The 57671-nt window shown below is 48.6% G+C and carries 49 protein-coding genes (2 of these 49 cut by a window edge); 25 read left to right on the forward strand and 24 right to left on the reverse strand.

What is annotated here, in order from left to right:
* From KDW_RS25160 to KDW_RS25175, 4 genes are all read right to left on the reverse strand, one after another.
* On the reverse strand, positions 1 to 46 hold the 5' end (the start) of the coding sequence (locus KDW_RS25160; protein WP_371876276.1) for a carbohydrate ABC transporter permease. It extends 857 nt beyond the left edge of the window; 46 of the gene's 903 nt are visible here — the first part of the coding sequence; it begins with the start codon at positions 44 to 46; its stop codon lies beyond the left edge, outside the window.
* Positions 47 to 131: 85 nt separating this feature from the next.
* On the reverse strand, positions 132 to 968 hold the full coding sequence (locus KDW_RS25165) for a carbohydrate ABC transporter permease (RefSeq protein ID WP_151759070.1): 837 nt from the start codon (positions 966 to 968) through the stop codon (positions 132 to 134).
* A gap of 269 nt (positions 969 to 1237) precedes the next feature.
* A complete protein-coding gene (locus tag KDW_RS25170; RefSeq protein WP_151758691.1) occupies positions 1238 to 2563 on the reverse strand; it encodes an ABC transporter substrate-binding protein in 1326 nt (441 codons plus the stop codon).
* A 162-nt stretch (positions 2564 to 2725) separates the two neighbouring features.
* Entirely contained in the window at positions 2726 to 3748 is a 1023-nt protein-coding gene (locus KDW_RS25175) for a LacI family DNA-binding transcriptional regulator (protein WP_151758692.1), read from the reverse strand.
* A gap of 602 nt (positions 3749 to 4350) precedes the next feature.
* Here KDW_RS25175 and KDW_RS25180 point away from each other — a divergent pair.
* From KDW_RS25180 to melA, 6 genes are all read left to right on the forward strand, one after another.
* Complete coding sequence (locus tag KDW_RS25180) at positions 4351 to 5703, forward strand: transposase (protein ID WP_151756115.1); 1353 nt, start codon at positions 4351 to 4353, stop codon at positions 5701 to 5703.
* Positions 5704 to 5836: 133 nt separating this feature from the next.
* Entirely contained in the window at positions 5837 to 6301 is a 465-nt protein-coding gene (locus KDW_RS25185; RefSeq protein WP_151758693.1) for an SRPBCC family protein, read from the forward strand.
* A 152-nt stretch (positions 6302 to 6453) separates the two neighbouring features.
* Positions 6454 to 7170 carry a YczE/YyaS/YitT family protein gene (locus KDW_RS25190; RefSeq protein WP_151758694.1) on the forward strand — a complete coding sequence of 239 codons (717 nt, stop codon included), beginning with the start codon at positions 6454 to 6456 and terminating at the stop codon, positions 7168 to 7170.
* Between the two features lie 271 nt (positions 7171 to 7441).
* Positions 7442 to 7663, forward strand: coding sequence for a hypothetical protein (locus KDW_RS25195; protein ID WP_162005593.1), 222 nt, complete (start codon positions 7442 to 7444; stop codon positions 7661 to 7663).
* Positions 7664 to 7778: 115 nt separating this feature from the next.
* Positions 7779 to 8837 carry a LacI family DNA-binding transcriptional regulator gene (locus tag KDW_RS25200; protein ID WP_151758696.1) on the forward strand — a complete coding sequence of 353 codons (1059 nt, stop codon included), beginning with the start codon at positions 7779 to 7781 and terminating at the stop codon, positions 8835 to 8837.
* A gap of 97 nt (positions 8838 to 8934) precedes the next feature.
* Positions 8935 to 10236: an alpha-galactosidase gene (gene melA / locus KDW_RS25205; protein ID WP_151758697.1), complete on the forward strand. Its 1302-nt coding sequence runs from the start codon at positions 8935 to 8937 to the stop codon at positions 10234 to 10236.
* Positions 10237 to 10298: 62 nt separating this feature from the next.
* Here melA and KDW_RS25210 read toward each other — a convergent pair whose 3' ends face one another.
* From KDW_RS25210 to KDW_RS25235, 6 genes are all read right to left on the reverse strand, one after another.
* On the reverse strand, positions 10299 to 10745 hold the full coding sequence (locus tag KDW_RS25210) for a hypothetical protein (RefSeq protein ID WP_151758698.1): 447 nt from the start codon (positions 10743 to 10745) through the stop codon (positions 10299 to 10301).
* 127 nt (positions 10746 to 10872) lie between these two features.
* The gene (locus tag KDW_RS25215) at positions 10873 to 11727 is read right to left on the reverse strand and encodes an NAD(+)/NADH kinase (RefSeq protein ID WP_151758699.1); all 855 of its coding nucleotides are present in this window, start codon (positions 11725 to 11727) and stop codon (positions 10873 to 10875) included.
* A gap of 249 nt (positions 11728 to 11976) precedes the next feature.
* A complete protein-coding gene (locus KDW_RS25220; RefSeq protein WP_151758700.1) occupies positions 11977 to 12432 on the reverse strand; it encodes a CoA-binding protein in 456 nt (151 codons plus the stop codon).
* A gap of 114 nt (positions 12433 to 12546) precedes the next feature.
* Complete coding sequence (locus tag KDW_RS25225; protein ID WP_371876277.1) at positions 12547 to 13044, reverse strand: CoA-binding protein; 498 nt, start codon at positions 13042 to 13044, stop codon at positions 12547 to 12549.
* A 2-nt stretch (positions 13045 to 13046) separates the two neighbouring features.
* Positions 13047 to 14369, reverse strand: a complete 1323-nt coding sequence (locus KDW_RS25230; RefSeq protein WP_151758701.1) for an O-acetylhomoserine aminocarboxypropyltransferase/cysteine synthase family protein — start codon at positions 14367 to 14369, stop codon at positions 13047 to 13049.
* Positions 14370 to 14501: 132 nt separating this feature from the next.
* Positions 14502 to 16277, reverse strand: a complete 1776-nt coding sequence (locus KDW_RS25235) for a hypothetical protein (protein ID WP_151758702.1) — start codon at positions 16275 to 16277, stop codon at positions 14502 to 14504.
* A 543-nt stretch (positions 16278 to 16820) separates the two neighbouring features.
* On the opposite strand from KDW_RS25235, the gene KDW_RS25240 reads away from it, so the two are divergent.
* Entirely contained in the window at positions 16821 to 17117 is a 297-nt protein-coding gene (locus KDW_RS25240; RefSeq protein WP_151758703.1) for a hypothetical protein, read from the forward strand.
* Between the two features lie 37 nt (positions 17118 to 17154).
* Here the strand turns inward: KDW_RS25240 and KDW_RS25245 are convergent, their stop codons facing one another.
* Complete coding sequence (locus tag KDW_RS25245; protein WP_151758704.1) at positions 17155 to 17901, reverse strand: 3'-5' exonuclease; 747 nt, start codon at positions 17899 to 17901, stop codon at positions 17155 to 17157.
* 303 nt (positions 17902 to 18204) lie between these two features.
* Here KDW_RS25245 and KDW_RS25250 point away from each other — a divergent pair, with 303 nt between their 5' ends.
* Together KDW_RS25250 and KDW_RS25255 are read left to right on the forward strand one after the other, a co-directional pair.
* A complete protein-coding gene (locus tag KDW_RS25250; RefSeq protein ID WP_151758705.1) occupies positions 18205 to 19236 on the forward strand; it encodes a motility-associated ABC transporter substrate-binding family protein in 1032 nt (343 codons plus the stop codon).
* A gap of 136 nt (positions 19237 to 19372) precedes the next feature.
* Positions 19373 to 19591, forward strand: a complete 219-nt coding sequence (locus tag KDW_RS25255) for a hypothetical protein (RefSeq protein WP_151758706.1) — start codon at positions 19373 to 19375, stop codon at positions 19589 to 19591.
* A gap of 53 nt (positions 19592 to 19644) precedes the next feature.
* Here KDW_RS25255 and KDW_RS25260 read toward each other — a convergent pair whose 3' ends face one another.
* The gene (locus tag KDW_RS25260) at positions 19645 to 20826 is read right to left on the reverse strand and encodes a hypothetical protein (RefSeq protein WP_151758707.1); all 1182 of its coding nucleotides are present in this window, start codon (positions 20824 to 20826) and stop codon (positions 19645 to 19647) included.
* A 350-nt stretch (positions 20827 to 21176) separates the two neighbouring features.
* Between KDW_RS25260 and KDW_RS25265 the strand changes: the two genes are divergently transcribed.
* The 6 genes from KDW_RS25265 to KDW_RS25290 all read left to right on the forward strand — a co-directional run bounded on the left by KDW_RS25265 (position 21177) and on the right by KDW_RS25290 (position 29045).
* A complete protein-coding gene (locus KDW_RS25265; protein WP_151758708.1) occupies positions 21177 to 22193 on the forward strand; it encodes an AAA family ATPase in 1017 nt (338 codons plus the stop codon).
* A complete protein-coding gene (locus tag KDW_RS25270; RefSeq protein WP_151758709.1) occupies positions 22183 to 23217 on the forward strand; it encodes a DUF58 domain-containing protein in 1035 nt (344 codons plus the stop codon). Before KDW_RS25265 ends, KDW_RS25270 begins: the two co-directional genes overlap by 11 nt.
* Positions 23214 to 24158: a VWA domain-containing protein gene (locus KDW_RS25275; protein ID WP_162005594.1), complete on the forward strand. Its 945-nt coding sequence runs from the start codon at positions 23214 to 23216 to the stop codon at positions 24156 to 24158. The genes KDW_RS25270 and KDW_RS25275 overlap by 4 nt, the downstream gene beginning before the upstream one ends.
* 148 nt (positions 24159 to 24306) lie before the next feature.
* Positions 24307 to 25218, forward strand: coding sequence for a R2-like ligand-binding oxidase (locus KDW_RS25280; protein ID WP_151758711.1), 912 nt, complete (start codon positions 24307 to 24309; stop codon positions 25216 to 25218).
* 419 nt (positions 25219 to 25637) lie between these two features.
* A complete protein-coding gene (locus KDW_RS25285) occupies positions 25638 to 26219 on the forward strand; it encodes a PadR family transcriptional regulator (protein WP_162005595.1) in 582 nt (193 codons plus the stop codon).
* A gap of 249 nt (positions 26220 to 26468) precedes the next feature.
* Positions 26469 to 29045 (forward strand): DUF8189 domain-containing protein, encoded by a 2577-nt coding sequence (locus KDW_RS25290; RefSeq protein ID WP_162005596.1) that lies wholly within the window; start codon positions 26469 to 26471, stop codon positions 29043 to 29045.
* A 99-nt stretch (positions 29046 to 29144) separates the two neighbouring features.
* On the opposite strand, the gene KDW_RS25295 is transcribed toward KDW_RS25290, so the two are convergent.
* From KDW_RS25295 to KDW_RS25320, 6 genes are all read right to left on the reverse strand, one after another.
* A complete protein-coding gene (locus KDW_RS25295) occupies positions 29145 to 30116 on the reverse strand; it encodes a LolA-like protein (RefSeq protein ID WP_151758714.1) in 972 nt (323 codons plus the stop codon).
* A gap of 401 nt (positions 30117 to 30517) precedes the next feature.
* A complete protein-coding gene (locus KDW_RS25300; RefSeq protein ID WP_151758715.1) occupies positions 30518 to 32422 on the reverse strand; it encodes a glycosyltransferase in 1905 nt (634 codons plus the stop codon).
* A gap of 196 nt (positions 32423 to 32618) precedes the next feature.
* Positions 32619 to 33746 (reverse strand): hypothetical protein, encoded by a 1128-nt coding sequence (locus KDW_RS25305; RefSeq protein ID WP_151754965.1) that lies wholly within the window; start codon positions 33744 to 33746, stop codon positions 32619 to 32621.
* Between the two features lie 597 nt (positions 33747 to 34343).
* Complete coding sequence (locus KDW_RS25310) at positions 34344 to 34880, reverse strand: NUDIX domain-containing protein (protein ID WP_162005597.1); 537 nt, start codon at positions 34878 to 34880, stop codon at positions 34344 to 34346.
* Between the two features lie 140 nt (positions 34881 to 35020).
* A complete protein-coding gene (locus KDW_RS25315; protein ID WP_151758717.1) occupies positions 35021 to 35962 on the reverse strand; it encodes an EamA family transporter in 942 nt (313 codons plus the stop codon).
* A gap of 356 nt (positions 35963 to 36318) precedes the next feature.
* Positions 36319 to 36819, reverse strand: coding sequence for a DoxX family protein (locus KDW_RS25320; protein WP_198925539.1), 501 nt, complete (start codon positions 36817 to 36819; stop codon positions 36319 to 36321).
* Between the two features lie 343 nt (positions 36820 to 37162).
* Here KDW_RS25320 and KDW_RS25325 point away from each other — a divergent pair, with 343 nt between their 5' ends.
* Positions 37163 to 40315: a winged helix-turn-helix domain-containing protein gene (locus tag KDW_RS25325; protein ID WP_151758718.1), complete on the forward strand. Its 3153-nt coding sequence runs from the start codon at positions 37163 to 37165 to the stop codon at positions 40313 to 40315.
* A 146-nt stretch (positions 40316 to 40461) separates the two neighbouring features.
* The gene (locus tag KDW_RS25330; protein WP_151758719.1) at positions 40462 to 41922 is read left to right on the forward strand and encodes a glycoside hydrolase family protein; all 1461 of its coding nucleotides are present in this window, start codon (positions 40462 to 40464) and stop codon (positions 41920 to 41922) included.
* 91 nt (positions 41923 to 42013) lie between these two features.
* Here KDW_RS25330 and KDW_RS25335 read toward each other — a convergent pair whose 3' ends face one another.
* Together KDW_RS25335 and KDW_RS25340 are read right to left on the reverse strand one after the other, a co-directional pair.
* Positions 42014 to 42670 (reverse strand): HAD family hydrolase, encoded by a 657-nt coding sequence (locus KDW_RS25335; protein WP_151758720.1) that lies wholly within the window; start codon positions 42668 to 42670, stop codon positions 42014 to 42016.
* A 35-nt stretch (positions 42671 to 42705) separates the two neighbouring features.
* Positions 42706 to 43890, reverse strand: coding sequence for a serine/threonine protein kinase (locus tag KDW_RS25340; protein ID WP_162005598.1), 1185 nt, complete (start codon positions 43888 to 43890; stop codon positions 42706 to 42708).
* A gap of 1089 nt (positions 43891 to 44979) precedes the next feature.
* On the opposite strand from KDW_RS25340, the gene KDW_RS25345 reads away from it, so the two are divergent.
* The 5 genes from KDW_RS25345 (at position 44980) to chrA (ending at position 51700) form a co-directional block, all read left to right on the forward strand.
* A complete protein-coding gene (locus tag KDW_RS25345; protein WP_162005599.1) occupies positions 44980 to 46050 on the forward strand; it encodes a BMP family lipoprotein in 1071 nt (356 codons plus the stop codon).
* A gap of 215 nt (positions 46051 to 46265) precedes the next feature.
* Entirely contained in the window at positions 46266 to 47600 is a 1335-nt protein-coding gene (locus KDW_RS25350; RefSeq protein WP_151758723.1) for an ABC transporter permease, read from the forward strand.
* Positions 47601 to 47602: 2 nt separating this feature from the next.
* Positions 47603 to 48550, forward strand: coding sequence for an ABC transporter permease (locus KDW_RS25355; protein WP_233097904.1), 948 nt, complete (start codon positions 47603 to 47605; stop codon positions 48548 to 48550).
* A gap of 12 nt (positions 48551 to 48562) precedes the next feature.
* Positions 48563 to 50152 (forward strand): ABC transporter ATP-binding protein, encoded by a 1590-nt coding sequence (locus tag KDW_RS25360; RefSeq protein WP_151758724.1) that lies wholly within the window; start codon positions 48563 to 48565, stop codon positions 50150 to 50152.
* Positions 50153 to 50470: 318 nt separating this feature from the next.
* Entirely contained in the window at positions 50471 to 51700 is a 1230-nt protein-coding gene (chrA, locus tag KDW_RS25365) for a chromate efflux transporter (protein ID WP_151758725.1), read from the forward strand.
* A gap of 54 nt (positions 51701 to 51754) precedes the next feature.
* Here chrA and KDW_RS25370 read toward each other — a convergent pair whose 3' ends face one another.
* Both KDW_RS25370 and KDW_RS25375 read right to left on the reverse strand, forming a co-directional pair.
* Positions 51755 to 52012 (reverse strand): hypothetical protein, encoded by a 258-nt coding sequence (locus KDW_RS25370; RefSeq protein ID WP_151758726.1) that lies wholly within the window; start codon positions 52010 to 52012, stop codon positions 51755 to 51757.
* A gap of 234 nt (positions 52013 to 52246) precedes the next feature.
* On the reverse strand, positions 52247 to 52795 hold the full coding sequence (locus KDW_RS25375) for a TetR/AcrR family transcriptional regulator (protein WP_162005600.1): 549 nt from the start codon (positions 52793 to 52795) through the stop codon (positions 52247 to 52249).
* A gap of 246 nt (positions 52796 to 53041) precedes the next feature.
* Between KDW_RS25375 and KDW_RS33190 the strand changes: the two genes are divergently transcribed.
* Together KDW_RS33190 and KDW_RS33195 are read left to right on the forward strand one after the other, a co-directional pair.
* Positions 53042 to 53761, forward strand: coding sequence for a cytochrome P450 (locus KDW_RS33190; RefSeq protein WP_198925541.1), 720 nt, complete (start codon positions 53042 to 53044; stop codon positions 53759 to 53761).
* Positions 53728 to 54318, forward strand: coding sequence for a cytochrome P450 (locus KDW_RS33195; RefSeq protein ID WP_198925543.1), 591 nt, complete (start codon positions 53728 to 53730; stop codon positions 54316 to 54318). Before KDW_RS33190 ends, KDW_RS33195 begins: the two co-directional genes overlap by 34 nt.
* A gap of 51 nt (positions 54319 to 54369) precedes the next feature.
* Here KDW_RS33195 and KDW_RS25385 read toward each other — a convergent pair whose 3' ends face one another.
* Positions 54370 to 55011: a thiamine diphosphokinase gene (locus KDW_RS25385; protein WP_151758728.1), complete on the reverse strand. Its 642-nt coding sequence runs from the start codon at positions 55009 to 55011 to the stop codon at positions 54370 to 54372.
* A gap of 255 nt (positions 55012 to 55266) precedes the next feature.
* On the opposite strand from KDW_RS25385, the gene KDW_RS25390 reads away from it, so the two are divergent.
* On the forward strand, positions 55267 to 57549 hold the full coding sequence (locus tag KDW_RS25390; protein WP_162005601.1) for a hypothetical protein: 2283 nt from the start codon (positions 55267 to 55269) through the stop codon (positions 57547 to 57549).
* Positions 57550 to 57600: 51 nt separating this feature from the next.
* Here KDW_RS25390 and KDW_RS25395 read toward each other — a convergent pair whose 3' ends face one another.
* Positions 57601 to 57671, reverse strand: partial view of a CHRD domain-containing protein gene (locus KDW_RS25395; protein ID WP_151758730.1) — the 3' portion only. 781 nt of this gene lie beyond the right edge of the window; the window shows 71 of its 852 coding nt (coding positions 782-852); the start codon falls outside the window, past its right edge; it ends in the stop codon at positions 57601 to 57603.

The following is a 57671-nucleotide window of genomic DNA, read 5'->3' on the forward strand; positions in this document are numbered from 1 at the left end:
GGAACTCTCGGCTTGCTGACGCACGGTTGGCTTTGCGCCGCTTCATCGGTATTGCGCTCATCAGTTAAACTTCCTTCTTTTCTGCTCTATTGAAAACACTTTTGCTTTTTATGCTTGCCTCGGAGAACAACTTAGCGCAAGACGAATTGGATGCCGTTGACAAAATTGCGACTGAACAGAATGAATAGCACCAGGATCGGGACAGTGAGCAAGGTACCAGCAGCATAGAGTGGTCCAGGATAAGCCCCATAAGGACCAAACATCGTTGACAGTAGCACGTTCAAGGTCTGCTTGGTGGAATCCTTGACAACGATCAGATCCCACATTAATTCAGTCCAACGCTCCATAAAGACAAAGAGGAAGATAACCGATGTAATTGAGCGTGAGATAGGGAGCATGATACGGAAAATGATCCCGATTTCACTGGCACCATCCATACGTGCCGCCTCAATGACTTCGTTATCAATAGATCTGAAGAAGTTGGTATACATAAAGATGGCCCATAAGCTGAGCATCTTGGGGATGAGCATGGCCCAGTAGGTATCGTAAATGCCTGCGAAGCGAATGACCAGGAAGGTCGGCACCAGCAAAATGATCGCTGGATAAAACATCTGGAAGAGAATAAAGTTGTTAACGAATTTTCGCCCTTTGAACTGTAATACCGAGAGCGCATAGCCAACTAATGCACCGAAGGCCACCATACAAACACTATCCACACCTGTGACGAGCAAGCTGTTGAACAGCGCATTCAGCCATGGTTGGGGTGTGAAGCCGCCACCAGTCCAGATCCATTCATATGAACGTAAGCTGAATGAGGTAGGAATGAGCGTGTTGTTGACTTGATCCCAGGTAGCAAAAGACTGCAAGATCAGATAAATATAGGGCAGGACCATGATGAGCAGTACGGGAATTGCCAGGATATACAACCAATTGTGACTTCTTTCGTGTTTGCCGCGCCTGGTTTTCATGGTTTTTTGTGACGATGCCGTCAGCAAGCGGCTCTCGTTATGGGTATGTGACGTTTGTGTCATAGCAACATCCTTTGAATACACTGCTACTGTCAGTCTGTGGATGCAAGGATAGTCAGAGGGTGGACCAGGGAAAATGGATATGGACCGGCACCTGGGAAGAAAAATATCCGCAGGTTCACAGGACTGAGCAATGAGGTAAGCCTCCTCCATCGCTATTCAGAAAGATCCTGAATATGTGCGATAGAGGAAACTACTAACCTGGAACTTTATTGATTTAAGCTTGGTTGTACTGCCGATTTCCAGTCTTGCCAGGCTTTGTCAGGGGTTGTCTTGTCCTGCACGCTTGGGATGACTGCGTTATTACCTAAGGCCACCTGAATGTCCGAATACTTTGGATTGGTCATAGGTGGTACACCATTCGGAATGTTTTTCGCATATTGAGCCAGCTGTGCATGCTGACTAAGATATGGCTGAAACAGTGTATTGGTGTTCAGATCATCACGAGCAGCTGGCAGACCCGTTTGCTGCAGCCATGTCAGATCGTGGTTGGGATCTGAGAGGGTCCATTTGACGAAATCCCAGATTTTGGCCTGCTGGTCAGCGGAAGCCTGTTTGTAGATGACAATACCTTTAGCATCAGCAAACGTCTTGGTGTTTGTGTCGTTGACACTACTCGCCATTGCATCGGGCACAGGAGGTGGAGTCAACTCATAATTATCATGCAGCTTCAGGTTTTTATATTTCTGATCCCAGACTGCAAAGCGCCATGGACCAATGATGTCTGCGACTGCCAGGCCGTTCTCAAAAGGATCGGTAGCTGTCTGGGTCAGCAATGATTTTTGTTTGGCCAGACTATTGAGGAAGCCCAGTGTACCGATTGCCGCCTGATCATTGGCTGTGATTTTTCCGCCATTGATGATGGTCTGACCATTGCTGGCAGCATCATACAGGGGGAAGAAGTCAAACCAGCGCTCGTACCAGGTATCTTTGACCAGAGCATCACGTGCCCAGATAAATTTATTGGGATATTTCGCTTTAAGCGCCTTACCAACAGCCAGGACCTCACTATAGGTGCGAGGAGCTTTGGTAAAACCAATTTGTTTTAAGATATCCATGCGCCAGCCAAAGAGCATGGCATTGGAATACATTGGCAGAATATAGGTATGGCCATCGCTGAATTTCCAGCTCTGAATGGTCGAATCCATATGTCGGGCTTTGAGCACATCATTCCAACCGGGCATCTGATCCAGTGGAACAATCGCCTGCGATTTTTGCAGTTGTCCACCGAAGCCTGTGAAAATGTTTTCCGAAGCGGTTGGACCAGCTCCACCGGCCAGAGCTGCCTGGATACCAGCTTCTGATGAAGGGGATTCAGGAATCTGCTTAACATTAACTTTTACACCTGGATGTTTGGCTGTATATTCTTTGGCCATCTGCGTCCAGAATGCTAACTGTGGAGGATTCGAGGCAGCCCAGAAGGAAACCTCTCCATTGCTGGCTGAGCTTCCACCCGGAGTACTTCCGCATGCGGTCAGCGAAATGAGCATGCCACACAGAATAATGAAGGGCGCTAGCGTTTGTTTTAGCTTCATTGCCAATTCATCTCCTTTAAAATAATAGATGTCTTCCACATGACTACTTGTCATGCGTTCAGGACAACAGAGTAAGGTAAATTCCTTACCAGCGGCTGTTGCTTTCCTTTATTCATAGAACATCTGAGTATTTACTTATAGAGCTAAGTAAATTTTTACAGTTTATTCCTTGCAACCACACGAGTGGCGTAGCACTAATTCTGACGCCAGCAGAGTTTGGACGGGATGTCTCTCTTCCAGATCTGCTTCAGCCAGTATCGTCAACATACGCCGAGCGGCTAGCATACCCAACTCACGCTTAAAGATACGCATCGTTGTGAGTGTAGGTGAGCTTAAAGAGCTATAAAGCGTATCATCATAGCCAATTACTGTAACATCTTCGGGTACACGTAACTGATTTTGTTGCAACCAGCGAATAGCACCGAATGCTACTGCATCATTGGCTGTAAAGACCGCAGTTAAGCCGGGTACGATGGCTAATGCCTCCTGGATCAAGGCTTTGCCGGTTTCCGGAGTTGTGTCTGCTGCCCGAAAAATATGCGGTGTCAGTTTCGCCTGCTGCATTGCCAGCTGATAACCAAATCCGCGACGAGCAGAACTAAACCATGTCTCGGGTCCTAACAATGCCACAATCGAGCTATGTCCGTGTGCCAGCAAATGTTCGGTTGCCCACTGACTGCCCTGTAAATCATCAATATTTACTGAGTCAATGGTTGTGCCAGAAAGGTTGTTATCGATGAGGACGATGGGTACCCCGATCTGCTTTAATTCGCCGATAAATTCTGACGAAATGTCTGGTCCTGCCAGGATCACGCCATCGACGCGACCTTCAGCCACCGGCTTAAATGTCTCGACCGATGTTACCTGTTCACTATTGACCGTCGTGAGCAGAAGGTGATAGCCATGGTTAGCCAATTCTTCTTCAACGCCGCGCATAATGATCGGATAAAAAGGATCATCCTCGACAGGACTATGTAATTGATTGACGGCATAGCAGATCGTGGCTGTCCTGGCTGTCGCTGTACCACGTAGGGCAAAAGGAACCGTATGTTGCAATTCTTGCGCAATGGTTAATATTCGCTCACGTGTTTCAGATTTGACACCATCTTTGCCATTTAACGCCCGCGACACCGTGGCGATTGAGACCCCGGCTCTGGCAGCGATATCGATTAAACTTGCTGACATTCATCCCTCAATGTAAACATTTTGTAAACGTATGTGTTAAGTATACAGAGAAAACTCAGCATATGTCAAGGATTATTTGCAAGAAAAGAAAATTTATCGCACAAGATCTGAGCAAAAAGCCATTTTTGCGGTAATTTGGCCCAAAAAAGGGGAATTTTTGTTGCCTGAATGATGATTTTGCAAAGATATATGTAAATTTCTGTAAATTTTTCTTGCAATAATTTACATGCATCTTTGCAAAAACTAACTGAAGTGGCTAGATGGAAGCAAACTGTGATACCTTTCAATAACAGCAATCTATTATTCTGCCAGGCTTCATGAGAAAGGTGAGCCCGCTACGCGGGCGGGAGAGGGGGGGGAAGACCAGGGCACAGCCCTGGAACCCAGTCAGGGGATTGCATCCCCTGCACCCCTGCCTTTCTCATCAACGTTGACAGAGCACTAGAGAGTGTAGAGAAAGATCCTGGAACCCAGTCAGGGGATTGCATCCCCATAGGTGCGAACGTAAGCACAATAGTACTTGAACAACGAAAAAAGAGGCCAAACACGGTCTTTCTCTGGTATCGTTACAAAAAACCAAAACGTGACGAAGGAGAAACACCATGTCAAGCCGACCTCATCATACGCAAAAATGTCTCACAGAGCAAGCCCTGGGCCAGATCAATGATGCTGGATGGCAAGAAATCCTTGCGCTCTTACCACCAGATGTCAATGAACAAGCCTTTACCCATCAAGCCTTTACACGCTCCAATGGGTTGCGTTGCCCAACCGATTTGCTGCGTGGCATCTTTGCCTACGTCTTTTGCTTCCGCTCGTTCCGCGAGCTCGCTGCCTGGGCTGTGAGCACGAGACTGAGCACCAATGGAGACCGCTCGTGGGCCAAACGGACGCATCAGTCCTCAGATTGGTTGCTCTCGATCGTACAAACCCTGGTGGGATCGAGCGAGCCAGAAAAGGCTCTGGATCTGCCTGCGGGCTTCACCGGATGCATCCGTCTGGTGGATGCTACCCATCTGCGCACCTGGAAGCGCTCGGGCGAAAGTCGCCGATTGCACTGCAGTTATGAACTGCTGAGCAAACGGCTCGACCAGGTCGTGCTGACGGATCACCATGTGGGCGAAGGGCTCAAGCACTTTCATGGACAACGCGGAGACATCGTGGTCGGGGATTGTGCCTACTGTCGTCGACAAGCAATCCTCGATCAACTCGATGAGGGCGTTGAGGTCGTGACCCGATTGCATTGGTCCTCGATGCCCTTACTTGAGGCCGATGCTCAGACGCCGTTTGATCTCTCTGGCTGGTTGACCCACGTGGAGCCAACGGGCAAGGGAGAAGCCAACGTCGTGTTCCAGGTGCGTGGCCGTCAGCAGCCGATGCGTCTAGTGGCCGTTCATCTGAGTCCAGAAGCAGCCAAGCGAGCGCACAGCAAGCGAAAGGAGAAGGCCCGCAAGAATGGGCGCACCAACCAGGCATTGACGATTCAGATCGCCGATTGGTTGGTGGTACTTACCTCGCTGTCAGCGGATCATTGGTCAGCCGAGCAAATCCTGTTGCTCTATCGGGCGCGTTGGCAGATCGAACTGCTCTTCAAGCGCATCAAGCAATTGGTGCGTTTACACCGCTTACGCAGTGATGATTTGCAAAGTAATCAAGCGGTACTTGCAGCCATGCTGGTCGGCTGGATCCTCTTGGAGCGGCAGGTGAGCCAGGCACGCCGCGAGTTGCATGAGCAAGCGAGAGGGCGCGTGGCGGGGCCGATGAGTACCTGGGCGCTGTGTGCCGTCTTTGCTCAAAGCCTGCACACGATGATCCTGGGTACCTGGACCTGGTCGCACATCCAAGCGTCACTCTCCCAGATGCAGCCGGTCGTGCGGTATCATCCGCAAAACCGTGTGCATCAGGAATCTGAAGTGGTCACGCAACTAGCCCAGACGCTCTATCTGGCATCGGCTTGAGGTCTTTTTCGTTGATTCAATTGTTCAAGTACTGCTTACGTTCGCACCTATGGGATTGCATCCCCTGCACCCCTGCCTTTCTCATCAACGTTGACAGAGCACTATATACATCGCGAAAGGAAGAAAATAATCTATGCCGAAAATGCGTTTTCAAACAGTGATTCAACGTCAGCCAGAAACAATTTATCAATTACTCCTGGATTTTTCCGGTTATAAGGCCTGGTTGCCTGCATCAAAGATATATGGAGAGACAGCCCTGACCTCTGATTATCCAGTGCGAGTTGGCACTACGTATGTTGATCGTGGGCAGTCAAGTGTAATGTACGGTGAAGTGGTAGCATTAGAACCCGCAAAAAGTATCGTGTTTCATCAGATTACCAATTCGCATCCGGGTTCATTTTTTACAAATAGTATGGACATTACGACGCGCTATACATTGAAGCCAGTGCCAGAGGGGACGCAGGTGACACGAGATTTGACGCTACGGGCACGGGGCCTCTTTTTCTTGTTACAGGGTGCGCTCATCCCTGCTATCCGCAAAGAGAACGAGCGGATCATGGCAGCGATGAAAAGCTATCTTGATGCTCGTGTTTCCTGATTTTTTACTATGATGGAATAGATTGGCTGTATGTTCAATACTACTTTGGCTGTTGTTTCTGGGCGTGTAGTTTTTTATAGTTAGAAGCAGAGCCATATGTTTTTGTCGTCTATCTTTCCGTGGCCAATTATATCAAAAAAGGAAATACCTGGATGCATACATTTTCCTGGCGTTCCATTCTATCCTGGAACTACCTGCTGCGTTTCTGTGTCTTGATTTTCGGACTGCTTCTCTATTCCATCGGTATTGTCTGTCTGTATCGCTCCAATTTTGGTTTGGATCCCTGGGATGTGCTGCATCAGGGTATTAGCTTTCATACACCGCTGACATTTGGGCTTGCCAATGTGGCCGTTGGGGCTACCCTGATCGTGGTTTGTCTGTTCCTGAAGGTGATGCCTGGCGTTGGCACGATATTCAATATGTTATTGATTGGCTTATTTGTAGACGCGCAGATCCGTCTTAACTGGCTGCCTGATCTTAGCCATGCTTCCTGGCTGGTGCGTTTGCTCGTAAATGTGCTTGGCGTGCTGGTGGTTGGTTTAGGTACTGCTTGTTATATTGCTCCTAAGATGGGAGCTGGTCCCCGTGATGGTTTGATGCTGCGGCTGCATACATTGACGAAACTGCGTATTTCGATTGTGCGCGCCAGTATTGAATGTAGTGTGTTGTTGGTTGGTTATCTGCTGGGTGGAACCGTCTGGATTGGCACGTTGATCTTTGCCCTTGGTATCGGGCCAGCGGTAGAACTCAGCTTCGGCCTGCTCAACAAACTGCATATTCCCGAGCGGTTGGTTCCGCCTACGCCTGTTACTGTCCCTTTAGAAGCAGAGGATACCTTGATCCAACCCATACCTGAAAATTCTCACTAATCCTGGCTCAGCACCTCTCTGCAATTATTCTTTAAGCATGGTTCAAGCAGAAAAAGGGCAGTTTCTCGGACGTGGACAGATCGCAGCGACAAGCGCCAATACGTTTCGGTGAAGCGCTTTTGTGACCATAAAAAACATGGTGGAGAAAAGCAGCGAATCATCCGTGGAGAGGGCGCCACACGCGGAGGCCGGCATGCGGCGTTCTCGTGGAGCGAGGGGCTCAACGAGCATCGCATGCCTGTGGCGCCTACACCGAGACGGATCGTGTTTCGTGATCCTTTGCGCACTGGCACGAGGATCCACGCGCTCTTCTACCACGTTGCTGGGCGAGCAGGCAACGGCACCCACGATCCCTGTAGGCGCCACAGCACTGCGCATCGTTCTTGCACGCTGGCCTGCGCAAACGGCAGCAGTGCGGCCTCCGCGTGTGGCGCCCTCTCCACGTACACCTTGCTTGCTGGTCACGTCGAACCATCTCTCAACGTCTCGCTAACCGAAACGTATTAGCGACAAGCGCTGCCGGTACGTATACTTTAGCTCTTGACAAAAATATTTTTGCATGTCATGTTATGTGTACACGTGTACATGCACTTATGGGGGAAATAAGTATGGTCACAAGTGAGCAGGTTGCTCGATTAGCTGGTGTTTCGCGCGCTACCGTGTCGCGGGCGCTGAATGGCTCGCCGCGCGTGAGTGCGGAAGCCAGAAAGCGCATCGAGGAGGCGATTGTGTCGCTGGGATATGAACCTGATGTGGTAGCGCAAAGCCTGGTGCGCCAGCGTTCAAGAACAATCGCGCTTTGCCTTTTCTTTGGTAATGACGACTCAACCGTACTTTCACGGTTTGGCGAGACGCAACATTATTTTTATCTGGATATGTTACGGGACGTTGAACGGGAAATTGCGGATGCTCACTATGATCTGTTGCTACATTCCTCTTCCATCGCGCAGAACAATTATATTCGTGGTTTGCAGATGCGCCATGTCGCAGGCATTCTTGCCATTGCGCTGAATCCAACTGATGCCCGCATTCAGGCATTAGTGGAGGCACAGATACCAACGGTCTTTATTGATAGTATCAGTCAGGGGCAGAACTCAACCTATGTGTCCTCGGATAATCTGGATGGTTCGCGGCAGGCGACCGAGCATCTCATCCAACTGGGACATCGGAGGATTATGACTTTGCTTCCTGGCACCAATGGTCCTGTGGGCTCGAAGCGACGGGCTGGCTATTGTCAGGCTCTGGAGCAGGCAGGACTACCTATCGATGAACGGTTGATATATCCCGCAGGCTGGAATACTGAGGAGGCTTATCGAGCTACCATGGCATTGCTGCGCGAGCGCCAACCACGCGATTTTACCGCGATTGTCGCTGGTAGTGATCTGATGGCTATTGGTATTTTGCGTGCTATTCATGAGTGCGGACTACATATTCCTGGTGATATCTCTGTCGTCGGGTTCGATGATGTTGACCTCTGTCGCTATACCGAACCTCCCCTTACTACTATTCGGCAAGATCGATCAGCGATGGCGCAAGGTGCTGTCCAACAGCTCATCCAGATGATCGAAGCCGATGATCAACTAGAGGAACGTCAGTTATCACCAATCATTACGCCAACCCAATTAGTTGTGCGTGCGTCGACCGGACCTGCTGTGCCACTTGCATAAGGCTTTCCGTGTTGGCGTGCCTGAACTGATGCTGTTGTCGTAGTAATGGCGTTCAATGGATCGAACTGGCTCTGTTGGAGCAAGGATTTTTTCAACGATGACTAAAATTACCTTTATGGGCGCTGGTAGTACCGTTTTTGCGCGCCAGTTGATGACAGATATTCTTCATATTGATGGTTTGAATGAAGGAACCTTTGCCCTGGTGGACATTGATGCTTCACGCCTGGAGCTTGCCCATCAGATTGCGGAAAAGCTGGTGAAGCATAGTGGGCGCAACTGGAAAGTAGAATCCTCTACCCAGCGTCGTGATATACTGCCAGGCACTAACTTTCTCATCAATACTATTGAAGTAGCCGGTATGGCCAATGTACGCCACGATTTCGATATTCCCATGAAGTATGGTGTCGATCAGTGTATTGGTGACACAATTGGACCAGGTGGTATTTTTAAGGCTCTGCGCACCGGTCCGGCCTGGCTGGATATTCTGCATGATGCCGAAGAACTGTGTCCCAATGCCCTGGTGTTGAATTATACCAATCCAATGTCTATCCTGACCTTTGCCGCCTCGCTCGCAACAAAGATGCAGACCGTTGGACTCTGCCATAGTGTCCAGGGATCTTCCAGGCAACTGGCTGGCTACCTGGATGTGCCATATGAGGAACTGGAATGGCGCTGTGCTGGTATCAATCATAATGCCTGGTTTACTGTCTTGCGGCACAATGGTGAGGACATGTATCCTCGCTTGCGCGAGCGCATGAAGCAGTCGGAGATTTATGAGAAGGATCCTGTGCGCCTGGAAATCATGCTCCATTTTGGTGCGTTTGTCACGGAAAGTAGTGGACACTTCTCTGAGTACGTCCCTTACTTCCGCAAACGTCCTGAACTGATTGAAAAATACTGCCGCCCTGGCTATCTGGGTGAGACGGGTTTCTATGCAAACAACTGGCCAACCTGGCGTGCCAATAATGAGCAATATATTAAAGACCTGCTCGATGATAGCAAAGAATTACCGTTCAAGCGCAGCCATGAGTATGGATCAGATATTGTTGAAGCGGTCACTCAGCATCGCTCCAAAGTGATTTATGGCAACGTACGCAACGCTGGCTTAATTGATAACCTGCCCGATGGTTGTGTTGAAGTCGCCTGTCTGGTTGATCGCAATGGCATCCAGCCCACCCACTTTGGCAAATTGCCAGAACAACTGGCGGCCATGAATAAAGCCCATATGAGCGTGCATTCGCTGATGTGTGAAGCCCTGCTCAAGCGCGACAAGCAGGCTGCTCGTTATGCGCTGATGATCGATCCTTTGACGGCAGCCGTGTGCTCACCCGCCGAAATCAGTTCTCTCTTCGATGAGATGTGGGAAGCCGAGCGCGAATACTTGCAGTTCTTTGAATAGTTGTTGACGTCTCTCATAAATATGCAGCCGCTTTCTTTTACCTCAAGAAAGCGGTTGCATATTTATTTAGGAAAGAGTTTTTTGACGATAAAGTTCAAGCTTCCTAACACAACTGCGCCCAGAATCAGGACAGTAAGAAGCGTGCCTCTGAATAAGACGATGATGACCAGGGTAAGTAAGATCAGGAGGAGTGGATTGCGATACCACAATTGAGAGGCGCGCTTGCTTTGAAAGTAGAGTCCTACAACCAGCGCAAGATACAGTGGAATGAGCAGCACAATCGGAATATGAAATAGCACCACCGGACTGATAAACAAAATCGCCAGTGGAATCAGAAGCCAGGTGTTTGTATACCAGGGACTTGCAGGCCGGCGCCGATATGCGATCCAGCTGGACACCAGAAAAGCTACAGTCAGTCCAAGCGCATACAGCGTATATCTTGTTGTATCGTTGGATAGTGTCACTATATCCAGCGACGAAGCCAGAAGCGAACCAGTTATGCTATACATAAATTTGTCCTTGAGTAGTATGGATGATTGTATACTATACAAGTTTTGCTAGCATAAATGCAAGCGATGAAGTAGCTGGCGCTCTTTGTATCGCTGGCGAGGTATGCTATATATAGACTTCCTTTATTTATTGAGGATGCTCCTCTTCTTCGTTTTGATGGCCACGAATAACCTGGTAGAAGTGGGTGCGTGGTTTGCGGCGGATGAAGCGTGTGATATTGGGACTTTTTTGAATAGTAACTGTTGCTCCATCTTTTAGTTCACTATTCCATTGGCCATCGGCTGAAAAAACACCATTCTGGGTGTTGGTAACTATCTGTAGTTGAATGGTGGATTGCAATGGCACGATCAATGCCTGATTAGAGGCCAGATGTGGCGCGATAGGTGTCAGGATGCAGCCCTCAATTTTTGGATGCAGGATCGGGCCACCCACGGATAAATTGTAGGCGGTTGAGCCTGTAGCGGTGGAGAGGATGATACCGTCACCATAGAATGTATCAAAGAAGAGCTCATCAATCCAGGTATGCACATAGACGCCACGAGGCCAGGTGCCACGCGCGATCATGATATCGTTGAGGGCATGAAATTCCTGCTGCTCATTATTATGGGTAATGGTTGCCTGGAGCATAGAGCGCTCATCAATCCAGATCGATGGGTCGTCATTCAGATAATACGGCAACTCTTGCTCTAATTCATCAGGTTCCAGTTCTGTCAGATAGCCAACACGGCCAAAGTTAATGCCCAGAATCGGGGTGCCCTGAGCTTCACAGAGATGAGCTGCATGCAGGATCGAGCCATCTCCGCCGAGCACGATCAGCATCTTACTCTCTTTTAATTCCTGTGCCTGGATCTTCTGCTCTTCATTGTTGATATTAATGGCATAGGTAGCATAACCATAGCGTTGCAAAAGTGTGGTTAAATGAGGGATCAGCTGTAATGTTTCAGGTTGAGATTCTTCATACAAGAGTGCGATTTTATTCATTCTTGCTTCATTCCTTCTGGATATGTTCCCCAGTAAATTTTTTTCTACCCTCTATACTATCACTAGTATCCACATTGTCTTCCATTCGTATGATCAAGTTTCTCGGCAAGATGTCTTTGTTTGGTTGAGTTTGCTTGCAGGTATAATGTTTCAACTATGCGATCCGGTAGCGTATCCCAGGGAAGAGCTGGCCGCCATCTCTACTATTCACCTTCTTATTACATTACTATCTGAGTGGGTAAGCAGCGTTTACAATTGTTTCTCAAGGAGATGATGGTAGCGTGCATGTTCAATTTTGATACAGCGGTCCTCCACAAAAAGCAAGCCAGCTTGCCGGGCTCTCTCTCTTGTTTCCTGGTTGGCGATCCCTAGTTGTAGCCAGAGGGCTTGCGCGCCTGCACTGGTGGCTTCAGCAACGAGTGGCGGTGTTTGTTCGCTGCGCCGGAAAACATTGACCAGCTCAATCTGCTCACCAGCCGCTTTCGCATCAGCCAGCGTGGCATAAACACGTTTGCCCAGGATCTGTTGACCCGCATAGACAGGATTGATCGGAATAATATTATAGCCTGCATGCTGCATATACGCCGACACATCGCGGCTGGGACGGTGGGGTTTGGCCGAAAGGCCCACGACGGCGATATGGTGATAGTGTTGCAAAATGTTGAGCAGTAGATCTGGCATGTGATTGTCTATGGTCTCAGTCATATGTCTGCATTCTCCTTCTACCAGCTCTTGTTTCTGGATCTGGCTCATTCCTGATAATACTATTGTATCCAGAAATGAGCCGTCTTGTTCTTTTACTTAGCAGGCAGCAATAACTTATAGCTTGCGCGAAAGGATGACACCGGTATTGAGCCCGATGGTATGTAAGCCGCCGAAGAAGCGTGCATGCTCCATTTTGACGCAACGATCCTGGACAAAAATCAGGCCTGCTTCACGTGCTTGTTTGCCTGTTTCTTCGTTGCGCACACCTAGCTGTAGCCAGAGGACCTTCGCTCCGACCTGGACTGCCTCTGCCACAAACTGCGGCGTATCTTCAGCTTTGCGGAAAATATCCACAATCTCGATCTGTTCGCCAGCCGCTTTCGCCTCTGCCAGTGAGGCATAGACAGGTTTGCCCAGGATAGTCTTGCCGGCATAACGTGGATTGATTGGGATGATATCATATCCTTCGGCCTGCAGGTAGATGGCTACAAAGTGGCTTGGTCGGTAGGGATCGGCTGAGAGACCTACAATGGCGATATGATGATACTGTTTAAGTAATCTCAAGCGATCGTACATATCTGGTGTATCCATGTTACCAGTTGTCTCAGACATCATTACTCCCCCTTTTCTTCTGCTGCGGCAGGTACGGCTTTACGCAGAGCTTGATCAAGATCCCAGAGGATATCCTCGATGTTCTCCAGGCCGATTGAAAGGCGGATGAGATCAGGCGTGACGCCACCGGCAATCAGATCCTCTTCTGACAATTGTTGATGGGTTGTGCTGGCTGGATGAATGATCAGGCTACGGGCGTCGCCGACGTTGGCCAGGTGGGCAAATAGTCTGACATTGTTGATCACGGTCTTGCCGGCCTCATAGCCGCCTTTTACGCCGAAGGTAAAGATTGCGCCACCACCACGTGGCAGGTAGTGCTGAGCCAGTTCATGTGCCGCATCACCCGGCAAGCCTGAATAGCGCACCCAGTTGACCGCTGGATGCTTTTGTAGAAATTTTGCGACCTGGAGTGCATTCTGACAGTGGCGATCCATACGGAGCGAAAGGGTTTCCAGTCCTTGAAGTAATAAAAAGGAATTGAATGGACTTAAGCTAGGACCGGTATCGCGTACGGTTTCGACGCGGGCCTTCATGACAAAGCAGAAGTCACCAAAGGTCTCGTAGAAGCGCACGCCATGATATCCGGGTGAAGGATCAACAATATGGGCGAACTTCCCGTTATCCCAGGGGAATTTGCCATTTTCGATCAAGACGCCACCAATGGATGTACCATGGCCGCCAATAAATTTGGTCGCGGAATGAACTATAATATCCGCGCCATGCTCAAATGGACGGCAGAGATAGGGGGTGGCAAAGGTGTTATCAATAATTAATGGAACACCTGCTTCATGGGCAATAGTGGCAACGCTACGGATATCCAGGACATCACCACCGGGATTGCCAATGGTCTCGGCATAGAAAGCGCGTGTCTTTGGTGTGACTGCACGACGGAAATTTTCTGGATCGGTACTATCCACGAAGATTGTGTTGATGCCCCAGGTACGCAGTGTCAGATCAAACTGTGTATGCGTACCACCATAAAGATTGCTGGCCGCAATCAACTCATCTCCTGGTCGTAATAAGGTCATCATCACGGCCATCTGCGCAGCCATACCTGAAGCCGTCGCGACTGCTCCTGTTCCACCTTCCAGTGCGGCTATACGCTCTTCAAAAGCAGCTGTGGTAGGATTCATGATGCGCGTATAGATGTTGCCAAAGCGCTGAAGCGCAAACAGATGTGCGGCATGTTCGGTATCATCAAAAACATACGAACTTGTCTGATAGATTGGCACCGCCTGGGCACCAGTTGCCGGATCAGGGCGTTGGCCTGCGTGTAAGGCTAATGTATCAAAACCGAAAACGTGATCTCCATCAATTTCTGGCATTGCTAGCTTTTCTCCTGTTTAAAACGTTTGTATCTGCCTCATTTATAAAACATACAGTGTAAATGCGCAAATGAGGTCAACTTACGAATGCCATATGTTCGGTTGTGTATTTTTAAGCAATGACGTTTCTACTCAAGCTGGATATGGTGCTGAATTTACGTGTTCGAGCAAAGTTGTACGAATTTTTTCAATCAGCTGATCAGATGCTGTATTGGTGCGTAGCGCTTCTACGTCTTTGTCTGCGATGAATATGCTACGTTCCTGGGCGAGGGCGAGTAAGCTGTCCGCCACTGACTCAGTGGAGATTTGTTTCATCAGGTATGCGCCTCTCTCTGTCATCGGACGTTTCGTGCGTGCTGAGCCCATTGACATATCTGTCATTGGAGGAGTCGTGGGTATTGTGGGCATATTCTTTTCAACGGTGTGTTGGGAATGCTGAACTGCTTGAGGTTGCTGTAAAGATTTGTGACGATGCTCGCGCATCTGCTTGATTTGTTTATATTGCTCAAAGGCGCAGGCATGTAATTCGGTGAAGAATAAAGACATTCCATGCCGGGCATGATTGGCTTTAAGCGCTTGCATATCGACATCTTTCAGCTTGTGATGGACATATTTGATCAGGTTCGCAAAACTGGCATCGGGATTTTTCAGGCTCAGGTCATCCTGGATACGATTAATGCCTACGAAGTTTCCATAGATCTGTTCCGCATAGAGCTTTGATATTTTAGGATTATGGTCATGCAAGGCCTGTGAGGCCTCTTGAAGTGCCACCGAAGACATGAGGGGGAGCGGGATTTCATTGCGGCTAGATCCTCCTGGGATCTGTTTGATTTTTTCTGGCTGTGCTCTACCTGACCGCTCTGCAAATTGTTCACCTGTGGACCCTTGATAGCTTGAAGGTTTTACTGCACGCTTGTTCACTTGCGAGGGTGGTGGGGGTATGGGCATTGTCCGCTTCACATGGCTGGTTTTGATATTTTCTGACATATCTGCCATTGGATGTCTGGCGACTTTTGAGCTCAATGACATATCTGCCATTGGATGTCTGGCGACTTTTGAGCTCAATGACATATCTGTCACTGGTATATTTTCTTGTACTTGCGTGTCATTCGAATTCGAGAATAATATATTAATTATATTTATATAATTATCTAACTTCGAATTCGAATTCGAAACTTTAGCAACATCCAACGCGCGTATGTATGGGCGCGTGACAGTGACATATTTGTCACCGGACATATCTGTCACTGGCTTTGTTAGTGCCAGACGTGACAGATTGGTGCTGGTCTGTGAGCTTGAATCTGTGGACATTTTAGTTCCAGATGACACTTTGGTCCCGACATGTGAGCTTAAATCTGTGGACATCTTTGTTCCGGATGACATTCTGGCTTCAGGTTGTGGTGCTGGACTTGTGGACATCTGTGGTCCGCGTTTGAAGGGTGATAGTCCAGAAAGGTTGGTTGGCTTTTTTTTCTGTTTGGTACCCAGATGCTGATGCAATTTTACTAACTGGCTGATCATTTCCAGGAAAGGGGTACAATCATACTGAGTATAGTGGAGACCATCCGAGCCATCTACTTCATGAATAATGATAAAGCCATCTTTGGATAAATTACGGAGATCGCGTTGCATTTGCCGTTTGCTTTTATCAAAGTTTTCTTCTAGATCATTGGGACCAAACCACGGGGCCTTGCCGAGCTCTCCCCAAAATTGCAGGAGTTGCTTGATTATATCAAATTGGGCTCGTGTCATCCCTAATTTTGCGTAATAGCGTTCAAGGGCTACCGGGAATACAGTCAACCCTTCTGCAAGTATCATCTCATCATAGATCTCTTGCAATGGTTGTAATGCGGGTTGATTTAGTACCTTCAATTGTTGAGTTGTTGGCTGTGTCATAATAATGCCCATACTTCTACCTCCTACCTTCCGCTTCCATCCTGTGCTATTTATGATAGGGACCGCCGTGGAATCTAACACCACCTATACTGCTTCAGGGTTAGATTTTTATGATTGAAAAGCCTGTATCAGAAAATGTCTCTTTATCATAAACGTTGATGGATAAAACGACAACCTTAAAAATGAGTATTTTGTGTGTGTGCAGCCGCATATGAGGCCATTTTGAGCACCAGACGCACGAAAATATATGCAGAAAGATCATTGGACGTATAGGAAATAAATACTAGTTATGGCTGTGCTTATTGTCTGCTTGATGCGTATGAAATGAATAAAATAGCGGTCGAGATTATTCAATTGTATATGTAACTTTTTGTATTTTTATTTCGTGTGAGTGTGGTGAGATTGCTGGCTTGCTTAAGTATCAACTGATGCTGAAGGCAGAGTGCAATCATCATATCTAGTGTCTGTGTCATGAGAAAGCGTTTGCGTACTTTGTACTGGTTATCTTACTTTTTCAGTTAAGGTAGATAGTCCATACAAATGGAGGATTTGATCATGGCCGAACAAGGTGACCGCTCGCAGGATATTCATTCTCAACCGCAGGATGTAGGAAAATTTGATGCGGCTCGGCATATGGCGGAGCAACGGATCGATGAGGCGATTGACCAGTATGTAAAGAAAATTCCTGGCGCCGAGAAGTTTGCTGCTCAGGCTAAAAAAGCCTCTTCAGGAATTTTAGAGAATATTGAGAAGCAGGCAGAAGGCCGGTTTAGCGGCATTAAGAATAGCGCCGGTGGTTTGATTGGTGGCATCTTTGGCAGAAATAAATCCAAGGAGCCTCCTGCCCAGTAATAGTGCTGACGAAAAGTGTGTCTGAGGCTTCGAGGTATCAGGCGCTGATATTGGCGAGGACCAATAAAAGTTGCCTGACTGCCTCCGCCTTGTCACTGGCTCGTTGCGTTCCTATTGAGATACCGAACTCGCTACACGCATCTTCAAGCGAGTGTGTTTTGTAATCGCGTTCCGTGGCTTTGACGCCTGCGTATAAAGCATATTTGCCCATCATACAGTGCGAAACGACGGCTGGTAACGCTAATTGATAGCGTGAGGCTGTCTGGCGTAAAACACGCAGATAGAAGGCAGCATGATAAATAATCAACTCATTTTGAATGAGCAGTGGATAAATTTGATTCCAGATTTCTGGAAATGTCGGAGCCATTGTTAATGTATCGGTCGGTAGTTCCTGTATATCGCCTATTGTTGCTCCAACAGGTTGACTCGGCTTCACCGGCGAACTAAATATCACCTGTCCCGCAATATTCACAATTGCCAGTTCTGTGATTTCATCAATAGTGGCAATATTCGTTGTTTCAATATCGAGAATGAGAGGGTGGCGTCTGACGATTTGTTGGGCCCAACGTAATATGGCTGGTCGTTCGCTGAGATTAACGGGTGTCTCTGCTGGTGTCGAAACGGATTTCTGTTGTTTCTTGATGGCCTGCAAAGCTTTTTCTGCTGTGGTTGTCTTTCCCAGTGGATCTTTGAGTATCCACTGGTTGTTCTCCTTGCTCCAGCGATAGCCATGCTGTTTTAATAAGGCATTATTCTGGCTACGCTCATCATTATCAAGCGCCATATCTCCTGATCTCCTCTCAAGCAAACGATGTTCTAGGTGAAATATATCATATTCTTCTTTTCAGGGCCAATAGTACCACTTGTTCTATGCCATTCCTTCATGATATCTTTGCAACGGTATCTAGTACTTTGTCAGGTTCCATTGGAAAGGTTCGCCCGCTACGCGGGCGGGAGAAGGGGGAGGGAGGCCGGAGCACAGCCCTGGAATCCAGTCCGGGATGGCCATCCCCTGCGCCCCTGCTTTTCTCATCACCTTTGACAGAGCACTAGAGAATGGATGGTAGATTTGGAAAGGGAAATTTGAATGAAGTATTATCAGCGCTGGCTTCTGCTGGTATGTGTTTTCTTGTTTGTGCCAGCCAATCTGGTTGCATGTGCCAATGCTAGCTCTAATGGCAATATGTCAGGTAATGGTTCCCAGAATGGACAGTATGCTAATAGCACGGCAACTGCAGGCAGTAAAACAGGTTACCGCTCAGCAAATACTCCGCGACGGGTTCTTTTTGATGCGGCCCATGCTGAAAGCAGCGGCAATGCAGATTGGATTATTAGCACGAGCATGCCTGACCCCCTTAAAGAGAATATGCAGCCTCAACGTGAAGACGACTGGACCGGTGGTATCAGTGCCTGGGGAGTAGCGTTGCAGCAAACCAATAAATACTCGCTAAAGACAAATACGCGTCCTTTGAGCTATCAAAATGATAGCAATGCTCTTGATCTGAGCAAGTTTGATGTGTTGGTTTTACCTGAACCCAATAAACTATTTACCAGCTCTGAGAAAAAAGCCATTCTGAACTTTGTACATGCCGGTGGCGGTCTCTTTATGATTGCCGATCATGAAGGCAGTGATCGTAACCATGATGGCTATGATTCTCTGAGTATTTTGAATGACTTGATGAATACCGGGAGCTCAACGAATAATGCTTTTGGTCTGCAATTTGATGCGATAGATATCAACTATGATAATCCTCACACCCTGGCTAATCCTGCTGATCCTTTACTGAGAGGTTCTTTTGGTCAGGCGAAGGGGAGCATTATTCGCGACGGCACCACCGAAACACTGGATCCACAGGCCAACCCGGCTGTCCATGGCGTCATCTATCGGACAGGAGTCAGTGCTGGTAGTACGCATGGGGCATTTGTGACGCGTAGTATGTATGGTACTGGCCGTATTGTTGCTATTGGCGATAGTTCAGCTATAGATGACGGCACCTGTTCCTACCACAAAAAATGTTTTGATGGTTGGGAAGATCCGGCGGCTCAGGATAATATTCTGGTCCTCAATGCGACAGAATGGCTATCCGGCAATAGCACGAATGGTTCATTTAACAATTGATCCTGCTGTAATGTAAGTTGATATATATGCAGGCTGATTATTCGTAAAATACTCTCTGAGAGAGATGTGTCCTGGCCTGCATTGATTTTTTTTCTGGTTATTATCTGCTTCTTATAGTAAGAAAGGTCCTTCAATTATGAAATCAACCAAGCTAATGCTCATGGGAATATTGTTAATCATGTTAGCCGTGAGCCTGGCTACGAGTATTTCGCAGGCACTTTTTAATATGTCTGCGAGCAATCCACCTTTTATACTCAAGTTGTTTCCTGGAATTGAAGCCTTCCTGGTGGTGATTGGATTTGCGATGGGGGTGATAGGCTTTTTTCAAAAAGATCAATCTGGAAAAAACTTATAGTAGCAAAAAGGGACCTTCTTATGCTCTGCATTTTGAAGGTCCCTTTTAACGCTCTAGAAAGGAATGAAGTCCATTTCCGTTTGTTGCAGGGCATCCAGCGCAATTCCCATCGCTTCGGTGGTAAAGTAGTTCTCGCTCTGTAACTGGCCGTCAGCGTTTCTTGAAATGTAGTTCTGAAACGTTGGCGTGAGTCGATAGAAATAGCCATGGTAGGTGGGCTCATAAAAACTGGTGCTTAACAGATTGATGAGCTGTTGCTGCTTATCCAGATACTTCTGTGGCTGGTTCAGCATTCTCAGCACCTGATTATAGCGATACAAACCTATCAGTGTATGAGCCTGGGACCTGGTTTCTTTATATTTTTGTTGCAACTGGTTGTTATTCAGGTTCAGAGCAAAGTAGAGTCCACCATAGTTTTGATCCCAGAGACCACTGGTAACCAGCATACTCTGTAGTACCTGATCGGCTATATCCAGGTATTGCTGGGTATGGGTAAGCATATAGGCGTCCATCAGAGCCTCCACAATACTCCCCTGTGTGCTGGGCCTGGCCTGATCATTCAGTACAACCTCGGTAGCGTTTTCATTGACCGACATATTGTTGTAAAAAAGGTGCGTCTGCAAATTGTAGGACGCTGACAAGGCCGTATTCAACGCTGTTTTACCCGCCTGAAGCCACTGTGGCTGGTTCCAGCGTATACCCGCATCCATCATGGCTACGCTGGCCGTCACTGTATGCTTAACGCTATAGACGCCAGGATCATGGGCCTTGTTGTAGAGCAGATTGAATTTGCTGTCATACCAGTTATTGTAGTAGTTGGCGGCCGCCATATTGGCTTCGCTAACCAGGGCCTGATCATTGAGGTAGAGTCCTGTTCGTAGCAAGTAAAAGTAGATCCAGCCTTTGGGTAAGTTATAGTTAAAAAACTCATAGTGGACAATGGGTGAAATCTTCTGGACATCCTGATCATAACTGCTATCAGTAGGATGGAGATGTTTATATTCTGCCAGGGCATTCAGATAATAGAGATCAGTCTGGATATCATGGCTGCTGGGTGGATCATCGTTGCTGCTGACATTGAGTCCATTCGTGCGGTTGGGATTGTTCATTTGCCAGTTTACATAAAGGCCGCCGGTCACCAGTTTCTTTGTGCGGGCATTAGGATTAAAGCCATTGGCGCGGATATTAAACAATACCTGTTGAGCTATTTGATCGATAGTAGGGTTAAGCCGCACGGCCTTTGTATCTATCTTTGCTGCTTGTATGAGGGGAGTGGAGAATACACTATTAAGGCAAAAGCAGCCTACGAGGATTATTAATAGAGGAATGCGCTGTGTTTTTGACATAGACCACCTACCACTTCTTAAAAAAGAAATCACCACATATCTGTATTGTAGCAAGTACATGAAAAGATAGGATGAAATGTGATAATTTTGTTGGTCTAAGACAATGCTGTAAATAAGATCCTTTGCCGATGAGTAATTGTAGTGTATATTGAGTGCTTCATTTTTTTAGCAATGTTATAAAAGCAATCTCTGAGCACCAGAATATCTGCTCTATCGGAATAAAAAAAGGACAATGTGCTATGACGTATCCGCAGCGGCTGGCCCCGCCTCCTCCGTTTTCTCAGCCTTCGCCGATTGAGCCTGTAATGTTTGAAGTGAAACGCTTGATTGTGGGACAGGATCATTTGTTGGAACGATTACTGGTGGCGTTATTGGCGCGTGGTCATGTTTTGTTAGAAGGGGTACCGGGACTGGCCAAGACGGCGACGGTCAAGGCATTGGCCCAGGTGATGGGTGGAACCTTTGGACGTGTGCAGTTTACTCCTGACCTGGTGCCAGCTGACCTGGTTGGAACACGTATCTATAATGCCAGAAATGCAGAGTTTGTTACCGAGCTAGGTCCCATTTTTGTCCATCTACTCCTGGCTGATGAGATTAATCGCGCGCCCGCGAAGGTCCAGTCGGCCTTGCTTGAAGTTATGCAGGAGCATCAGGTAACGATTGGCAAACAGACCCATTTTGTACCTGATCCTTTTCTGGTGCTGGCCACGCAAAATCCGATCGAGTCCGATGGTACGTATCCTTTACCCGAGGCACAGTTGGACCGCTTTATGTTTAAGGTGCTGGTCGACTATCCTTCATATGAGGATGAAATTGTCATCGTTGAGCGCGTGACCGGTACGCATATCGTCCTCAAGACACTGCTGAATCCAGATGGCCTGCGGCACTTCCAGCAGGAGGTTGATCGTGTGTATGTGGATCCGCATGTGGTCTTCTATGCCGCGACCCTGGTACATGCTACTCGTGAGCCTGTCAGACATGGTCTGGGAAGGCTGGAGGGCGCATTACTCTATGGTGCCAGCCCACGTGCCTCGATTAATCTGGTCGCTGGCGCACGGGCACTGGCTTTTGTGCGTGGCCGGCCATATGCGTTACCTCGCGATGTGGCAGACCTGGTACACGATGTGTTGCGTCATCGGCTGGTCTTAAGCTATGAGGCCGTGGCTGATGGGCTGACGACGGATATGATCGTTGCGCAATTGCTCCAGCGTTTTCCACCACCACATATTGATCTGGGAGATCGTTATGTGGCGTAACAAAAACTGGTTCCAACTATTCTCAGATGTTATCGCTGAGCCGCCGATACCGGCGGGGGGACAGCAAACATTCAGCAACTCGTCAGCGCAGTCGGATCTCCTGTTGCGACGTTTGAATTGGAGTGTGTTGCGTCCGCTGGCCAGCTATCTGGGAGGCAGTGAGCGCTCGCAATTTTTAGGACCCGGGGTAGAATTTTCAGAGATTCGGGCGTATCAGCCTGGCGATGATATTCGTTTTATCGACTGGAATATTTCGGCGCGCACAGAGCAACCAATGGTTCGCGAGGCACATGTGGAGCGGGCGGTTGATGTCTGGTTTTTGATTGATGTGAGCGCTTCTATCAATTGGGGCACGGCTAGCTGTCTCAAGAGCGATCGCGCACTGGAGTTTATCGCACTGGCAGGGCAGCTACTGAATCGTTCGGGCAATCGTCTGGGTGCTGTGATTTTTGCTGATATGCCGCTGGAGGTGCTTCCTCCTGTAACTGGCCGTTTGCATTTGTTGCACCTCTTAGCACGTTTGCGTACCATCAAAACCAGTTCGACTGGTCCTACTGACCTGTATGCGGCACTGAACAAAACTCAGAGGATACTGCGACGGCGTTCATTAATTGTCCTTGTATCTGATTTCCTGGTCCAGGATGGTTGGCAGTCGGCACTGGGTAAACTCGCACAACGCCACGAGATTGTGGCCGTACGGCTCCAGGATCCACGTGAGGGCGCGTTACCGGATGTAGGATTGGTGACATTGGAAGATCCTGAGACGGGTCAACAGCTTTTTGTCGATACGGGCGATACTACATTACGTGAGCGTTTTATGCAGGCTGCCCTGCAACAGGAAGAGCAGTTGCGCGCCGGTTTTGCACGCTGTGGGGTTGAATTGCTCCAGCTTGGTACCGACCAGGATGTAATTCCTGCCATGGTACGCTTTCTTCAAAAGCGACAACACCGTCGCACGCGTAAATTACCTTTGCCCCAGACCCAGATGACATCCGGGCCTGCATGGAAAGGGGGCATTCAATGAGCTTTCAATGGCCGTTATGTCTGATTATGCTGGCCTTGATCCCCTTGCTTATCTGGTTGTATCTGTCAGCCCAAAAGCAGCGGCGTGCTTATGCGCTACGCTTTACCAATCTTAACCTGTTGCATAGCGTTGTCGGCAAGAGACCCGGATTACGACGCCATATACCGCCCCTCATCTTTATACTTGCATTAGGCGCATTTGTCCTGGGCATGGCGCGTCCAATGGCGGCCATTGCTGTTCCGCGTGATCGTGCCAATGTCATGCTGGTCTTTGACGTTTCGGGCTCAATGAATACTCCTGATATGGTACCCACCAGAATTCTGGCGGCTCGCCATGCGGCCCATTTGTTTGTGGATGCATTGCCTGATAATATCCAGGTTGGAGTGATCAGTTTTAATAATGTCGCCAGTGTGCGCGCGCCTTTGACCTGGGATCATCAGCTGGCCCAGCGTGCAATAGATACCCTGCTGCCTGGTGGGGGTACTGCTATTGGAGATGGACTGAATGCGGCCCTGGAGCAATTGGAGCAATCTCCCCGCGATGATAAAGGGGCGTCGATCCCAGCCACCATTGTGCTCCTTTCTGATGGATCGAATAATATGGGAGAAGATCCTCAGGTAGTCGCATCACGGGTCAGACTGGCTCATATCAAGGTCAACACCGTGGGGATCGGTCAGCGTGATACTCAACCCCCGGTAGATGGCAGGCCAAATACAGGTGTAGATGAGGTAGCACTGAAAGCCATTGCTAATCAAACCAGTGGTCGCTATTTCTATGCCGGCGCATCCAAAGATTTGCAGCAAGTCTATACCGATCTGAGTAAGCAGATTAGCTGGGTCAAAGAGCCGACCGAAATCACTGTCCTTTTCTGTGCTATTGGTGTCCTCCTCTTCCTGCTGGCCGGCCTGTTAAGCCTGCGCTGGTTCCAACGTTTCCCTTGATCTCGTATGGGAGTGAGTATGATCATCTCTATGTTTAGAATTAAAGCTATGAATAGCAAAAAATGTTAGATAATAGTTTATACTTATATATGTATATTTTTGTGTTGTTATGTGTTTTCGGTGCACTAGAAAGAAAGCAGGCAAACAGATGACACTTCAGTTCCAGCACTCCTCATTCCAAACAACCAGCAGCCTGGGATTACGCCAGGATATCTTGCCGATGCGTCTCTATCATAAAGCCAAAAAATTAGGCATATGGAATCCTGTTAGTATTGATTTCACTCAGGATATTCAAGATTGGCAGAACTGTAGTCCTGAAGAGCAGGAGACACTGTTGACGTTGACTTCGCTTTTTCAAGCTGGCGAGGAAAGCGTGACCCTGGATATCTTGCCGATGATTTCCGTTATAGCCCGGCAAGGCCGGCTCGAAGAAGAATTATTTTTGACAACCTTTTTATTTGAGGAAGCCAAACACACAGAATTCTTTCGGCGCTTTCTGGATGAAGTCACGCATACAACTAAAGATTTACATGGCTATCTTTCACCAAGTTATCGCAAAATATTTTTTGAAGAACTTCCTCAGACGATGGGGGCTCTGAATACTGATTTTTCAGCTCGGGCGCAGGCGTGTGCTGCCGTTACATATAATATGATTGTTGAAGGTGTACTGGCCGAGACTGGCTATCAGGCTTATTTTGATATGCTTGATCGCAATCAGATTATGCCGGGCTTGAAACAGGGACTGGTGTATTTGAAGCGGGATGAATCGCGGCATATCGCCTATGGTATTTTCTTGATTTCACGTCTGGTGGCTGAGAATATTGAGGTATGGGATGCGATTGAGCAACGTATGAACGAACTATTACCGTATGCGCTCGACGTCATTCAAGAAACGGATAGTTCTCTTCCTGCGGGAGAAGAAAACAGATTTGGTATTCGTCTGACCGACTATGTAGAATTTGCAGTGAATCAATTTACCAGGCGTCTACAAAAAATTGAGCAATCGCGTACACGAACCCTGGAACAACTCTATCAAGATCAACCCGAACTCTTGCAATAGCGACTTTGCAGAATACTGTCGTTGCCTGCCAGACCGCAGGAGAAGAGCAGGGGTGCAGGGGATGGCCAATCCCCTGACTGGGTTCCAGGGCTGTGCCCTGGCCTCCCACCCCCTCTCTCGCCCGCGTAGCGGGCTCATCTTTCTCATGCAGCCTGCCAGAATACTAGTAGTCTGGTAGACGGGGAGGCGGGGATGCAAGCGAGCATGCCGGGGGCATGATCAAGCGCCGAGCCCCTTGACTGGGGGATCGGGGGCTGTGCCCCCGGCATCTCCCCCATCCCGCCCGCGAAGCGGGCGCACAACCCATCACACGAAGTTTGACAATGTACTAGTTTTTCTAATTGGTACAATAAAGTAGTAAAAGGTATAAGCTATCTTTTACTACTTTGAGAAAAAGTGAGTACTATAGAGAAATGACTGTGACAACCCTTGACTACGTCCTGCTAGGTTTATTAGCGGTCAAATCCTATACAGGATATGACCTTGGCCGTGTGATGCGCTCACCGATTAGCTTTTTCTGGGAGGCACGCTATAGCCAGATCTATCCTGAATTATCTAAGCTTGAGACTCAAGGCCTGGTTACCTATCAGGCGGTGGCTCAGCACGAACTGCCCGATAAAAAAATCTACACCATTACCGAGGCCGGGCGCGCTCTTTTGCGGACCTGGGCCGTCGAGCCAATTGAACCTCCCGTGATCAGAGATGAACTGGTCATCAAAGCATACTCGCTGTGGATGGCGGATCCGGAGTCCGCTCGTGATTTGTTTCACTATCATGAGCAGTATCATTTTTCCAAGCTTCAACAATATGAGGAGGTACAACGCCGCCTTGAGGAGTCTCCCGAAGACTTAAATGATCCGACCTCCCCTGTTTTTGCTCAATATATTATCTTGCAACGTGGCCTGGGTTTCGAGCGTGAATATGCCGCCTGGTGTCAGTGGGTAGTGGCACGTTTAGAGCAAGCCATACAGCTTTCCTCCTCTGCCTCAGCCGATTCTTGAGCCACAAAATCACTGTCTGGCGCCTGCTTTATCGTCTAGATAGTACTTTTCGCCCTTGATTTCATATAGCGTTAAGCGCAAGCGTTTCTTCATGGTAAAATAGCATTGCTCATGCAACAGGTAGATTGCCCGTGTAATTTCGGCTCTCGCCCCATATAGCTATAGTTGGGAACAATATGTTTTTAGTGAGAGTGGTTCGTGGTGATTTGTGAGCTTATGTATTTTCTGGGCGCGAGGAGAATGATTACGATGGCCTATGATGGAAGTAAGAAGCTAGGAAATTATCGGTTGCTGGAACTGCTAGGTCAGGGTGGTTTTGCCGATGTATATCTGGGCGAGCATATTTATCTGAAGACATCGGCGGCTATCAAAGTATTACGTGTTCATCTGAGTGAGGATGCTCTGGAGCAATTTCTGGCTGAGGCGCGCACCATCGCCCGCCTGCGCCATCCGCATATCATTATTGTTCACGATTTTGGTCTTGAGCAGGAAGTGCCTTTCCTGGTGATGGGGTATGCACCATATGGTTCTTTGCGCCGTCTGCATCCCGCGGGAAGTATTGTCCCGCTTGAAACGGTTGTACGTTATGTTGGACAACTGGCTCAGGCCTTGCAGTATGCCCATGAGCAACAGATTATTCATCGTGATGTGAAGCCAGAAAATATATTACTGGGTGAGCAACATCAATTGTTGCTGAGTGACTTTGGCATTGCAGTGACCACACAGAGCATGGTTGGCAATTCGCTTATGCCGCAGGCGAACCAGCCTGCCGCTATTGGGACCGCGACCTATATGGCACCTGAATTGTTTATCTCCCACGCTGTATTTGCCAGTGATCAATATTCTCTGGCTATTGTTGCCTATGAATGGCTTTGTGGCGCGCCCCCTTTCAGCGGCTCAGATATGGAGACCGCTCTACAACACCTACATGTCGCAGCTCCGGCTCTGACGGATAAAGTTCCTGAAGTCACTGCGGAAATCGAACAGGTTATAAGTAAGGCCCTGGCAAAACAGCCTGAGGAGCGCTATCCCTCGATATTGGACTTTGCCACTGCTTTGGAACAAGCTTTTTTGTCGCGTAAAGCGGGAATTATTGTTTCTTCTCAATTTGTGCCTTCTTTCTCTTTTGATAAAACCGAGGCTTTCCAGTCCTCAGCTCCTATTGTTGCGGATCTGCCATCTTCTCCAGCCTCTGATAAGCCCGCCACCGCTTTGCCGGCTTTTGTTTCGCTGTCAGGTTTGTCCGCTTCTGGTAAATCGAAGGCATTATCCACCCCTGCTCCAATGGCTGGTAAGACGCCTCAACCTTTACCAGTGGCCTCATTGAAGCTACCGGCTCATACTCCTGGCACTACCACGCGCTTGTCTGATTATGCCTCGCAGCCAGTTGCCGCCATTGATATTGATGAGGATAAATCCCGACCTTTGCGTCTCTCAGCATTTATGCCAGCGACGGAGCAAAGCAATAGTGATGGCCAGTCCACCCTGCCAGGACAGGAAAAATCGGTAGTGGTCTCTCTAAAACATTTGTGGGTGGATAAAACAGTGCCAGCGGCCAGACACCTCTGGCTGGATCAGGCGGTGCCAGCGGCAAAGCTTTTCTGGTCTGGACAGGCGGTGCCAGCGGCAAAAAAGCTGTTGTCTATTCCATTATTATCGCCAGATCCCCAGCAGGAGGCACTGCCTCCTCCATATCTGCGTTCAACTAGCCAGCGTCTACCTGTTCCCTCTACACAGTCGGTACCAGCTGCGCGTAAGATGATACAGACACAATCGGTACCAGCCATGCCTTCGAATGCTGTGAATGCCAATGGATCAAAGATGTCACGGCGCATGTTACTTGGTCTGGCCGCCGGGGTAGGGGGCGCGGGCCTGATTGGCGTGATTGCGAATCTTACCTGGCAGAATGCTTTTCAGAGCAAACCAACGATGGCACCATTGCCCGGACCGCAGCAGCCAGTACATGTTCCAACGCCGACTGCTACGCAGGCTCCCCCAGCGGCCACGGCAATTCCGCAGAATGTGATGGTGCTGGGACCGACACGCCCAACGGTTGCCTCATGGGGTCCTGATCAATTGGATCTGTTTGTACGTGGAACCGATGGTGCTCTGTGGCAACGTCATTATGATGGCAGCTGGCATGACTGGACGCAGGCTCTGGCAGGATTAAACTTTGATCCAGCTGTGACAACCTGGGGTACGGGGCGCTTTGATGTGTTTGCGCGCGGTGCGGACAATACTTTACAGCATAGCTGGTACGATGGCAGCTGGCATCCCTGGGAGTCCCTTGGGGGCACACTCACTTCTGATCCAGCCGTTGTCAGCTGGGGACCAAATCGGCTGGATGTCTTTGCCCGTAGCGTGGATAATGCGCTCTGGCATAAAGCATTTGATGGCACCTGGCATGACTGGGAACATCTGGATGGGGTTTTGCTTTCAAGCCCTTCTGCGGCAACCTGGGGACCAAATCGGCTGGATGTCTTTGTGCGCGGGTCTGATAGTGCGCTCTGGCATCGTGGTTTTGATGGCAGCTGGCATGACTGGGAATCTCTTGGTGGCTCCTTTGAGTCCGATCCAGCCGCTGTTTCTATCGGTCAGAATCATCTGGATGTCTTTGTGCGTGGTGCTGGCAACGCTTTACAGCGCCGCAGTTTTGATGGTGCCTGGCATGATTGGGAAACGATCAGTGGCGTCCTGACTACCAGTCCCAGCACTACCACCTGGGGAAATGGCCGCATCGACGTTTTTGCGCGTACGTCCAACAATGTCCTACAACAAACCTCGAATACCGCTGGCATCTGGCAACCCTGGATATCGCTGACATGATATTCAGAGTAAGTTCAAAAGAATATGCTCCATTGCGTGTCCTGGGGAACCAGCACGCGTAAGCTCGAGGCTTGCGCATGCTGGTTTTGTCCGGTGCACCTAGCCAGGAATAGGTGGATAGATAGGTGGATAGATCTGGCCCCAGCTGCTGGCAGGAATAGCCTGTGGAATAGTGATATGAACGGGTTGATTGAATTTTTGGTATGTAAATTGAAGCGTTTGCTGGATTGGAATACCATTGCTAAGTGTATAGCTCATAAGCGTACTAAGTTGATAGACATAACCGGTGTGTGCATTGATCCAGAAATCTACGCTGCCAACCTGAGAGGTAGAGGTCTTGAAGTTTATCCTGGCGGTTTTGTTTTCGGTATCAAGATTGTATAGTGCAGCCAATCCAGCTCCGGTAAAGTTCACTTTAAGATGACGTAATTTTATCCCTCCAATTGTTTGCGTGCCCTGGTTGTGGACCTGCCCTTTTTGGAGGGCGAGCGCGAGCAGAGAATGCAGCTGGCTCATGCCTGACATGGCATAGACCTGTGTGTCGGATTGTTGCTGCAAGATGTCTTTTTCGATCACATACCATTGGGGCTTCACATACGTGCCGCCTAACAGGTAGACATTGTCTCCTTGTAGACGTTGGTTAAGATCAAAGATGGCACCATCGTGTGCTCCGAAATTCTGCTGATCCCACTTTTCTTTCAAGGTAATCTGGGACGTTGCATTCCCTGCCTCGTCACCCTGTCCTTGTTTCCATAGATTATATTCGGAGGCAGAACTAGACATTGGCACTAGTGACTGTAATAGACTGGTTGCAGGTAGCGTAGGATTTGGACTGACCATGCGTTTAGTGTCGAGCGTGAAATGGACAGATTGAACCTTTTGCATCGCTTGCTGACTCTTTTTTAAGAGTTGCTTTGCTGTAAGTGGCTCTGGTTCGTCATTGTTTACGGTGAGCGTTGCTCCTCTGGTGGCGGGTGTAGCTACTGTGGCCAGATTGTTACCACAAGCGGTCATCAGTGCCAGTAAAAGCAGGAAGCATAGCGTGAGACAGACATGAGTAATTTTTTTCATAGGGCATCATTCTTTCAGGATAGAAATGAGATTGATCACACAGGCAATACATATTGTTCTGTCTCTCTAGTATGAGTTACACGCCGTGTTTATAACACATCATTTCCACACCATCTGCACATCATCCATACCACTTTTTCTTTAGAGATAGTATTTGATTTCCGTGTGCTCCATCGTTTCTCTGCGTGAGTTTTCGCACCTGCGGTGCGAACAAGGATTTTATTATGTTATGCAAAATGCGCATATTGAGCATATTTTGCATAACATAATAAAAGATGTACGGGCACTTTAGTCCCGAGTGCGGCTGTGTGTGGTTGCAAGCTAGCTGGGGGAGGATAAAAAAGAAGCGGCTTCCTGACATAACATCAGGAAGCCGCTTCTTTTTTATGGAGATTATTGGATCAGGCAACGAGTTCTTCAGTGTTTTGTTGTGCAAGAGCCTTGACCCATTGATAGTTCCCTTCGACCTGCTCATTTTCTAGCAACTCTAAAGCCAGATATAGCCAGCAGATGGCGTTAGAGACGGTCAGGTAGTCCCGATTGGCAAGGGTAGCGGCTGCTGAGCTCATGCTCTGATAGAGCAGATCATCGGTCAGCAAATTATATAAGTGTTGCGCTACCTGGGCTGTGTTACCGGTCTCTACCAGGTAACCAGTAATTTGATCCTGGATCTGTAGGGGAATACCACCCACGCGATATGCGACTACAGGTTTGGCTTTTAGCAGTGCTTCAGTAACTTTGACCTCGAAGCCTTCTTTGATGGAGAGTTGTAGTACTACCGCACTTTTGCGCAACAGAGTATTCAGGACCTGGTCGCGATGTGGTAGGCGTGCTACTTTGATATCATCGGCAAAATGGCTGTATGGCTCGGTTTGCAGCGTGCGTTTGATCAGGCTGTAGACCGGCACACCATCCGGATCATCGATAGAACCGTTACCTGCAATAACGAGCTGTGGTATGGTTTTATGCTCGGCTTCTAGTTTCTGGCGCAATTGTCGATAGGCATCCATTACATCAGGAATACCCTTGGATGGATCGAAACGAGCAATCTGTACAATGTATGGTCGCTGGCTATCCAGTGGTGTCTGCCCTTCCTGGATCAGAATCTGGTTGAAATGTTTCAGATAGGTTTCCATCTGTTGCTCGCTCAGCGGCTTGTTCAGACCATCAACAGGATCCGTGGTAGCGGGCATATACATTACTTTTTCATCGGGCACATTGTCTGGTACAAACATCTTCATTGGATGGCTGATAAAGAGATCGGCGCGACGAATAAAGTCCCACAGGAAGCTCCAGGTTGTATGCTGGGGAGTTCCTTCCTTTGTTGCAAGCTCGGCGACGATCTGGATATGTGAGCGGTAGAGTATCTTGCAATCTGGATTGGCCTGTTGAATATAGGGAATCAAACCGGCTGGTTGTGGATCGTCAATAACGATTACATCGGTCTGCTTGAACACTGGCTCCAGGAGTTCAGCGTTCTCTTTGCTCCAGTCCAGGTAAATCTGTTTATCATCTTCTGTGAGCCTGGTTGATGGACTGGCGACATTCTGCAACACGTTGTGAATTTTGGTCTTGGTAATATCGAAGACTTCTTTCTTCGGCAGCAGAACATGCCAGTGGACATCTACACCTAGCAAGCGCAACAGGCGAATCAAGGCATGACGCATCAAAGCTACGCCACCACCCTGCGGCGTGGCATTGATAAAGACTAATTTTTTGCCTGCAAATTTTTTGGCGAGCTGGGTGGCAATCTCAAAATCTTCTGATGTGACAGAGGCACGATAATCATCCAGTGTCACCAACTCACTAACGACAACTTCACGTTCAGGAGTCAAAGCAATCTCTACAAGATTGTTCTGGTCAAATTGTAGCCGTGCATCCTGCACCATCTCTTCGGGGCTCAATGGTTTATCAGCCGTTGTATGTGCCTTTACGGGCACGATATCGGCCTGCATCCATAACTTTGCACCCAGATCTGCTGCAAAATCACCTTCGCGCAAGGCTGCCGCTACGAACTGCAGATTACGCTCATCGGCCACCTGTTTCAACCAGGTAAGAACCGCTTCACTGGAATCCGCATTCAACAAAGCCTTTTCATAACTGTCGATGCTTTGTCCAGTAATGTCTTCGGCTATGTGTAGATTACCATCTTGCAATTGTAAGCCTGCATAACTGGCAGTTGGAAGAGCCAGCTCTGCAATTTGTGCAGCTTGCGATTTTTTCTCTTGTTTCATCCCATCAGTTTCTTCGAGGGTGCTAATAGACACCTCTTCGGTTATAAGTTTTTTAGTGGTTGTATTTGTCATAGTTTCCTCATAATCATAAAGCTAATGCTTATCGATTTAGTAAACATGATCCATTAGACTTACTATCTATCCTAATACTATAACAATACTAGAGTGCTGTCTATTTCAATTATCGACTTACTTACTGGGGTCTGAATAAAATAAATTCTATTATAGATAATTTTTATGTGTTGTTTTTAGAAGAGGTACAGCCACACTAAACGGTGGATGAGCTCAAAATGACTTTACGAGGTCGCCCCCTCGGCCGTTTTGGCTGATTGGGATCAGGCAACGGTCGAAGACGAGGTCTCCCTCGTGGTCGCTTTGACTGATTAGGATCAGGCAACGGTTTGATCCGTTTGCGTCCTCGTTTTTTCGGTTCGTGCCAGGGTTCGGGCACGACCTTGTACGTTAACAACTCAACAATACTCCACAGATGATCGGTTAAACCGCTGGCCATCGCCGGACTGATCTGCTGCTGATTTGTGCTCAACTGTTGATGGGACCAACAGAGATTGTAGGTGACACCCAACAGATACATGCCGTGATGCAAGCTCTCAAGCCGACATGCGGCATGTCGGCATTTCCGGGTTAACTGTGCCAAACGCTCTCGCATGGTGCCATTCAATCGTTCAATGTACGCCGTATTGAGAATCGTGCATCCTGGTGTCGTTTGTAACAACTTCTGTGCTTGATGCGGATCCCCACGTAGCAAACGCCGTTCCACTTCAACCACACGATGCTTGTATTGACGCTTGATCACTTGTCCAATCACCAATCCCGACCACATTTCCAGACAACAGCGTCCTCTTCCAGCTGTGCGCTTGATTTTTGAGCGAAAGGCTCGCTCAATACTGTGTGGATAGGCTGGCCAGCCATCCACGCAGACCAGGATCGCACTGATGTGCTTGGTCCACTGACGAACCTGCTCAAACAACCGATCGGCTAACGGAGTATCGCGAGTTGGCTGCACCACGCCTGCCAACCACAATCTCGTAGGAACCAGCATCGCCAGGGCCATCCAGATGACCTTTTTTCTTCCTTTGACTCGAATTTCATCGGCTTGCACATGACTCAGAGTGAGGTCAGCCTGCTGCATCATTTGTTCATGGACCCGTTGGCAATGTGCTCCAGAGCGATCTCGCCAGTTGGCAATGGTTCTTTCATCTAAACGAAAGGCTTTGACAATCGCTTGCACCGGACAGCCATAGGCAAGCAAAGTTACCACAATGACAATGAGCTCGGTTGGTTTGCGGAGCCCTTCGAACATGGTTCCTGTTCGGGATGTAAACGTTTTTTTGCAGACCTTACAACGATAGCGTTCACGTTGACGATCATGAACCACAATAGTTCCTTGCCCTTTTTGACCCCTTGCGGAACACGTCAAATTAGGGCAAAATTGAGAAGACGTGTTCATTGGCGCTTTCTGTTGTTTTTTCATACAAACAGTGTGCCGTGTAATACGTCATTTTTCAAGTCCCTTTTTCAACGCATCCACCACTTAGTGTAGCTGTACCTTTAGAAGAAATTGAGCTTAACTTTTTGATGAATGTATGAGTTTATATATGTTTCTCTATATAATAGACATATATAATGTACCAAAAAGTTTCAAGCTATTGCAATATACCTCACTGTTCTCGCCCAATTTTTGGTGCTATTACCTGTACATTTTCTGACTATTTGCGCTTTACATGACCTGGGATTTACTTCATTTTTGTTGACTCTTCATCAGCGTAGTCGCCCTCACCATGCTGATCGCGACCAATGCTGAAAAGTGGATGGTACTGTTTATATCCAGCCAGATTAAAATTTGCTTAGGGTATGTGTGTCGAGTTAGAGGCCATGGCATAAATGTACTATGCAGACACATGCGCAAGCGAAAATTATAATTTGCACAGCTTTCTTCACCATCAGCAATTGGCCTCTTTGCGCCATGCAATAGTTATTCTCTGCTGCCAGCTAGTGCCACCTGCGCGTAGGCCAGGGCGGAGGGAGGGTGGGATTGTGTACTTTCTAGTTGTCTGATAATCGTTGGCACTCCAACCAGTGTACGTCCGGCCAGTAGTTCTCGGGCCAGAGTTTTGAGTTCTTTTGGTCGTAGACGGAGTGAAGCGACTTCTGCTAAGGGAACCCAGCCAGGGACTGGAAATTCTGGACCCTCTTGTTGCAATGGTTGTTCTTTGCTGGTTGGATGAGCATAGATATGAACTTCAAGGGTATAGCCATAATTCATTCGCTTTTGAGGGCATGGTGCGTGGGTAGGATAGATCCATTCTCCTAAAAATGCGATACTGGTCGCCTCAACCTCTATCCCTGTCTCCTCCCGTACCTCACGGGTCGCACATTCCAGCAGACTTTCGTATGGCTCCAGACCACCTCCCGGGAGACTCCAGTTACCACGATCATTCAATAAGAGTATCTGCTCATCTTCCAGTACAATTACGCGTGTGCGAATATTGTCGTAAATATTCTGGCTCAATGTATGTTGCTCCTTTCTTTTACCTGCCAATCTCAGCTAGTTGTATCACAGGACTGAAAGAAATACTAGAGCTAATCCCTGGCAAGATGCCCGTATTTTATGGCATAACACGGGCATCTTGCCAGGGACTGAGATTGATTTTATGGGAGCGGTTTATCTTGAGTTGTGTACGGGTCGATATATTGTATGCGTCGTTTCAACATTTTCCGGTTGAATATACGTTGTTCGGAGATGAAAATACCGAACAAAATCAGGATCACACCCAGCCATTGAATTGGTGTGATGTGCTCTTTTAAAATCAAGGCAGATGTAATGATTACAACTGGTAATTCAATTGAGCCTAGAATTGAGGCCATGGCTGACCCAATAGTCGGAATACCTCGGGCATAAAGGTAGGGTGGGATGATGACACCAAAGATAGCCAGTAATAAGGCGAAGATCCAGAGTCCCCGTACGAGTGAGCCGTTGAATAGGAAGAGTGGTGGAAAGATCAACATGGTAATGATCGCTCCTCCAGTAACCATCAGTGTGCTTCTTAAAATTGGAGAAACATTGAGCTCCACCCGTCCATTGACGGCAATATTACCGGTATAACTGGCGGCTGCCAGGAGTCCCAGCAGAATTCCCGCCATGCTCAGGTGTTCAAAGTGTAACGCCTCATAGCCAGCGGCTAGAACGGTGCCGATCAATACAATGGTTATTGCTATCCATTGCTGGCTCCCTGGTCGGCGTTTTTGCAGGATCCATTCCAGCAAAAAGCCCATCCACACGAACTGGAAGAGCAAAATGACACCCAGAGATGCCGGTAGGGATTGCAGAGCGAGATAGTAGAAGACGCCGGTTAAGCCGGAGAAGATACCACTGACCAGCAATTTGCTTATAGTCATAAAGGAAAGCTGACGTAGCTCTTTGAATGAAGGAATACCCAGGATCCACAGGCACAGGCAACCAAAGAACAGGGGACTACTTGTTACTTCTGCGGTCGAAAAGCCCATGCCATAGCTTAATTTTACAATGGTTGATAGGACACCAAATGAGGCGGCTCCCATTAAGACCAGCATACTGGCCGTAAATTTTTTCACAACGGCTCCTCCCTGTGAACATAACGTGAGAGCCATATCGGTCTTATACACGACATCCTTTTTTGCACAAAAAAAGTCGGCCCCTACGCTCATAACATAGACAAAGTCTAGCTAGAGTGAGCCGATACTGCCGGTTAAGAAACCCGTATTTGTTATATAAAGCTAGATATGGAGTTGCATCTAAGCTTCTCTGCTCATTCAGCGATTGAAATGGTTATTTAGTTACAGATAAATATTTCGATGCTGTAGCACTCGGTCGCAGATTATACCACTTCAGTAAAATTCCTGTCAACCGCAACCCGGTAGCCGTAATCGTAGAGGCAGCGCTAGTCGCAGCGACCAGCGCTGCCATTACTTTATGCTATAGTTGCGACTTTTTCGATAACTGGCTTGTTCTGTTGCTGTCTGATGCGCTTCCCTACCAGTGCATCCAGGGACCATGCTCCGGCGCCGCCAATAATGAGGGCCAGTGCGATGCCAGTGCCAAGAATGAAGAACTCAACGCCTTCGCCACGTTGATGCCCTCCCCAGTTCATAAAAAATCCGTTGGCGATATGGACCTTTATCGCTGCCACAAGCATCACTACGAGTAATCCCAGGGCCGCCGGGCGGGTGAGGAGTCCCACCAGGAGTGCTAAGGGGGCTAAGAATTCAGTAAAAATGGCCAGTAATGCAAAAATGAGTGGGATATGCATGCCATGGGTAAAACCTGTTACCGTTGCCTGGAAGCCATGACCGCCAAACCATCCCAGCATTTTTTGTGATCCATGCACGATAAAGATTGTGAACAATGTCAGGCGTAGCACAAACAGGCCCGCATTGACCATCGCATTCGTGGGTGGATGCAAAAACTTCATCTTCGGCTCCTTTTTTGCTGCGAGGAAATACGTCTATTCAAGACATATTTCCTCAGAGACAAACACCGACAAAATAAGTATATCTACATGTCATATTGATAATACCTATTTTGTCTTGTTTTATTACTATTCTATTACGACGAAAGAGAAAGCGTATAGTGAAGAATTATAGGAGTTTTTATATTTTTTATCCTACTCATACCTGCTTTTTATTTTGAAGAGGGAAAACTGAAGCATTCTGATGGATTGGTTATATTACCTAATCACGGCTCTGTGTTATAATTCTGGATAAATAGCTATGTTAGGTAATAAGTTACCACTCTTTCTTACCTGAGGATCTTTTATGCCTAAACGCGCACCTTATCTTTTGCAATGGTCTATACAAACGCAAACCTATCAGCTATCTGACATCACTCGCTCTGCTTCACTTGACATCATCCCTGATAGCCAGGTTTGGTTTGAGTGGTTAGTGACCATCTCTTCCTTTGCTTTTTACAGTCGGATGGGGGGACGTTATACTGCCCGTAAAGAGAATATACAGAGCAAGGGAGACTATTGGTATGCTTATCGTTCTATGCATGGGCGTACTGTCAAACGATATCTTGGTCGGACGATAGATCTTTCTACGGCTCGTTTAGACGAGATTGCTGAGCGCTTTGTTGATGCGACCTCTGCTATCAAAGATACAGAATCTTCACTGCCATCCTCTTCGCAGCCTGTGTTACCGCTACTGATTTCCAGATTGCATCCTCCCCGTCTCCCGCTTGCGCTGGTCGAGCGCCCACACCTGTTTGCCAGACTTGATGCCTGGCGTGCATATAAGCTTACCTTGTTGTGGGCCCCGGCAGGTTTTGGCAAGACAACGCTGGTGAATTCCTGGCTGACTGGTCTTCAGTCACAGCACACCTTTTCGCATATGGCCTGGGTTGCGCTGGAGGCCAGCGATAATGATCCAGTGCATTTCTGGCGCTCCATTATTAGTGCCTGTCAGACCTGGCAGGAAGGCATAGGGAAAACGGCTCTTGAACGCCTGCCTACAGCGCTCCAGCCGCCCTTTGTCGCGACACCCCTGGAAACAATCTTGACTCTCTTCCTCAACGATCTCGCACACCATGTTGATGATGGTATCCTGGTCCTTGATGACTATCATGCGGTCATAGAACCTCGATTGCATCAATCTCTGACCTTTTTTATTGAGCATCTTCCTACCCGATTGCATATAGTGATCTTGACGCGTAGCGAGCCACCTCTACCACTTGCGCGTTGGCATGCCCAGAGTTGCATGCAAGAGTTCACTACCGTAGACCTGCGCTTTTCAGCCCTGGAAACTGCGGCGTTTCTGCACTATACAACGGCAGAGGTGCTACCCGAGAAAATCATTACTCAGCTTGATGCATATCTGGAAGGATGGCCCGCGGGCCTGCGCTTGCTGGTCCTGGCCGGGCATGCGACGCTGGAGGGCATGGAGCGTCATCTCTCTATTATGGATGAACAGCAGTCTTCTGACTCTTTTCGTCGTCACCTGCTTGATTACTTTATCAGTGAAGTTTTGGACGCGCAACCCGAGCCACTCCAGCTCTTTTTGCTGCAGACCAGTGGACTTCCGCGTTTGACAGGTGCGCTGTGTGATGAGATTATTGAAAGGCAGCATAGTAGCGTCTTGCTGGAAACTATAGAACGCGCAGGACTCTTTCTGGAAGCGTTGGACGAGGCAGAACCATGGTATCGCTATCACGCCCTTTTCGCCGAGGCAATGCGGGTTGAGGCCAGGCAACGTCTGGGTGAGGAAGCGCTGCAAACGTTATCTATGCGTGCAAGTCTCTGGTATGAGCAACACGGCTATCCTTTAGAGGCTATTGATGCAGCTCTGCGCGCTCACGATATGGAACGTGCAGGATTGCTGATAGAGCGCTGTGGTGCAAGCGGGCAACGCTATGAACTACATACGCTGCGCGGCTGGCTGGAGCAGATCTCGGACACTGTCCTCTATGCGCATCCAGCGCTCTGTTTCTATGCTGCCGTTACCCTCCAGTTTCAACCGGTGTCCGCAGTTCATCCTCAAACGGCACGTGTTTGTATTGAAGAGTTACTGCAAAGAGCAGAGGAGGGATGGCGCAAGAGTGAGCAATTATCCTGGATTGGCCTGGTCTTTGCTTTTCGCGCCTTCATTGCATCCCTGCAGGGTTTAACCACTCAAGAGATGGTAGAGAATGCCAGAAAAGCTCTGACATTGTTGCCAGGAAAAAATACTGAAGATGACAATGACATAAATCTGGGGATGCTGGATTGGCGCAGCATTTGTCTGGGAATTGTTGCGTCTGTCGCTATGCAGCAGGGGCATTTTGAGCAGGCTCACCAGCATTTGCTTGAGGCGCTTGTACTCAGCCAGCTAAGTGCGAATCGATCGTTTCTCAATGAGATTAACCTACGGCTGGGGGCGTGCTGTATGGCCATGGGGGAACTTCATCAGGCACGAGCGTATTATCGGCAGACGTTTATGGCGGCTCGTGAACAGGAAGAAAGTGGCGATTGTGTACAGGCTTTGTTTGGTCTGGCCTGTATCTCTATGCAGTGGAACGAGCTTACCGTAGCAGAGCAACACATACAGGAAGCATCGGAGCGTGCGCAGCCTCAGGGACAGGATGAGAGCACAAAGGCTATGTATCTTCAGGCGTTACTACGCTTTGCAAGAGGCCAGAACATGGCGGCCTTACTCCAGGTTGCGACCCTGCTTGCCCATCTGCATTCCAATTCGATACCACAGGCACAAGAATTACTGCCTGACGTGCTAGCATTGCAAGCCCGTCTCTACTTGGCCAGGGGAGATTTTCCAGCTGTCCAGCGCAACCTGATTCTGCTGGCAAACTCAAGCCGTGAGCTTTCTTTTGTCCAACAGACCAGGGTGAACATTTTGCAGGCGCGCTTCCAACTGGCGCAGGGAAATATGCAGGCGGCTATGTTTTTACTTGGGCCCTTGCTAGCGACGGTCCAGATGAAGCGGCACAGACACAGCGAACTAGAGATTCTGCTGCTTCTGACCCAGGCGTGTATGTTATGTCAACAGAAAAATGAGGCGCTTAAATGGTTGCAGCAGGCACTTGCTCTGGCGCAGTACGAACGATTTTTACGCGTCTTTCTCTCCGAAGGCGAACCTCTGGTGCGTTTGCTACGTTTACTTCTGCCGATCATGCATGACAAAGCGTTGCGTTCCTATGGACAGACGGTATTGCATGCTCTTACGGTATTGCATGCTCTTACGGTATCTGAGGATGTCACTGCTACTGGCCTGCCTGCTCAACCACTTGAGCCACTTTCCACCCAGGAGCTGCGTGTATTGCGGAAACTATGTGCTGGATTGACTAATCCTGAGATTGCCAGTGAGCTGGTTATTTCCGTAAATACGGTTAAAGATCACGTTAAGCATATCTATCGTAAGCTTAATGTTCGCAATCGCCTTGAAGCACGCGAAGCGGCGCGCCGCCTACAATATTTCTAAGCTTTTTTCCTTTGCCTGCTTCTCCGAACCACCCATAAAACCACCTGCCTGGAGGATGTCTTTATCCCTGCCTGTCCTTTATACTTCCAGCAAGTGTGTGAGTATGTGTCTGATCTTGATAGAAATAGCAGTAAAGGAGTACAAATATGGCCGAGTATCATAAGGCTGGAAATAACATAACGATTCGTGGTGGACGTGAGCCCCTGTTTGGTATTGTGCGGGGACCGCTGTATGGGCATATGGGCATCAAAGCTGACGTTTTCATGCCGCAGGTCCATCAATTAGGAGCGAACATGGGCAGGCTCTTTTTTGTCTGGGACCAGATAGAGCCTGAACGCGGTCATTTTGTGTGGGAGGCCATTGATACCTTGCTAGAGCAACTGGAGCCGTCTGATGAAGCATGGATCACCCTCAATGCCAGTTCGTTGTGGGCTACTCGGCATGCGACCAATTTCCAGCCACCATCTCCGGCACTTCATCCAGAGGATTATTATCGTTTTGTATCCACGCTTGTCTCCCACTGCAAAGGTCGGGTCCGTTACTGGCAATGCGAAAATGAACCGACAAATCCTATGCTCTGGGAGGGTACCCCTCAGGATTATAGCAATCAACTTAAAATCTTCTCGCAGGCGGTCAAAGAGGCGGATCCTGAGGCGGTTGTGATCCTGGCAGGTGCGGTTGATGCATTCCATGAAGCGGCTGGAGCTCACAATCCTGATACGCAATCTGAGCGTGACTTTTTTGATTATCTATTGCGCGAAAATGCGACTGACTTTGATGTCTTTGATCTCCACACCTATGGCGATCCCTATGCGATCAGACCCAATATTGATGCGGTCCGTCAGAAAATGGCCACCTTTGGATATCAGAAGCCTGTCTTCATTGGGGAGTATAATGGTCCGAGCTTCTTCTATTTTCCGGAGAACCTGTCCATTATGCAAAGTTTATTCGAGCGGATGCTCTCAAATCCAACCACTGATACATTGGAGCAGGCCACACAGGGTACTGCTATTGCTGATCTGTATGCGCGGATGGATACATTGCCGCCGCAGGCTCAGATGTTTATGGATGGATGCTCTCCCGAACTGGAACAGAAGCGTCATCGAATTAATTGTCGTGAACTGGTCATGCGTAGTCTGCTGGCGCTTTCCGCAGATGTTCAAAAGATGTTTTGTTGGAACCTTGCCAACGAAAAGGTTGATCGAAACAATATGATGCATCTGTTGTTTGATAAGCATAAACTGTTTGACTATGAGGCTGGTGTGTTTAAACAGCCCTATCCAGCTGCTGAAACGTTCAGCCTGATAACCAGTGAGCTTAAAGACATGAAGCGCGTGCAACAGCTCGAACTTCCCGAGCAGCCAGCGATCTATCTGTTTGAGGTACAGAGACGTGAGCGTGGTCCACTGTATGTTATCTGGGAGCGACATGATACGTTCTCTGGAGAAGACGATCCTGTGACACCATTTAGCTATCCCTGGTCCGCACCCCAGGCCTGGGCGATGGATGTGTTTGGCCAGACGATACCCACCCGGGTGAGCAATGGTCATCTGCACCTTTCGCTGTCACTGACTCCGATATTCATTGAGCCGCAAGCGGAGAATTAGCCATAATATCTCAGCACGAGATATGTGCATGCAAACCATCTTTTGTACAGGAGATGGTTTGTACTGCTCTCCTTGAGGGTATTATTGGCATTTAGTTCAGAGCAACTAACAATTTTTGTAGTTCAGGCACCAGGCCAGTACGTGGTTCAATCTGCCGATACTCAATGCCAAATGAGCGGATTATCTGGCCATATTCTTCATTGCCGTCATCGATCAGTACACTCTCGCCAGGCTGAATCTGGTGGGTGCGCAAATAGTTGCCAAAGAAAGCACTCTCGCCGTTGGCATCTCTATCCATTTTTAGTGCTTTGAGATCATAGGAATTGAGGACATCATCAAAAATAGTTGTGAGCCTCATTCCTGGAACTGTCCAGCGCGAGAAGGTATCCATGTTATCAGTTGCCACCGCAACCCGAATACCCATAGCCTGGAGCTGACGCACATACATTGGAACCAGTGGTGATACAAATTGCATCTGGCTACAACTTAGTGCCAGTTCCTGGAGCAGAAATTGTGGATCAAAGGTAGGATTTTGCTGACAGATATACGCAACCACTTCCTCACTGCTCAATTTACCACGCATCCAATCACTTGTGCCCTTAAAAGAGGCATTTTTGCCAAAGAGGATGGCCTGGATAATTTGAAGCGTTGGATAGTGGAGGTGTTTAGGGTCATTAAAATGATTCCAGAAGAGTGAATTGGATAATGTGAAAGCCCAATCGAGAAAAACACATTTATACACACTCATGAACACATACCTCCTTGTATTGTGGGCTGAGCCAATTATTTCTTTGCATGTCCTTTTTTTCCTTTTCCAGCATCTGGTTGATGCTGGGCAGGCGGTTGAGGGTTGGTTGGCTGTGTAACGGATGTGGCTACTGGCGTATGTGTGTTGATTGCAGTGCCAGGGCCCGGGCTGGCGATCGTGGTTGCAGCCGGTTGTTTCGCGGGTTCCGTTGGTGCGGAGGCCATGGCGTGGGTGAGTAGAACGATCAAAATGATCAGGGCTAGCAGGGCGGCACCAATAATCCAGACGATACGTGGCACGCCGGTTGAGGGGAGTCTGGTCGATGTTTGTTGTGTCGGCACCACATTAATCGAGGTCGGTAACTGTGGAGTAACACTCTGAATGCCGGCAACGGGTTGGGGAAGTGCATCAACCTGATACGCCTGGTGGAAGGCGTTGGCCAGCGCTTTGGGCGTGCGGAAACGGCGGGCAGGATCTTTTGCCAGTGTTTGTAATATGACGCGTTCGACATCGGGTGTAACGGCAGGATTAAGTTGTGAGGGTGGCTGGGGCGTATCCCGCATGTGTTTCATCACAATCGTGACCGGATTCGGGCCGCGAAAGGGTACGCTGCCTGTAACCATTTGATAGGCCAGCACACCCAGCGCATAAATATCACTGGCCGGTGAGGCGGCTCCCTCAACCAGTTCTGGAGCCATATACTCAGGTGTACCAATCAAAAAGCCAGAACGGGTCAGGCTATAATTATCTTCGATACTTTTGACCAGGCCAAAATCTGTCAGATAGGCATAATGCCCATCGCGTAGCAGGACATTGGAGGCTTTGATGTCGCGGTGCAGCATGCCTTTTTCATGCGCGAATTGGAGCGCGCCCGCGATCTGATCGAGAATCTCTCCGGCCTCTTCAATTGGCAGTGGACCTTCAGCGGCTCGGCGGCTGAGGGTGCCGTATTCAATATATGGTGTGACCATATAAGCCCAGTGTTCATATTCGCCATAATCGAGGGGCGAGAGAATGTGTGGATGGTGGAGCCGCGTCATGGCTCGTGCTTCACGGCGGAAACGTTCATAATATTCACCCGCACTGCGCCGCACCATTTTCATTGCCACAATTTGTTGGGTACGCAGGTCACGTGCCAGGTATACCTCTGACATACCGCCTTTGGCGAGACCACGATCAATATGATAGTTACTTATGGTTATATTTATCAGCTCTTGCATGAGCATTTTACACTCCTTGCATCCCAGCTTTGTAGAAAAAGATGAGTATAAAAGGTATACGATTAGAAAGGGATCTTTGGGACGAAACTAGTATTTTATAGAAATATTTTGAGTAGAGACCTGCTATATATGTCCAACCTCTGGCATGTCAGGCCATGGCTGCCTTTGTTTGGATGTATCTGGTGATAGTTTTAATGATAACCTGTAGGATATTGTTCGCACAAGTAAAGAAGCGGCGCCATCTTCATTTGTGCCGCTGATTTTGGCCAGAATCTTCCTGGTGACTGTCGCTTTACTCAGGTATGCGCTTTATTGTATGACAAAGCTGTATCTATTACAACTACCTATCAGGACACACAGGGCTTTCCAATTCTCTTTTTGTCCCGCCTTCGGCGGGAGAAGAGGGAGGAGATGCGAGGACACCTCGCGCTCCGGCAAGGGGCTGACCGCCCCTTGCATCCCCGCTTGCAACGAGAATTGGAAAGCCCTGCAGGACACAACTTGTGCGGCTGTATGAAAAGTAAATATGTTACATCTGCGTTTCGTATGTCTGGTTAAGCGTACAACAGGTTGCTGCCAGTGTAGATACTGGAGAAAAAAGTTTTCGTATCGACTGGTTACGAGCAAACAAGTGTTCTGCTGGCACCTGTTTGTGCGTAAGCAAACAGGCAGTAGTAATTTTGGTACAAAGCGTGTTTTCTTATTTACAAATTTGCTATATTATTGGTGAGATATCTACCCATCCGTGCGTATATATCTATTGGGGAATATTACCACCCACACATTATTCGTATCCGGGGATATGCATGCCCGAAACGAGAATGTAGCTGTTGTGGTGGAAAGTCCAATTCCTGTTATTCTTGAGCAGTGTTTGTTTGTCAGACACTGTTGGCTATTAATGTGATACTGTTGACCTTATAAAGAGGGGAAGACATCTCTTTCGTGCACTAACTATCTGGGCATAGAAGGAGACGGAATTTTCATCGCTTTATAAAAGCACAAGGTACAGGCGCAACATGCGTATTGCGCGCAACCTGAATGTATTTTTTTCGCTATCTCTTTGGAGAGCAAAGAAAGGATCCTACCTCTATGAGAAAGTCTGGCGCTCCTAGCCTACTTATCTCGCTATTTGTTTTGTGCGGGGTACTTCTATCGGCCTGCGGCGGTTCAACGCCCAGCACCAATACAAATGGTGGTGGTTCTACAACTGCACCGAAGTCTGTGACATTGGTTACGGATATCGGTGGTTTGAATGACCAGAGCTTTAACCAGTCTGCGAACGTTGGTTACATGAAAGCTCAGGGTGAATTAAAATTCCGTCGTCAGGTTATTGAATCTAAATCTCAGAACGACTATGTCAGCAACCTGACCCGTGCTGCCCAGACTTCTGATATGGTCATTGGTGTAGGCTTCTTGATGGCCACAGCGATGGATCAGGTCGCGAAAGCCAATCCTACCAAATCCTTTGCTCTCATCGACTCCTGTGCGACCGATGCCAAAGGCAACTGTGATTCATTGAAAAATGTTGCTCCTCTGTTCTTCAAAGAGCAGCAGGCTGGTTGTCTGGCTGGTGTTGTCGCCGGACAAATGGAAAAATTGGGTAAGGCTAAATCGAGCAAGCTGCTGGGCAACAACACCATCGCTGCTATCGGTGGTCTGGCGATCCCACCAGTTGATCACTATATCGCTGGTTATCAGTATTGTGCCAAAAAAGTTGATCCTGCGGTGACTGTAAAAGTGAATTACTCACAGTCCTTTGACAATACCGCCAAATGTCAGGATATTGCTAACAACCAGATCAGCACAGCAAAAGCTGATGTCATCTTCCAGGTTGCTGGTGGTTGTGGCGTAGGTGCCTTGCAGGCTGCTAAAGCCAAGGGTGTCTATAGCATCGGTGTTGACAGTGACCAGTCGCACGTGAACGATAGCGTTATTGCTAGCGCCATCAAGCGTGTGGATCAGGCTGTCTACCTGACAGTTAAAGATTTTGAGGCTGGCAAATTCTCAGCTACTCCTGCGCCTTTTGATCTGACCAATGATGGCGTCGGTCTGGCTGGTCTCAGCGCTACTGTACCTGCCGAGGTCAAACCAGTGGTTGACAAATATATTGCTGACATCAAGTCTGGTGCCATCACTGTACCAGATGCAGTTCAGAAGTAAGCATTTATTCTTCCCTTAATGATGGCATGATTGGCGCTGATCTTCTTTCTCTGGAGAGAAGGCAGCGCCATCTGCATGTTGGATGGATACAATTATTTTTTGCTGTTGTCTGGGATTATATTTGTCTCAGCCGCAAGTCAATGCTATGATAAAGCACAGTCTCGTTTGTCATTGGAAATGTTTATTATTCTCTCTATGTGCGCAGGAGGAGCCGTATGGCATCGCCAACAGTGCAGCGTAGGACATCTGCTCCTGCGTCTCAGTTAGCCAGGTGGATGCAAAAATTCAGGGCAGCCTTAGGGCGGCCGCTGATTGCAGTCCTGGTAGCTTTTGTTCTTGGTGGGATCATTATCATGATTACCACACCTGGCCCACTGGATAATCGTTTTATTACTGCCGTTTCAACCTATTACTATCTTATTGCTGGTTCCTTTGGAAGTCTCCAAAGTATTTCTTACACTCTTGCAAAGGCTACTCCACTGATCTTTGCAGGACTCGCAGTCGCGATTGCTTATCGCGCCGGATTGTTTAATATCGGTGCCGCTGGCCAGTTAACGGTTGGATCGATGGTGGCCGGTATTATTGGTATCCAACTGGCTGCGTTGCCAGGCTGGCTGCTCGTTCCGCTGATGTTGCTGGGAAGCATGGTCGCTGGTGGTATCTGGGGTGGTATCGTTGGTGTGTTGAAAGCCTGGCGTGGTGCTCACGAAGTGGTAACCTCGATCATGTTGAACTGGACAGCCTTCTACGTCTGTGCTTTTCTGGTGGAAGGACCTTTTCAAGCTCCTAAACTTTCGCAACAGACGCTGCCGATGGCTCCTCAGGCGACTATCCCCTCCTTAGCGATCCTCTATAATCAGACGCTAGGGACATTTTTACCGCAGATCCCTGATCCTGCGCAATATACCGTGGACGCTGGTTTGTTGATAGCTTTTGTCGCCATGCTGGTGTACTGGTTTATCACTGCGCGCACAACCTTCGGTTATGAGTTGCGAGTGATTGGACAAAATCCTAAAGCGGCCCGCTATGCGGGTATTTCGGTGCGCAAAAATATTGTCATGGTGATGTTCATGGCTGGGGCATTCGCGGGACTGGCTGGCGCGGTGCGCTTAATGGGACAGGCACCTTACCAGCTGATCAGTTCTGCCTTTTCTACTGACTCTACTGGTTTTGATGCGATTGGCGTTGCCCTGCTGGGCCGCACTACTTCAATTGGTGTCTTATTGGCCTCTTTACTTTTTGGTGGCTTACAACAGGCAGGACCGTACTTACAGAGTTATGTCGATGTTCCGGGCGATATTATTACTATTATGCAAGCGCTGGTACTCTTTAGCATCGCGATTGAATACTTACCTTCATTGCAGCGTTTTATGCCCTCGTTCCTGGTTAAAAGTTCCAGACCGCCGCTGGTCCCCAGTTTGATCACAACGAAACCCGCTGAGGAAAAGGGCGAGGCTGACATGCAAGCGGTTGAGAGTGGTCATCGGGCCACGAGCGATACTGTAGAGAAGACCGGGTTGAAGCCCACATCATCGGGGCAGGAGGAATAATTGTGTTTTTCCCAATACTAGGAAGGGTCCTGATTTCCGCAGATTTCTGGCAGGCGAGTTTGCAGTTTGCGGCTCTCCTCCTCTTACCGGCTCTGGGCGGATTACTGTCTGAGCGCAGTGGCGTTATCAATCTCGCGATGGAAGGCCTGATGTTGATTGGTGCCTATGTCGGCGTGATGATGGCGATTGCCACCCATAGCGTCTGGTTAGGCGTACTGGGTGCGGTCATCGCTGGTGGCTTGCTGGCCCTGGTGCATGCGATTGTTTCGATTAACTTTATGGCCAATCAGACGGTGAGTGGTATTGCCATTAACCTGGCAGCGCTGGGCTTAACGAATTTCCTCCTGCCTATTCAGACACAGGGACAGGGTATTCGTGCGCTGGATGATGCTTTGCGCCTGCCTCAGTTACACTGGGGACCGCTGGCAAATATCCCTTTTATTGGTCCTGTGCTTTTTCAACAAAATATTATCTTCTATGTTGCGATCATCATTCTGGTCGGCATTCAATTTTTGTTGTTCCGTACCAATATTGGTCTGCGTATTCGCGCGGTTGGTGAGCATCCTCATGCCGCTGATACCGCTGGCGTCAATGTGCGCCTGGTTCGCTATGCCTGTGTAGTCAGCAGTGGACTGCTCTCCGGTCTGGCGGGTGCCTTTTTGTCGCTTGGTATCGCTGGTATCTTCAACCAGAACATGACGGCTGGCCAGGGATATATTGCGCTGGCTGCGGTGATCTTTGGTAAATACACACCGGTTGGCGCTGCCGCTGCCTGTCTGGTGTTTGGTCTTGGTGAAGCCTTGAGCCCCCGTCTACAGGATACAGGTATTTCTGCCAATCTACTGGGCACTCTGCCCTATCTGTTGACCCTGGTGGCCCTGGTAGGTCTGGTTGGCCGTACGACAGCTCCCGCTGCGGATGGCGTGCCCTATGAGCCAGCGTCAGAGTAGGAGGGACCGATTATGCAAGAGAGTACTGTAATCACGCGCTCTGAAGAGAAATCATCACCCTATGCGGTGGAGATGCGTGATATTTATAAAGCCTGGCCCGGGGTGGTGGCGAGTAACCATGTGAACTTGCAGGTGAAGAAGGGCGAGATACATGCTCTGGTGGGTGAGAATGGTGCTGGCAAGTCGACCTTGATGAATATTCTCTATGGTATCGTTAAGCCAGATAGTGGTGAAGTGTTGATCAATGGTACCGCCGTGCACATCTCGGGGCCCCGTGACGCGATTCGGCTGGGCATTGGTATGGTGCACCAGCATTTTATGTTGATTCCTCCGTTGACCGTGGCTGAAAATATCGTGCTGGGTAGTGAGCCAGGTGGCATTGCGGCTCCCTATGATCGCAAACGTGCCCGTGCAGATATTCTTGCCTTGAGTAAGCGCTATGGCCTCCCGATTGATCCTGATCTGCGCATTGAAAAGTTGTCTGTTGGTCAACAGCAGCGCGTCGAGATCCTGAAGATGCTGTATCGCGGCGCTGATATCCTGGTCATGGATGAGCCAACCGGCGTGCTGACTCCTCAGGAAACCGATGAGTTGTTTCTGGTATTGCGTGACCTGGTCAAGCAAGGTAAGACGATTATCTTTATCACCCACAAGTTACGTGAAGTGCTGGAGATTACCGATGCCATTACCGTGCTGCGTCGTGGCCAGAACGTAGGTGAGTTGGTCACAAAGCAGACCAATCAGCGCGAGATTGCCCGTGCCATGGTTGGTCGGGATGTATTGCTGCGCGTCGAGAAAACACCAGCCAATCCAGGACCGGTAGTTCTGCATGTCCATGACCTCGAAGCGCAATCCGACCGTGACCTGGCATGTCTGCATAAAGTGAGCTTAGATGTTCATGCCGGTGAGATTCTAGGGATTGCTGGTGTCGAAGGTAACGGACAGACCGAGCTGGTTGAGGTCCTGACCGGGATGCGTAAGCCGACTGGTGGCGAGATCACCATGGCCGATGTCAAAGACGGTCAGGCTGGCACTCCGAAGAATATTACCACGATGGGGGCGCGTGGCGTGCGTGTGGCTGGTATGTCCCATATTCCTGAAGATCGCCGTGAGAGCGGTCTGGTGATTACCGAGTCGATCGAGGATAACTCGATTCTGGGTCGGCATCGCTGGCAGCAATTCTCCTGGCGTGGAATGGTACTACAGCTTAAGAACATTGCCAGCTGGGCCCAGAAATTAATCGATGAGTTCGATGTGCGTACACCTTCGGCTACCGCGGCCATGAGTACCCTCTCGGGTGGTAACCAGCAGAAACTGATCATTGCGCGTGAATTAGAGGCCAATCCGATTGTCCTGATCGCCTCTCAGCCAACGCGTGGTGTGGACATTGGTGCCATCGAATTTATTCATCGCCAGCTTATCGCCCAACGTGACGCAGGCAAAGCCGTGCTCCTCATTTCCGCCGAACTTGACGAAATTCGTTCCCTCTCGGACCGCATTGCCGTCATGTACGAAGGACAAATCGTCGATATCGTCTCCCCGGACGCCACCGAAGAAGAGCTCGGCATCCTCATGACCGGCGGTCACCAGGATCCCCAGTAATTGTCTATCCAGCAAGAAAAGAGGAACCGTTGCCAATTTCAATGGTTCCTCTTTTCTTCGTTATACATATAAAATCGGCGCTCAAAAAATTAGTATGTAGTGAAAGAAGGATGGGCACTAAAGTGCCGAGTGTGGCTGAACGTATACGTATACGTATACGTTATGGAAATTGAAAAATCTGCGTGATTGCCCATTCTGATCTTAATAGATAGGCAATTCTACTTGTCCTTTATCTGTGTGTCTGTTATAACTGTAGGCGAGGTCGCTAATACAAGTTTTTCATTGGTGACGCAGAAGAGATAGATGAGAGTAAATTAAATGCAGACAGAAGATCGGGCGGCCCCTGTTACGAAGAAGCTTCCTTCAGAAGGATCATTTTGGGAAGTGCTGAGGGTGTTTACGAAGCTCGGCCTGACCTCCTTCGGTGGGCCAGTGGCACACCTTGGCTATTTTCGCCAGGAACTTGTGGTGCGTCGTAAATGGCTTGATGAGCAGAATTATGCTGACCTGCTGGCACTGTGTCAGTTTCTGCCAGGTCCTTCAAGTAGTCAGATGGGTATCGCGTTAGGCATGACTCGGGCCGGTTTATGGGGTGGTCTGGCTGCGTGGCTTGGCTTTACCTTGCCCTCAGCACTGGCCCTGGTGTTGTTTGCCTATGCGACGACACTCTTCCACGCGAGTGCTCAGACAGGATGGTTACACGGGCTCCTGATCGCTGCTGTGGCGGTTGTGGCCCAGGCTGTCTGGGGGATGGCTTCGACGCTGTGTCCTGATAAGCCACGTGCAACGATTGCGCTTGTCGCGGCCATCATTATGTTACTCTGGCCGGTAGCTATTGCCCAATTGATCATTCTTGCCCTGGCAGGCCTGCTGGGTTGGCGACTCTTTCATCACCTGGCCATCCCCACGTCTTCAGGCATCGCACTGCGGATCCCTCGACGCCTGGCAATCGGCTGTGGTGTGGTCTTCTTCGGATTACTCATAGGTTTACCGTTGTTGCGGCTCGTGTCACATAATCAAGGATTGGCACTGTTTGATACTTTTTTCAGGGTGGGATCGCTGGTCTTTGGAGGGGGTCATGTTGTGTTGCCCTTGCTACAGCGTGAAGTTGTGCCTGTGGGCTGGGTTACCAACGATCAATTTATCACTGGCTATGCTGCTGCTCAGGCTGTACCGGGTCCGCTCTTTACCTTTTCCGCCTACCTTGGTGCTGTTTCACACTCCAGTCCCAATGGCTGGATGGGCGCTGGTATTGCTTTGTGCGCTATTTTTCTGCCTTCATTTCTGTTTGTGACTGGTATCCTACCATTCTGGAATCAATTGCGAACCTATATGCCTTTCCAGGCTGCGCTACGAGGTATCAACGCAGCCGTCGTCGGCATTCTGCTGGCGGCCCTCTATCAGCCGATCTGGATCACGGCTATCCATGCTCCAATCGATTTCGCGCTGGGCCTGGTCGCATTTGGATTACTTGTCGTCTGGAAGATGCCACCCTGGGCTGTTGTACTCCTTTTAGCTCTGGCAGGCATCATCATACAATTCTTATAACCTGGATAAGGTAAAGATAGGTAAGTATTGATGTATGGGGAAGGGTTGTGAGGATTAGAGCTTTAAGTAGACATAATCAGCGAGATTAAAAAGTTGTTCAGTTTTGGTGCCGCTGACTGGATCAGTATAACTAAGGTACAGGTAATCATTATCCTTCCTGATGCCCAGGACACGGACCTCTTCCTGCATCACAATAATAATGTTTCCACGTTCAACGAGTTGTACATTTTTCCAGGTATAAGCCGTTTGCTGGCGCGCAAACAACATATGTTGCTGCTCCTGCCGTTGTTGCTGCGTTCTTCTCTCAACCATAAATTTCTCCTTGCCGTGTCAGGCATCGTGGCTAACGCAGTAAAAAATCTGCCTGCTTTCGTCAAATTGGTCAACGAAACACTACTGAACAACCGTGATATTACAGATTTTCCCTTCCTTATTATTATACCAGTTTTTTTAACAAACTACCTGTTGTAGGAACCCATTTGTCTGGCTAAATGATTTAGTACTATGCAATATTTGCTAGATTTCTTTTTCCTGTTATTAACCTTTTTATTCTGGCTGCTGGAACATGATCCCGTTGGTTGCATTGACGATCAGTTCCTCATAGATAATGCCCATTTGCTCGGCTGGATAGGGCATCTGATGCTCTAACCACCAGTCAATCAATGAAATGCTGGCGGCCACAACATGGTGGGCGGCAATTTCAACAGGAATCTTGCTCTGCGGGTATTTGTTATATTCCTGGATGGTTGACTGGGTGGCGGTTGAGATCAGTTGTTGGCGCAGGTGGTTGCTATTAAGCAAAACACGGACCACTTCATGGTTTTGCTCAACATAGCGAAAGAGCAGAGGTCCTGTGGTAGTGGCGTCTGGATTACGTAACAGGTCGATAAATTCAGTTAGCACCACATCCAGGACATCTTTGAGCAGGCCGTCTTTATCACGATAATGCCGAAAAAACGTTGCATAGCCGATGTCAGCCCGCTCGGTAATCTCGCGAATAGTCACTGCGTCGTATCCCTTTTCCAGGGTGAGCGCGATTAATGCTTTGGCCAGTGAATGTTGTGTGCGTCTGACGCGCCGATCTCGCATATCCATAGACTCCCTCATTTACCAAATATGATGCATCCCCATTTAGAATACCACATCCATTTATCATACGGAATGTAGCGTTGAAATACTTTCTGCCGATTAATTCTGCTATATGTATTCAAAATATGCCTATTGGGGGCTACCCTTGAATTTTTAGTGGTTTTTATGATATAGTGTGTCTCATAATATATATCTTATGTCTAATGTTTGCAAGTATCTCATAAAAAAATAGTGTGGAGAAAGTAGGTCTTTATGGCACAGAATATTCCAACCATGCCGGAGAGAGTGGATGGCGCTCAGGGCTGTCCTATTGATCATCAAGCTTTATCGCGGCAGAAGACTGGTCGGACCGTTGAGCCGGTTGATCTGCCTCTTGAATGTGATGCATCTGGCGTCTGGCACGTGCGTGGTTTTGAAGAGGCACGTACTGTTCTGCGGAGTGGTGATACCAAACAGGCAGGATTCAACGCTGAGATGATCGCGGATGTGAAAAGTCTAGAGAATAAACCGATTCTTTATCAAGAAGGTAAAGTTCACCAGCAGCAGCGTAAGCAGACTGCCCGCTTCTTTACCCCTAAAACTGTGAGTACACAATATAGACAATTTATGGAAACGTTGTCAGATCAACTGGCGGAGAAGGTGAAGCGTGAGAAGCAGGTTGATCTGGGTCAGCTAAGTTTGTCGCTGGCTGTGCAGGTAGCTGCCCGTGTGGTTGGTTTGACCGATAGCCGCTTACCTGGTATGGATCGTCGCCTGGATGCTTTTTTTCATCAGAGTTCTAATGACTCCCCCCTGATGCACCGACAAAGCCGACCCTGTTGGGAAAGCTACGCCAGATATTCAAGCAGCGTCACATGCTGGCTTTCCACCTTTTGGATGTGCGGCCTGCTATCAAGGCGCGTAAGAAGAAGCCGCAGGAAGATGTCATCTCGCATCTCTTGGGTCTCAAATATAGCGAGCCAGAGATCCTGACGGAATGCGTGACCTATGCGGCCGCTGGTATGGTTACTACACGCGAATTTATCAGTATGGCGGCCTGGCATTTTCTGGAGCATCCAGAATTACGCGATCGCTATATGGCTGCTTCCGAAGCCGAGCGTACCGAGATGCTACATGAGGTATTGCGTATCGAGCCAGTGGTAGGTAATCTGTATCGTCGTGCCACCGCTGATATTCCTTTGCAGAGCCAGGGAAAAAGTGTGGTTATCCCCAATGGCGCACTGATCAATTTGCATGTCTATGCGGCCAACGCTGACCAGACCGTGGTAGGCGAGGAACCCCTGTCGCTCTGTCCTGAACGCAAACTTAATGGTGATCGTATTGCTACTATGTTGATGGGTTTTGGTGATGGCACCCATCGCTGTCCCGGTTCCTTCCTGGCCATCCAGGAGACCGACATCTTCTTACATCGCTTACTGGCTTTGCCCAATCTCAGTATTGAGCGCCCCCCAACTCTTACCTGGAATGATATCAGTACAGGCTATGAGTTACGTAAATTCATGCTCAAACTTGAAGATAAAACTGCATAAGATCCGACACGAAAAAAGGGTGAGAATACATGTTCTCACCCTTTTTTCGTGTTATTCACGGCTGGTATGAATTAGCAGTAAGAGTCCGTGCTCAATGCTGATACTTGCCTGAGGCTCAAGGAGTTCGTTGCTGATACCACGTGGCGTCCCGAAGCGCAAGATTTCTCCTTTGAGTGCGTATGCCAGATTCGTGGTAGTAATGGCGGTGACTTCTGCTGTCATGGGGAAAAGCGAAACAAAGTCTCCTGTTTGTCCGCTGATGGTATCACTCGCAGGACCACTGAGCAGCCAGCAGGTGGATGGGCCATCGACGATGCGAACAGGAATATCCTGGAAGCTGGTGAGCAGGAAAATATTGGCCAGGCCATGTTCAATACGGGATCCACCAAAGGCGCCCAGAATGGTAATGATACTGGCTCCGCGTTGACGTGCTTCTAATAAAGCCAGCTCGGTATCGGTTTCATCTTTGTGTACGGACGCTCGAATTAACTGGCTGCCTTTTTGTTGTAACTCCTCCAATAGTTTCGGGGACAAAGAATCGCAATCCCCCAGAATCACGGCTGGAATATAGCCATAGTCGAGTGCCGTGGCTGCGCCACTATCCGCAGCAATAATCAAATCTGCTGCTTGTAGGACTGCCTGTACTTTTGGTCCCGAGCGCAGTGCTCCACCTGCGAAGATAACAATATGCATACAACTTTCCCCATATCTGCAACGTTCAGGTTTTTCATTATAACAGAAAAAACTATGGTGCTTATCTTTTGTTTTTAGCCTCTCTTTATACTGAATGTGAATTACATAATACTCCACATACTGGGATTTATTTTCAGTCCTTTTATTCCATGTTATTATCTGCTACTTGCTCGCTCAAATCAGTAGCGAAAATAGTATTTCAACACGCAGTTTCTACGTTTGTTATTGAAGATAATAGAAAGTGTAATCTTAGTAATGAAGCAACCACCCTCAGTAAAAGCCAGCTTCGCAGGTAGAGATGCTCTACCATTTTTGTTTCCCCTGATCAGTCTTCTCTGTCTGGTGCTCGTTGGAAGCCAATTTTTTCCTGGCGGTAATTTTCAAGCTCACTCTGCTACCGCTCGGGGACTATCTGTCCAGCATCATTCGTCAACGTTGATGCATGTTCATACTCATCAACCTGCACATAGAAAGCACCATGTTTTCCAGCATAAAACCAAAAAAGTTGCTCATCCGCACCATAAGCTGCAAAAGAAAAAGCATATTACGACTAAAAATGCAGCCATGTCTGCGACTGCGACCGTAGCTGTGCTTGCTCCAAATGCAACTATAACACCGCTAGCAGAGACGACGCCGACCCCCAATATAACCTCATTCATTACGGCTGTACCATCTGTCACTGTCCCGGCGGATCCTCATGCGCCCGATTTCTATGTCAGGCAGATCAGTCCCGTGGGCAATCAACTCGATGTGGATAAAGCTATCACATATGTTTTGCTGGTAGGAAATAAAGCAGGTACCACTACAACGACAAAAACGAGTTCACTAATAGTAACGGATGTCATTCCACTGGGCCTGAAGCAGATTACCGCGAAAGGTACTGACTGGCAGATTAGCTTGAGCGATACTGTGGGGCCAGCCGTCCTGACCGCTCAATATACTGGTAAACTTACTGCTGATCCCAATACGACCTTGCCACCAATCTCATTAACAGGTATCCTGACGCAAGATGCAGAGCCATCCATTACCAATACCGCAACCGTAGTGGTGCCTGATGATAAAGATATGGATAATAATACAACAGTCAGTACAACCTTGATTGGTGTACAGCTGATGTCATCGCCTACCAGTGGCCCACCAGCGACCTCCACAATTGGTGTGACACGGACACCCGCACCATCCTGGATAATGACTGTCACACCTATCGCAATTACGCATACAACGATGACGCCAACGCCGCGTCCAACGCCAACGTTAACACCGAAGCCGCGCATAACACCAACGCCGAAACCTCGGGTAACGCCTCAGCCAACGCTGAGTCCAACCCCGCACATAATTATGACACCAAAGCCACGGGTGACGCCTCAACCAACGATAGCACCGAAGCCGCGCATAACACCAACGCCGAAGCCACGGATGACGCCAACAGTTGTGCCCGGTCCAATTGTGGGATCACGTTTTAGCTTATTGATTAATCGATCTGGCTCCCCGGTTGGTAATCATTCCACTGTTGGCCAGAAGATTAGTTATGTGTTGCAGGTGCGTGTTGTGCAGGGCAACGAAAATCAACCTGTGACCGTCCTTGATATTGTCTCTGTTGGACTGAGCCACATTTACTCTACGGGTCCAGGTTGGACGATCGCGCTCTCAAATACCATTGGACCGGCAGCGCTGAAGGCTACTTTCAATGGTCCTTACCCCATCGCAACCGGAACAGTGTTGCCACCACTTACTATCAGGGGTACCATCACCGACGCCGCTGTACCCATGTTATCCAATGCAGCGGTGGTGACTTCTAACGATGATAGAGATTCGGCTGACAATGTCGTTGTTGCTTCTATGGCAGTGACGGCGGCAGATTTGTCGGCTGCCACTACGATCCCATCGCCTACCGCTATGCATGGCAGCTCTGCAGGATTATTGGCAACGCCTACCACTCGGGTTCCAGCGGCTACAAGGCAACCAACAGTATTGGTTAGTCCGACAGTAAAGCCAGATGGTACCTCTGGAACTAAGCCAGCAGTGGTTGGACCTGATTTGATGCTGGTGAATACCAATCTGTATGGGAATCATGCCGTGAGCGGTGCGAAGGTGAATTTCGTCCTTGTCGTGGCGAAGACAACCGCTGCTGTTGCCATTACTAATCCTAAAGGGATCAAGGTTGATGAGGTGATTCCACTGGGACTGCATAATCTACAGGTCGTGGGCAAAGACTGGCAAATTTCTTTAAGCGATACGACCAGTCCAGCAGTAATTCATGCACAATATATCGGTAAAATCGGTCCCCATCCTGCTGCGGCCCTATCTCCGATTTCAATTACCGGTGACCTCACTGCCGATGCCATGCCGATCCTCACTTCGACAGCGTCAGTGGATATGCCTGGTGATCTAAATGTCGATAACAACATCGCGTCAAATACACTTTTTGTGCAGAATGCCCAACCAGCGAATGCACAGAATATCAAGCCACATGCGCATGCATATGCACCTTTCTGGCAAAGTAGCATCCGAAAGGAACCGCATCTGCTGCTCGTGTGACAAGCAGGCTCTATGCTTCTCATGAAGAGAGAAGCATAGAGCCTGGCACTGCTAGTTAGTTATGACGTTTCCGCAGAGGACTGGGTTGTAGCCTGTCTGGGTGGAGAGATCTGTGCTGTAGT

Origin of the sequence: Dictyobacter vulcani (genome assembly GCF_008974265.1) — a bacterium.
Lineage (GTDB): Bacteria > Chloroflexota > Ktedonobacteria > Ktedonobacterales > Ktedonobacteraceae > Dictyobacter > Dictyobacter vulcani.

Bases quoted from the DNA above. Each gene is read 5' to 3' on its own strand.
- KDW_RS25165 (WP_151759070.1), bottom strand. From the start codon at position 968: ATGAAAACCAGGCGCGGCAAACACGAAAGAAGTCACAATTGGTTGTAT.
- KDW_RS25170 (WP_151758691.1), bottom strand. From the start codon at position 2,563: ATGAAGCTAAAACAAACGCTAGCGCCCTTCATTATTCTGTGTGGCATG.
- KDW_RS25175 (WP_151758692.1), bottom strand. From the start codon at position 3,748: ATGTCAGCAAGTTTAATCGATATCGCTGCCAGAGCCGGGGTCTCAATC.
- KDW_RS25180 (WP_151756115.1), top strand. From the start codon at position 4,351: ATGTCAAGCCGACCTCATCATACGCAAAAATGTCTCACAGAGCAAGCC.
- KDW_RS25185 (WP_151758693.1), top strand. From the start codon at position 5,837: ATGCCGAAAATGCGTTTTCAAACAGTGATTCAACGTCAGCCAGAAACA.
- KDW_RS25190 (WP_151758694.1), top strand. From the start codon at position 6,454: ATGCATACATTTTCCTGGCGTTCCATTCTATCCTGGAACTACCTGCTG.
- KDW_RS25200 (WP_151758696.1), top strand. From the start codon at position 7,779: ATGGTCACAAGTGAGCAGGTTGCTCGATTAGCTGGTGTTTCGCGCGCT.
- melA (WP_151758697.1), top strand. From the start codon at position 8,935: ATGACTAAAATTACCTTTATGGGCGCTGGTAGTACCGTTTTTGCGCGC.
- KDW_RS25210 (WP_151758698.1), bottom strand. From the start codon at position 10,745: ATGTATAGCATAACTGGTTCGCTTCTGGCTTCGTCGCTGGATATAGTG.
- KDW_RS25215 (WP_151758699.1), bottom strand. From the start codon at position 11,727: ATGAATAAAATCGCACTCTTGTATGAAGAATCTCAACCTGAAACATTA.
- KDW_RS25220 (WP_151758700.1), bottom strand. From the start codon at position 12,432: ATGACTGAGACCATAGACAATCACATGCCAGATCTACTGCTCAACATT.
- KDW_RS25225 (WP_371876277.1), bottom strand. From the start codon at position 13,044: ATGTCTGAGACAACTGGTAACATGGATACACCAGATATGTACGATCGC.
- KDW_RS25230 (WP_151758701.1), bottom strand. From the start codon at position 14,369: ATGCCAGAAATTGATGGAGATCACGTTTTCGGTTTTGATACATTAGCC.
- KDW_RS25235 (WP_151758702.1), bottom strand. From the start codon at position 16,277: ATGGGCATTATTATGACACAGCCAACAACTCAACAATTGAAGGTACTA.
- KDW_RS25240 (WP_151758703.1), top strand. From the start codon at position 16,821: ATGGCCGAACAAGGTGACCGCTCGCAGGATATTCATTCTCAACCGCAG.
- KDW_RS25245 (WP_151758704.1), bottom strand. From the start codon at position 17,901: ATGGCGCTTGATAATGATGAGCGTAGCCAGAATAATGCCTTATTAAAA.
- KDW_RS25250 (WP_151758705.1), top strand. From the start codon at position 18,205: ATGAAGTATTATCAGCGCTGGCTTCTGCTGGTATGTGTTTTCTTGTTT.
- KDW_RS25255 (WP_151758706.1), top strand. From the start codon at position 19,373: ATGAAATCAACCAAGCTAATGCTCATGGGAATATTGTTAATCATGTTA.
- KDW_RS25265 (WP_151758708.1), top strand. From the start codon at position 21,177: ATGACGTATCCGCAGCGGCTGGCCCCGCCTCCTCCGTTTTCTCAGCCT.
- KDW_RS25270 (WP_151758709.1), top strand. From the start codon at position 22,183: ATGTGGCGTAACAAAAACTGGTTCCAACTATTCTCAGATGTTATCGCT.
- KDW_RS25275 (WP_162005594.1), top strand. From the start codon at position 23,214: ATGAGCTTTCAATGGCCGTTATGTCTGATTATGCTGGCCTTGATCCCC.
- KDW_RS25280 (WP_151758711.1), top strand. From the start codon at position 24,307: ATGACACTTCAGTTCCAGCACTCCTCATTCCAAACAACCAGCAGCCTG.
- KDW_RS25290 (WP_162005596.1), top strand. From the start codon at position 26,469: ATGGCCTATGATGGAAGTAAGAAGCTAGGAAATTATCGGTTGCTGGAA.
- KDW_RS25295 (WP_151758714.1), bottom strand. From the start codon at position 30,116: ATGAAAAAAATTACTCATGTCTGTCTCACGCTATGCTTCCTGCTTTTA.
- KDW_RS25300 (WP_151758715.1), bottom strand. From the start codon at position 32,422: ATGACAAATACAACCACTAAAAAACTTATAACCGAAGAGGTGTCTATT.
- KDW_RS25320 (WP_198925539.1), bottom strand. From the start codon at position 36,819: ATGAAGTTTTTGCATCCACCCACGAATGCGATGGTCAATGCGGGCCTG.
- KDW_RS25325 (WP_151758718.1), top strand. From the start codon at position 37,163: ATGCCTAAACGCGCACCTTATCTTTTGCAATGGTCTATACAAACGCAA.
- KDW_RS25330 (WP_151758719.1), top strand. From the start codon at position 40,462: ATGGCCGAGTATCATAAGGCTGGAAATAACATAACGATTCGTGGTGGA.
- KDW_RS25335 (WP_151758720.1), bottom strand. From the start codon at position 42,670: ATGAGTGTGTATAAATGTGTTTTTCTCGATTGGGCTTTCACATTATCC.
- KDW_RS25340 (WP_162005598.1), bottom strand. From the start codon at position 43,890: ATGCAAGAGCTGATAAATATAACCATAAGTAACTATCATATTGATCGT.
- KDW_RS25345 (WP_162005599.1), top strand. From the start codon at position 44,980: ATGAGAAAGTCTGGCGCTCCTAGCCTACTTATCTCGCTATTTGTTTTG.
- KDW_RS25350 (WP_151758723.1), top strand. From the start codon at position 46,266: ATGGCATCGCCAACAGTGCAGCGTAGGACATCTGCTCCTGCGTCTCAG.
- KDW_RS25360 (WP_151758724.1), top strand. From the start codon at position 48,563: ATGCAAGAGAGTACTGTAATCACGCGCTCTGAAGAGAAATCATCACCC.
- chrA (WP_151758725.1), top strand. From the start codon at position 50,471: ATGCAGACAGAAGATCGGGCGGCCCCTGTTACGAAGAAGCTTCCTTCA.
- KDW_RS25370 (WP_151758726.1), bottom strand. From the start codon at position 52,012: ATGGTTGAGAGAAGAACGCAGCAACAACGGCAGGAGCAGCAACATATG.
- KDW_RS25375 (WP_162005600.1), bottom strand. From the start codon at position 52,795: ATGGATATGCGAGATCGGCGCGTCAGACGCACACAACATTCACTGGCC.
- KDW_RS33190 (WP_198925541.1), top strand. From the start codon at position 53,042: ATGGCACAGAATATTCCAACCATGCCGGAGAGAGTGGATGGCGCTCAG.
- KDW_RS25385 (WP_151758728.1), bottom strand. From the start codon at position 55,011: ATGCATATTGTTATCTTCGCAGGTGGAGCACTGCGCTCGGGACCAAAA.
- KDW_RS25390 (WP_162005601.1), top strand. From the start codon at position 55,267: ATGAAGCAACCACCCTCAGTAAAAGCCAGCTTCGCAGGTAGAGATGCT.